At 42.3% G+C, this 57,671-nt stretch carries 50 protein-coding genes, 2 pseudogenes and 1 other annotated feature (1 of these 53 cut by a window edge); of the genes and pseudogenes, 24 read left to right on the forward strand and 28 right to left on the reverse strand.

Features of this window, described 5'->3' with window-relative positions:
- Positions 1-54 precede the first annotated feature (54 nt).
- Positions 55-771, reverse strand: a complete 717-nt coding sequence (gene pgeF, locus VTAP4600_RS11830) for a peptidoglycan editing factor PgeF (RefSeq protein WP_102522978.1) — start codon at positions 769-771, stop codon at positions 55-57.
- Positions 771-1,745, reverse strand: a complete 975-nt coding sequence (gene rluD / locus VTAP4600_RS11835; RefSeq protein WP_102522979.1) for a 23S rRNA pseudouridine(1911/1915/1917) synthase RluD — start codon at positions 1,743-1,745, stop codon at positions 771-773. Before rluD ends, pgeF begins: the two co-directional genes overlap by 1 nt.
- 136 nt (positions 1,746-1,881) lie before the next feature.
- Here rluD and VTAP4600_RS11840 point away from each other — a divergent pair, with 136 nt between their 5' ends.
- The 5 genes from VTAP4600_RS11840 (at position 1,882) to yjjX (ending at position 6,806) form a co-directional block, all read left to right on the forward strand.
- Positions 1,882-2,607, forward strand: a complete 726-nt coding sequence (locus VTAP4600_RS11840; RefSeq protein WP_102522980.1) for an outer membrane protein assembly factor BamD — start codon at positions 1,882-1,884, stop codon at positions 2,605-2,607.
- A 120-nt stretch (positions 2,608-2,727) separates the two neighbouring features.
- Positions 2,728-4,176, forward strand: coding sequence for an MltF family protein (locus tag VTAP4600_RS11845; RefSeq protein ID WP_415239660.1), 1,449 nt, complete (start codon positions 2,728-2,730; stop codon positions 4,174-4,176).
- Between the two features lie 323 nt (positions 4,177-4,499).
- Positions 4,500-4,835, forward strand: coding sequence for a ribosome hibernation-promoting factor, HPF/YfiA family (gene hpf, locus VTAP4600_RS11850; RefSeq protein ID WP_102522981.1), 336 nt, complete (start codon positions 4,500-4,502; stop codon positions 4,833-4,835).
- Between the two features lie 114 nt (positions 4,836-4,949).
- Positions 4,950-5,072: a sequence feature (Phe leader region), on the forward strand.
- A 12-nt stretch (positions 5,073-5,084) separates the two neighbouring features.
- Entirely contained in the window at positions 5,085-6,260 is a 1,176-nt protein-coding gene (pheA, locus tag VTAP4600_RS11855) for a prephenate dehydratase (protein WP_102522982.1), read from the forward strand.
- A gap of 15 nt (positions 6,261-6,275) precedes the next feature.
- On the forward strand, positions 6,276-6,806 hold the full coding sequence (gene yjjX / locus VTAP4600_RS11860) for an inosine/xanthosine triphosphatase (RefSeq protein WP_102522983.1): 531 nt from the start codon (positions 6,276-6,278) through the stop codon (positions 6,804-6,806).
- Between the two features lie 24 nt (positions 6,807-6,830).
- Here yjjX and trpR read toward each other — a convergent pair whose 3' ends face one another.
- Positions 6,831-7,127, reverse strand: coding sequence for a trp operon repressor (gene trpR / locus VTAP4600_RS11865; protein WP_102522984.1), 297 nt, complete (start codon positions 7,125-7,127; stop codon positions 6,831-6,833).
- A gap of 74 nt (positions 7,128-7,201) precedes the next feature.
- Positions 7,202-9,124 carry a transglycosylase SLT domain-containing protein gene (locus tag VTAP4600_RS11870; protein WP_102522985.1) on the reverse strand — a complete coding sequence of 641 codons (1,923 nt, stop codon included), beginning with the start codon at positions 9,122-9,124 and terminating at the stop codon, positions 7,202-7,204.
- A 426-nt stretch (positions 9,125-9,550) separates the two neighbouring features.
- Between VTAP4600_RS11870 and ettA the strand changes: the two genes are divergently transcribed.
- The 4 genes from ettA (at position 9,551) to VTAP4600_RS11890 (ending at position 14,264) form a co-directional block, all read left to right on the forward strand.
- On the forward strand, positions 9,551-11,218 hold the full coding sequence (ettA, locus tag VTAP4600_RS11875) for an energy-dependent translational throttle protein EttA (protein ID WP_102522986.1): 1,668 nt from the start codon (positions 9,551-9,553) through the stop codon (positions 11,216-11,218).
- 115 nt (positions 11,219-11,333) lie between these two features.
- Entirely contained in the window at positions 11,334-12,656 is a 1,323-nt protein-coding gene (locus tag VTAP4600_RS11880) for an IS4 family transposase (protein WP_012397019.1), read from the forward strand.
- A gap of 172 nt (positions 12,657-12,828) precedes the next feature.
- On the forward strand, positions 12,829-13,197 hold the full coding sequence (locus VTAP4600_RS11885; RefSeq protein WP_102522987.1) for a PilZ domain-containing protein: 369 nt from the start codon (positions 12,829-12,831) through the stop codon (positions 13,195-13,197).
- 11 nt (positions 13,198-13,208) lie between these two features.
- Positions 13,209-14,264: a M23 family metallopeptidase gene (locus tag VTAP4600_RS11890; protein ID WP_102522988.1), complete on the forward strand. Its 1,056-nt coding sequence runs from the start codon at positions 13,209-13,211 to the stop codon at positions 14,262-14,264.
- Between the two features lie 77 nt (positions 14,265-14,341).
- On the opposite strand, the gene tyrA is transcribed toward VTAP4600_RS11890, so the two are convergent.
- Both tyrA and VTAP4600_RS11900 read right to left on the reverse strand, forming a co-directional pair.
- Positions 14,342-15,469, reverse strand: a complete 1,128-nt coding sequence (tyrA, locus tag VTAP4600_RS11895; RefSeq protein WP_102522989.1) for a bifunctional chorismate mutase/prephenate dehydrogenase — start codon at positions 15,467-15,469, stop codon at positions 14,342-14,344.
- A gap of 14 nt (positions 15,470-15,483) precedes the next feature.
- Positions 15,484-16,557: a 3-deoxy-7-phosphoheptulonate synthase gene (locus tag VTAP4600_RS11900; RefSeq protein WP_102522990.1), complete on the reverse strand. Its 1,074-nt coding sequence runs from the start codon at positions 16,555-16,557 to the stop codon at positions 15,484-15,486.
- Between the two features lie 217 nt (positions 16,558-16,774).
- Here VTAP4600_RS11900 and VTAP4600_RS11905 point away from each other — a divergent pair, with 217 nt between their 5' ends.
- On the forward strand, positions 16,775-18,445 hold the full coding sequence (locus VTAP4600_RS11905) for a sensor histidine kinase (RefSeq protein WP_102522991.1): 1,671 nt from the start codon (positions 16,775-16,777) through the stop codon (positions 18,443-18,445).
- A 7-nt stretch (positions 18,446-18,452) separates the two neighbouring features.
- Entirely contained in the window at positions 18,453-19,175 is a 723-nt protein-coding gene (gene btsR, locus VTAP4600_RS11910) for a two-component system response regulator BtsR (RefSeq protein WP_102522992.1), read from the forward strand.
- 81 nt (positions 19,176-19,256) lie between these two features.
- On the opposite strand, the gene nagZ is transcribed toward btsR, so the two are convergent.
- Positions 19,257-20,240 carry a beta-N-acetylhexosaminidase gene (nagZ, locus tag VTAP4600_RS11915; RefSeq protein ID WP_102522993.1) on the reverse strand — a complete coding sequence of 328 codons (984 nt, stop codon included), beginning with the start codon at positions 20,238-20,240 and terminating at the stop codon, positions 19,257-19,259.
- 101 nt (positions 20,241-20,341) lie between these two features.
- On the opposite strand from nagZ, the gene VTAP4600_RS11920 reads away from it, so the two are divergent.
- The 3 genes from VTAP4600_RS11920 (at position 20,342) to VTAP4600_RS11930 (ending at position 24,579) form a co-directional block, all read left to right on the forward strand.
- Positions 20,342-21,463 carry an anhydro-N-acetylmuramic acid kinase gene (locus VTAP4600_RS11920; protein WP_102522994.1) on the forward strand — a complete coding sequence of 374 codons (1,122 nt, stop codon included), beginning with the start codon at positions 20,342-20,344 and terminating at the stop codon, positions 21,461-21,463.
- Between the two features lie 80 nt (positions 21,464-21,543).
- Positions 21,544-22,473: an N-acetylmuramic acid 6-phosphate etherase gene (murQ, locus tag VTAP4600_RS11925; protein ID WP_102522995.1), complete on the forward strand. Its 930-nt coding sequence runs from the start codon at positions 21,544-21,546 to the stop codon at positions 22,471-22,473.
- Positions 22,474-22,752: 279 nt separating this feature from the next.
- Positions 22,753-24,579: a putative bifunctional diguanylate cyclase/phosphodiesterase gene (locus tag VTAP4600_RS11930; RefSeq protein ID WP_102522996.1), complete on the forward strand. Its 1,827-nt coding sequence runs from the start codon at positions 22,753-22,755 to the stop codon at positions 24,577-24,579.
- A gap of 102 nt (positions 24,580-24,681) precedes the next feature.
- Here the strand turns inward: VTAP4600_RS11930 and VTAP4600_RS11935 are convergent, their stop codons facing one another.
- Positions 24,682-25,032, reverse strand: coding sequence for a DUF2799 domain-containing protein (locus tag VTAP4600_RS11935; protein WP_102522997.1), 351 nt, complete (start codon positions 25,030-25,032; stop codon positions 24,682-24,684).
- A 237-nt stretch (positions 25,033-25,269) separates the two neighbouring features.
- On the opposite strand from VTAP4600_RS11935, the gene VTAP4600_RS11940 reads away from it, so the two are divergent.
- Both VTAP4600_RS11940 and VTAP4600_RS11945 read left to right on the forward strand, forming a co-directional pair.
- Entirely contained in the window at positions 25,270-26,763 is a 1,494-nt protein-coding gene (locus VTAP4600_RS11940) for a carbon starvation CstA family protein (protein ID WP_102522998.1), read from the forward strand.
- A gap of 126 nt (positions 26,764-26,889) precedes the next feature.
- Positions 26,890-28,212 (forward strand): IS4 family transposase, encoded by a 1,323-nt coding sequence (locus tag VTAP4600_RS11945; RefSeq protein ID WP_012397019.1) that lies wholly within the window; start codon positions 26,890-26,892, stop codon positions 28,210-28,212.
- A 107-nt stretch (positions 28,213-28,319) separates the two neighbouring features.
- Here the strand turns inward: VTAP4600_RS11945 and ispH are convergent, their stop codons facing one another.
- The 6 genes from ispH to murJ form a co-directional block, all read right to left on the reverse strand.
- On the reverse strand, positions 28,320-29,264 hold the full coding sequence (ispH, locus tag VTAP4600_RS11950) for a 4-hydroxy-3-methylbut-2-enyl diphosphate reductase (RefSeq protein WP_102522999.1): 945 nt from the start codon (positions 29,262-29,264) through the stop codon (positions 28,320-28,322).
- A gap of 61 nt (positions 29,265-29,325) precedes the next feature.
- Positions 29,326-29,757: an FKBP-type peptidyl-prolyl cis-trans isomerase gene (gene fkpB / locus VTAP4600_RS11955; protein WP_102523000.1), complete on the reverse strand. Its 432-nt coding sequence runs from the start codon at positions 29,755-29,757 to the stop codon at positions 29,326-29,328.
- A gap of 116 nt (positions 29,758-29,873) precedes the next feature.
- Positions 29,874-30,386 (reverse strand): signal peptidase II, encoded by a 513-nt coding sequence (lspA, locus tag VTAP4600_RS11960; RefSeq protein WP_102523001.1) that lies wholly within the window; start codon positions 30,384-30,386, stop codon positions 29,874-29,876.
- Positions 30,386-33,226 (reverse strand): isoleucine--tRNA ligase, encoded by a 2,841-nt coding sequence (gene ileS, locus VTAP4600_RS11965; RefSeq protein WP_102523002.1) that lies wholly within the window; start codon positions 33,224-33,226, stop codon positions 30,386-30,388. The genes lspA and ileS overlap by 1 nt, the downstream gene beginning before the upstream one ends.
- A 63-nt stretch (positions 33,227-33,289) precedes the next feature.
- A complete protein-coding gene (ribF, locus tag VTAP4600_RS11970) occupies positions 33,290-34,225 on the reverse strand; it encodes a bifunctional riboflavin kinase/FAD synthetase (RefSeq protein ID WP_102523003.1) in 936 nt (311 codons plus the stop codon).
- Between the two features lie 91 nt (positions 34,226-34,316).
- Positions 34,317-35,879, reverse strand: coding sequence for a murein biosynthesis integral membrane protein MurJ (gene murJ, locus VTAP4600_RS11975; RefSeq protein WP_102523004.1), 1,563 nt, complete (start codon positions 35,877-35,879; stop codon positions 34,317-34,319).
- A gap of 257 nt (positions 35,880-36,136) precedes the next feature.
- Between murJ and rpsT the strand changes: the two genes are divergently transcribed.
- Entirely contained in the window at positions 36,137-36,397 is a 261-nt protein-coding gene (rpsT, locus tag VTAP4600_RS11980) for a 30S ribosomal protein S20 (protein ID WP_102523005.1), read from the forward strand.
- 126 nt (positions 36,398-36,523) lie between these two features.
- Here the strand turns inward: rpsT and VTAP4600_RS11985 are convergent, their stop codons facing one another.
- Both VTAP4600_RS11985 and nhaR read right to left on the reverse strand, forming a co-directional pair.
- Positions 36,524-36,826: an ArsR/SmtB family transcription factor gene (locus VTAP4600_RS11985; protein WP_102523006.1), complete on the reverse strand. Its 303-nt coding sequence runs from the start codon at positions 36,824-36,826 to the stop codon at positions 36,524-36,526.
- Positions 36,827-36,953: 127 nt separating this feature from the next.
- Positions 36,954-37,844: a transcriptional activator NhaR gene (gene nhaR / locus VTAP4600_RS11990; protein ID WP_102523007.1), complete on the reverse strand. Its 891-nt coding sequence runs from the start codon at positions 37,842-37,844 to the stop codon at positions 36,954-36,956.
- Between the two features lie 401 nt (positions 37,845-38,245).
- Here nhaR and VTAP4600_RS11995 point away from each other — a divergent pair, with 401 nt between their 5' ends.
- Positions 38,246-39,394, forward strand: a complete 1,149-nt coding sequence (locus VTAP4600_RS11995; RefSeq protein ID WP_331813002.1) for a Na/Pi symporter — start codon at positions 38,246-38,248, stop codon at positions 39,392-39,394.
- Positions 39,395-39,564: 170 nt separating this feature from the next.
- Here the strand turns inward: VTAP4600_RS11995 and VTAP4600_RS12000 are convergent.
- The 5 genes and pseudogenes from VTAP4600_RS12000 to VTAP4600_RS12020 all read right to left on the reverse strand — a co-directional run.
- Positions 39,565-39,858, reverse strand: a pseudogene (locus tag VTAP4600_RS12000) (thymidylate synthase); the annotation flags it as partial.
- 96 nt (positions 39,859-39,954) lie between these two features.
- Complete coding sequence (locus VTAP4600_RS12005; RefSeq protein WP_102523009.1) at positions 39,955-40,896, reverse strand: hypothetical protein; 942 nt, start codon at positions 40,894-40,896, stop codon at positions 39,955-39,957.
- The gene (locus tag VTAP4600_RS12010; RefSeq protein ID WP_102523010.1) at positions 40,897-42,936 is read right to left on the reverse strand and encodes an ORC-CDC6 family AAA ATPase; all 2,040 of its coding nucleotides are present in this window, start codon (positions 42,934-42,936) and stop codon (positions 40,897-40,899) included.
- Between the two features lie 10 nt (positions 42,937-42,946).
- Positions 42,947-43,699 carry a phosphoribosyltransferase-like protein gene (locus VTAP4600_RS12015; RefSeq protein ID WP_102523011.1) on the reverse strand — a complete coding sequence of 251 codons (753 nt, stop codon included), beginning with the start codon at positions 43,697-43,699 and terminating at the stop codon, positions 42,947-42,949.
- A 48-nt stretch (positions 43,700-43,747) separates the two neighbouring features.
- Positions 43,748-45,139 carry an RNA-guided endonuclease InsQ/TnpB family protein gene (locus VTAP4600_RS12020; protein ID WP_102523012.1) on the reverse strand — a complete coding sequence of 464 codons (1,392 nt, stop codon included), beginning with the start codon at positions 45,137-45,139 and terminating at the stop codon, positions 43,748-43,750.
- A 68-nt stretch (positions 45,140-45,207) separates the two neighbouring features.
- On the opposite strand from VTAP4600_RS12020, the gene tnpA reads away from it, so the two are divergent.
- Positions 45,208-45,672: an IS200/IS605 family transposase gene (gene tnpA / locus VTAP4600_RS12025; protein WP_102522283.1), complete on the forward strand. Its 465-nt coding sequence runs from the start codon at positions 45,208-45,210 to the stop codon at positions 45,670-45,672.
- On the opposite strand, the gene VTAP4600_RS26775 is transcribed toward tnpA, so the two are convergent.
- The 5 genes and pseudogenes from VTAP4600_RS26775 to VTAP4600_RS12050 form a co-directional block, all read right to left on the reverse strand.
- Complete coding sequence (locus tag VTAP4600_RS26775) at positions 45,673-45,939, reverse strand: phosphoribosyltransferase-like protein (protein WP_102523013.1); 267 nt, start codon at positions 45,937-45,939, stop codon at positions 45,673-45,675.
- Positions 45,936-47,354, reverse strand: coding sequence for a DNA methyltransferase (locus VTAP4600_RS12035; RefSeq protein WP_102523014.1), 1,419 nt, complete (start codon positions 47,352-47,354; stop codon positions 45,936-45,938). Before VTAP4600_RS12035 ends, VTAP4600_RS26775 begins: the two co-directional genes overlap by 4 nt.
- Positions 47,355-47,559: 205 nt before the next feature.
- A pseudogene (locus VTAP4600_RS12040) lies at positions 47,560-47,718 on the reverse strand (transposase domain-containing protein); the annotation flags it as partial.
- Positions 47,719-47,723: 5 nt separating this feature from the next.
- The gene (locus VTAP4600_RS12045; RefSeq protein WP_102523015.1) at positions 47,724-49,106 is read right to left on the reverse strand and encodes a DEAD/DEAH box helicase; all 1,383 of its coding nucleotides are present in this window, start codon (positions 49,104-49,106) and stop codon (positions 47,724-47,726) included.
- The gene (locus VTAP4600_RS12050; RefSeq protein ID WP_269459949.1) at positions 49,100-49,612 is read right to left on the reverse strand and encodes a VspR family transcription factor; all 513 of its coding nucleotides are present in this window, start codon (positions 49,610-49,612) and stop codon (positions 49,100-49,102) included. Before VTAP4600_RS12050 ends, VTAP4600_RS12045 begins: the two co-directional genes overlap by 7 nt.
- A gap of 114 nt (positions 49,613-49,726) precedes the next feature.
- Between VTAP4600_RS12050 and VTAP4600_RS12055 the strand changes: the two genes are divergently transcribed.
- From VTAP4600_RS12055 to VTAP4600_RS12075, 5 genes are all read left to right on the forward strand, one after another.
- Entirely contained in the window at positions 49,727-50,038 is a 312-nt protein-coding gene (locus VTAP4600_RS12055; RefSeq protein WP_102523017.1) for a helix-turn-helix domain-containing protein, read from the forward strand.
- A gap of 288 nt (positions 50,039-50,326) precedes the next feature.
- The gene (locus VTAP4600_RS12060; protein ID WP_102523018.1) at positions 50,327-51,799 is read left to right on the forward strand and encodes a class I SAM-dependent DNA methyltransferase; all 1,473 of its coding nucleotides are present in this window, start codon (positions 50,327-50,329) and stop codon (positions 51,797-51,799) included.
- Positions 51,792-52,997 carry a restriction endonuclease subunit S gene (locus VTAP4600_RS25955; protein ID WP_172443119.1) on the forward strand — a complete coding sequence of 402 codons (1,206 nt, stop codon included), beginning with the start codon at positions 51,792-51,794 and terminating at the stop codon, positions 52,995-52,997. The genes VTAP4600_RS12060 and VTAP4600_RS25955 overlap by 8 nt, the downstream gene beginning before the upstream one ends.
- A gap of 34 nt (positions 52,998-53,031) precedes the next feature.
- Positions 53,032-55,608 (forward strand): EcoAI/FtnUII family type I restriction enzme subunit R, encoded by a 2,577-nt coding sequence (gene hsdR / locus VTAP4600_RS12070; protein WP_102523019.1) that lies wholly within the window; start codon positions 53,032-53,034, stop codon positions 55,606-55,608.
- 159 nt (positions 55,609-55,767) lie between these two features.
- Positions 55,768-56,628 (forward strand): thymidylate synthase, encoded by an 861-nt coding sequence (locus VTAP4600_RS12075; RefSeq protein ID WP_102523020.1) that lies wholly within the window; start codon positions 55,768-55,770, stop codon positions 56,626-56,628.
- Between the two features lie 36 nt (positions 56,629-56,664).
- On the opposite strand, the gene VTAP4600_RS12080 is transcribed toward VTAP4600_RS12075, so the two are convergent.
- Positions 56,665-57,144, reverse strand: coding sequence for a hypothetical protein (locus VTAP4600_RS12080; protein WP_102523021.1), 480 nt, complete (start codon positions 57,142-57,144; stop codon positions 56,665-56,667).
- Positions 57,144-57,671, reverse strand: partial view of a hypothetical protein gene (locus VTAP4600_RS12085; RefSeq protein WP_231897799.1) — the 3' portion only. The gene runs 888 nt beyond the window's last position; 528 of the gene's 1,416 nt are visible here — the last part of the coding sequence; its start codon lies off the right edge, out of view; its stop codon occupies positions 57,144-57,146. Before VTAP4600_RS12085 ends, VTAP4600_RS12080 begins: the two co-directional genes overlap by 1 nt.

The raw sequence follows: 57,671 nt of genomic DNA on the forward strand, positions 1-57,671 counted from the left end.
GTGAATATCAAACGTGGGATTATCGCTAGCTCACACTTAACTGAAAGCCGTTCTTTATTCAATCCAGATAAAGGAACATTGTCGCCCTGTAATACCGTCTCGTCGATAAGAATAAAAACGGGTAGGTTCGCTGTAGGTACATAGGTTGGAGTTATAAACTAATTCAACTCCCGCTTTGTTCAAGCGTTGCGTCGCTAATAGGGACATATCAGCTAGCCATTTCCCATTAGGCAATGGAGTGAACGCCTTAACGGCATTCTCGTCAAATGTGGTGAATGCTTCCAATACATCATCGCCGACTTCAAATACCCGAGCACCGATTGCAGGCCCGAGCCATGCCATCACCGGTTTATCAAACGCAAGTAACGCATTTTCGACAATTCCATCGGCTAATCCTCGCCATCCGGCATGAACCGCAGCCACTTGGCTACCTTCAACATCCGTCAGCAGTACTGGTAAGCAGTCGGCTGTCATCGCGCTTAGAACAACTTTTTTATTTGACGTGACAAGTCCATCGCCATCGAGCGCAAGACTGGTTGGCTCTGATACTCTAATGATATCGGTCGAATGTGTTTGATTTAGCCAAATAGGCGCTGATGGCATATTCGCTTGGTGAGCTGCGATAACTCGGTTGCGTTGAACAACCGAGCTTTGATCCCCAACGTGTGTTCCTACATTTAAACCTAGATAAATACCTTGAGATACGCCGCCAATGCGGGTCGAACTCACGGCTTTTATCTGCTTAGGTGCAGGCCAGTTAGGGACTATCATTAGATATAGTCTTCGTCGTTGTCTCTTGCATCTTGGCGCAATGATTCAGCCATTACGATCATATCGTTTGGTACTGGGGCATGAAACTCAACTTCTTCACCGGTTGTCGGGTGAACAAACTTAAGCATTACCGCATGGAGTGCCTGACGATCAAAAGCACGAATCATATCGGTCAACTCTTGAGTTGCACCTTTTGGGATGCGAGCACGACCACCATAGGCGATATCACCTAAAAGCGGATGTTGCAAATAAGACATATGCACACGGATCTGGTGAGTACGACCGGTTTCAAGGCGTAAACGAATACGCGTATGTTCACGGAAGTGCTCAGCAACACGATAGTGAGTTACCGCAGGCTTGCCTGTCTCATTTACCGCCATCAATACACGTTTAGTTGCGTGACGGCTAATGCCTTTTTCAATCACACCACCAGCGGTCATTTTACCGATCGCAATCGCTTCGTATTCACGAGTAATACGGCGTTTTGCTAGTGCTCGCACTAAACGAGTTTGTGCAGGAACGGTTTTAGCCACAACCATCAAACCGGTTGTGTCTTTATCCAAACGATGGACGATACCCGCTCGCGGTACTTCTGCGATTTGTGGATAATGATGCAATAATGCATTCAATACTGTGCCATCTGGCGTACCCGCACCTGGGTGTACAACAAAATCACGAGGCTTATTGATTACAATAATATCGTCATCTTCATACACAATGTTCAGTGGGATATCTTGGGCTTCCCAGCGTTCTTCATCTTCAAGTTCTGCTTGTAGGATGATCTCTTCACCACCCATGACTTTAACTCGAGCCTTAGTGATAACGACACCATCAACTTGAATTTTGCCATCAAGCAACCATTCTTTGATGCGTGAACGTGAAAAATCATTGAATAATTCAGCCACTGCTTGGTCTAAACGCTGACCTAGTTGGCTACTTTTTACTGTACTTGTTAAGTCAATCTGCTGTGCCATATCGAACTTTTTTAAAAACCGGGAGACTAATACCCACTAGTGTGGATAATATATAGGATTGCCACATTGTAGCCGTTAACCGACAAGAAGTAACGAACGGTTAAAAAATATTTAATGCAAGGAATCACTCGCTGATATGAAAAAGCAGACTTTATCGGGCTTGTTGGCTCTAGGACTTCTCTTTGGTTGTTCTTCCAGTAAAGATATAGTGCCTGATGTACCACCCGCTGAATTGTACTCGGAAGCTAAAATAGCACTTCAAACAGGTAACTGGCGTACTGCTATAGATCAACTGGAAGCTCTTGATTCTCGTTATCCTTTTGGTGCTTATTCAGAGCAAGTACAACTGGATCTGATCTACGTTTATTATAAGAACGGAGATTTACCATTGAGCTTAGCGACTATTGAACGATTCACACGACTGAATCCAACTCATGATAAAGCTGACTGGGTTTTATACATGCGAGGCTTGGCTCACATGGGGCAAGACCGTAACTTTATGCACGATATTTTTAATATAGACCGTGCTGATCGCGATCCAGAACCAGTAAAAATGGCTTTCAGTGACTTTAAACGTCTATTGCAACGTTACCCAGACAGTGAATTCGCGCAAGATTCCCAAAAGCGTATGTTCGCTTTAAAGAATCGACTGGCCGATTACGACCTTGCAACCGCTGACTTCTATCTTCGCCGTGAGGCTTGGATCGCTGCAATCAACCGCAGCCAGGAGCTACAGAAAGCGTACCCTGACACTGAAGCAGCAAGAAAATCTCTTGATATACAGCTTCAAGCTTACCAAAAATTAGGATTAGAAGAGTCTGTCGCTCGAACGCAACAACTTATTGATTTAAACGCTTTATAATCAAAGAATAATCTACTGAATAAAAGCCGCTTATTATTAAGCGGTTTTTTTGTCACTCTTGCCGAAACAGCACTTTAGCATTAACCTTTATGTAACAAATTAGCAAAGGATAATGTTATTTTGAGCATAAAACGGACCTTACTTCTCTTCTCATTTCTCTGTGTTGCTCAGGCAGCATGGGCGCTATCACTTTCGCCACTACAAAAAGAACCTCATTTGGGCGATATGCCCCAGTTTAAGGAAAAAGGCGTACTGATAGTCTTAGTATCAGCTGACCTCGGTTTTTATTATGTGGAAGGAGGTAAACCAAAAGGCATCATTGCCGAACTTCTCTACCATTTTGAAAAGCAACTAAAGAAAAGCTCGCCTTATCTTAATGTTCAAGTGATTCCTATTACCCGAGACGACTTACTTCCTTCACTGAACAGTGGTCATGGAGATTTAGCTGTCGCAAACCTTACCGTGACGGACAAACGTATGCTGGAAGTCGACTTTAGTACGCCAGTGCTCAGGGGAGTCCAAGAGCTTGTTGTCACCAATAAGTCATACCCGCCAATTACCAGTATTGACCAATTAAGTGGCAAAGAAATCTGGGTCAGAGCAAGCTCCAGTTATTTCGAAAGTCTACAAACCCTCAACAAAGAACTAAACCAAAAAGGCCTTCAACCAATCATCATCAATTTTATTGAAGAAACGCTACAAGATTACGAGCTCATAGAATTAGTTAACCTAGGTCATATCGCGGCTACCGTATTAGACAGCCATAAAACCCAACTGTGGTTAAATGTCATGGAAGACATTCAAGTCCACACCGAGCTTCCACTGCGTCAAAACGGAAGCATTGCATGGGCGATGCGAAAAGAGAGCCCTGAACTCAAAAAAGCCGTTAATAACTACATAAAGACCGCTCGTTCCGGCACCTTACTTGGCAATGTAATCTATGGAAAATACATCGACAACACCCGTTGGTTAACCAGAGTTCTTAACCCAAAAAAAATTGCACGCCTTGAATCGTTATCGCAACTTTTTAACCAATACGCATCACGTTACGATTTAGACTCTTTAATGATGTCGGCTCAGGGTTACCAAGAGTCCGGTCTAGACCAAAGTAAGGTTTCTCATAAGGGCGCTGTTGGCGTGATGCAAGTTCTTCCAAGTACCGCCAACGATCCCAATGTTAATATTCCTAACATACATCAAGTCGATAACAACATTCACGCAGGCATCAAGTACATGAACTTCATTAAGAACCGATATTTCGACGATGATGAAATTACAGAAGATAACCAAGTGTATTTTGCGTTAGCTGCATACAATGCAGGACCAGCCAAAATAAGAAAAATGCGCCGATTGGCCGAAAAACACGGTTATAACCCAAATATTTGGTTTAAAAATGTGGAAGTCATTACAAGAAGGAACGTAGGAAGAGAGCCCGTTAACTATGTCGCGAACATCAACCGATATTTTGTCGTCTACAAACAATTGGCGGCATTGAAGCAAACAAGAGCGGCACAAAATGCGCAGTTATTACCCACGCCGCTGTTACCCATAGGCGTCAATCCGCAGTGATCTGGTGAGTAAAAAAGTAAACGTAGACTAACGATGATTTAGATCACACTTTTCAGTGGGTAAAAAATAAACGCCAAGTTTAATTAGGCTGTAAAGTGCCCCTAAAAAACGAATGATTTTTAGCTGACTTCCTCTACCAATCTAAAGATTTTTCACGGGATAACAAGCTTTTATGCCGATAAATGAAACACAATTTGCGTAAGATCACATTTGAATTTCATTGTTAAAAACCGGCTCATTTTAGTGATTTATATCACATTTATTTATTCATGGACGAGTAATCTGGAGTTAACCCATGAGGGATGATACAGAGGAAAACATCTATGAAAGTAAATATCACTGGTAAAAATATCGACATTACCTCTGCAATCCGAACACATATTGAAAGTAAGTTTAAAAAGCTAGAAAAATGGCAAGTGGACATCATTGGATGCAATGCCAGCATTAGTGAAGAGCCGAGTAAACAGAAAAAAATTGAGGCCATTATTTCCGTTCCTAAAGGCCAACTAATTGCATCAGCTAGCAATGAAGATCTTTATCTCGCAGTTAACGAAGTTCAGCAAAAACTAGAACGACAACTCAACAAACTGCGCCATAAACCTGAATCAAGACGTGCGAGCCACGCAGAGAAACCTGAATTAGTTGAAGAGGAAGAATAATCATCAGGTAAATTAGATTTATTGAATGGCGTCCGTTGGACGCCATTTTTTTACTTGACGACATTATGCTGCTTGCTTATTGTGGTTGTTCATTCAACAAATCATCGACATTATGACAACAATCAACCTGTTCCTTTTCGACTTCTTTTTTATCTCCTAACTCTATTGGGGCTAAGATCGTTACGAAAGAAAAGTCAAAAACGAACAGAAAGCCTCCCACTGGGAGGCTTTTTTATAGGGATAATTCTAATGACAAACAGACTCGACGAGATTCGCTTACGCTTGAACGAACTTGATGATCAATTACTTAACCTTCTATCTGAGCGACGTGGACTCAGCATTGAAGTTGCCAAAAGCAAAGTAGACACTTCAAAGCCCGTACGTGATGCAGAGCGTGAACAGCAATTACTGGTTAAACTCATCAATAACGGTAAAGACAAGTACCAACTTGATGCGCAGTACATTACTAAGCTGTTTCATACCATCATTGAAGATTCTGTTTTACTACAACAATCTTATTTGCAGAACTTACTTAACCCAGCATTAAGCCGTAAGCCATTAGCTCGAGTCGCTTTTTTAGGCTCAAAAGGATCATATTCGCACTTAGCTAGTCATCAGTATTTCAGCCGTAAGAATACCGAATTGATAGAGCTTAATTGCGAACATTTTAAAGAGGTCGCCTCGACCGTTGAATCAGGTCATGCCGATTACGGTGTGCTTCCAATTGAGAACACAAGTTCAGGTTCAATCAATGAAGTCTATGACTTACTTCAGCACACCACGCTTTACATCGTTGGAGAGTTAACCCTTCCGATTGAGCATTGTCTGGTTGCCACCACAGAACAGCGCTTAGAAAACATCAAAACGCTCTACTCACATCCACAACCACATCAGCAATGCAGTGAGTTTCTTTCTCGCCTTAAAGGCGTCACGCTTGAATCATGCGCGAGCACAGCTGACGCAATGAAAAAAGTGAAAGAGCTAAACCGAGACGATGTCGCGGCGATTGGTAACGCTTCTAGCGGTAAGCTTTACGGCCTGCAGCCAATTCAGGGCAATATTTCCAATCAAACTGAAAATCACACCCGATTCATCGTTGTTGCACGAAAGCCTGTGGAAGTTTCACAGCAGATCCCAGCAAAAACGACTCTGATTATGTCTACCTCTCAAGAGGCTGGTTCGTTAGTTGAAACCTTACTGGTACTGCAGCGCTACGGCATTAACATGACTAAATTGGAATCACGGCCGATCATGGGAAATCCTTGGGAAGAAATGTTCTACGTCGATTTACAATCTCACCTTGATTCAGAAATCATGCAGCAGGCGATCGCAGAGCTAACGAAAATAACGCGCCACCTAAAAGTACTTGGCTGCTATCCGATCGAAAATATCAAGGCGACTCAAGTCGTTCTACCAACAGAATAAAGGCAAAAGCACACTATGAAAAAAGTCATCATTGCTTCGCTTAATCCTGCGAAGATTAATGCCGTTAAAAGTGCTTTTGAGCAAGCTTTTCCTGAAGGGGCGTTTACCTTTGAAGGTGTTAGCGTTGCCAGTGAAGTGGCCGATCAACCCATGACAGATTCAGAAACCAAGCTTGGCGCAATCAATAGAGTCCGTAACGCTAAGCAAGCGAATTCTAGTGCCGACTTTTACGTTGGTTTAGAGGCGGGGTTTGAAAACAATTGTACTTTTGCATGGATGATCATAGAAAACCAAGCCAATGAGGAAGCACTCATACGTGGTGAATCCCGATCATCAAGCTTGATGTTACCACCGGAAGTGATAAAGCAGCTGCACGCAGGTAAAGAACTTGGTGACGTGATGGATGCCGTTTTTGGTACAAATAACATCAAGCAAAAAGGGGGCCCGATAGGTTTGCTCACACAAAACCAACTGACTCGTAGCTCGGTGTATCAGCAAGCGCTGATCTTAGCCCTGATCCCTTTTACTAACATTGAACTGTTCTAGATTTTGATGTTCTGAATAAGCCGTTTAATCAGATTGCAGCAGCTTTTGAAGCTGCTGCTTTTCATCCGCACTTTTACTTTTTAACTCATTAGATCCACGAGTAATCGTCGCAATCCCCACTCCGAGCATTTGGCTAACCTGACGTTGGGAGTTCTCCCCTTTTAATAGCTCATTGAGTATGTTCACTCGAGCGACGAGCGCCTCTCGTTCATCCGGCGTCATTAACATCGTCAGCAACATCTCATGTTGCTTTTCATGAGTTGCTCGCTCTACAAGTGCTAGAATATCTTGCCAATCAGAAAACTCTGGTTGTTCTGACATAATGCGGCTCTCTTAACTATTTGTTTAAAAACATTGTACTCCGAGGTGACAGAATACGTCACCTCTACATAAGACTAATATTTTGTTGAACGCTCATTTATGGTCAAAAAACTCGCTGGTTTCGCCGTGATATGCCGATAGTAGGATTCAAACATCAATACGTTTTGCACATAACCTCGAGTTTCATTAAATGGAATCGCTTCAATGAAAGCGTAAGCATCTAACTTTTCATCGGTCGTTTTACGCCAGCGCTTCACTCGATGAGGCCCTGCATTGTATGCTGCAAATGCAAATATCCGGTTGTCATCATACTGGTTCAACAAACTGCTTAGATACTGAGTGCCGATTTCAATATTCTTCTGCACGGTATACAACTCATTCGGCCCTTTATAATCAATTTTAAACCTCTTAGCCGTATATTTAGCCGTTGCTGGCATGATTTGCATAATCCCTCTCGCTCCGACAGGAGACCGCGCCGCACTGTCTAACCCACTTTCTTGCCTTGCCAATGAGATCAAAGTCAGTGGATCGACTTCATATTTGTCGCCGTAAAAGTTAAACCACCAGCTATGAGCCATTGGAAACCTTAAATATATTTCGTCCCATACTTTAGCTTCGATGGAAGCTTTGACCGTTAAATGATGCCAACTATGCTGAGAGGCGTAATGTGCCAACGCTTTAATTTGCTCTGTATTCGCTCGAATCAGCAACCATCGCCACTCACTTTTTGCAGCCGTGATCTTATCGAGCGTTATTAGTTCGCCAATTCGATTTAATGTTGATTGAAATTGTTCGATTGTTTTAGGGGCTGGTGAACTCTTTTGGATATCAAACTGAACAGCGACACCAAGAGTTTGAGCCGCGACGACACTATAGTAGTGACGCTTACCAATAATGCTATTTAGCCTTTGCTCACCTGCACTTTTTCTTCCCAGCTCCATTTCTGAGCGCGCCAACCAATACTGCCAGCGCATACCTTTGTTTTCTTTAGCTGGTAATAACTGGGTCCATCGCTCTACCGCGTGCCAGTCTGCCGAACGTAACGCTAAACGAATTCTCCTTTCAATGATGCTGGCACTCGTACTTTTTGCCATCACTTCATCACGCCATTTTATTAGGCTTTGAGAATCGGTACTCATTAAACGAATAGCGGCATACTCGGCTAACGCTTGACGCTGAGCTTGATTTAACTTTTGGCCTTGCACGACTAAATCATATTGTTCTACTGCTTTTTCTGCGCTTTTCCTCGCTAATTTTTTAAAGCCTAGCATCGCAACATCTTGATTAAGTTTGTTAACGTACTCTTTTTTGGCAAAAGCGCCCACAGACTCGGGTAAACTAAATACTTTTTTGTATTTACTCGCCGTCTCCTTTGCTTCTTCTCCATCAGGCAGCTTCATCAAATAATTCATCATGCTTGAATTTCTTGCTTCAAATGCCAACACTAGCCTTTGCAGTACTCGCTCATCTGAAAGCAAATCAGCCTGTTGCCAAGCTTCAAATAAGTCATCACATGCGTCTGTTACACTGCTCCCTTTTAGCCAGAGCTTTTGTGCGCCTTTAAATGCAGCCGATTTTTGTCCCTGCTTGAGCAAGCCTGTGTAGTAGTAACATTGATATGTTTCCCCTCTTGGCTCATAAGTTTGATACTGAGATAGGGTTTTCCATTCGTTGTTCGCCACTAGCCCATCAAGGTAGTTAGCCCGAACTCGGCTGGAAAATGGAAACTCATGATGTGATTTTTGGAACGCTGTTACCTCATCAATACTTCGCTTACCAATATCCAGATTAAAGACACGGTTGTCGACATAAGGCGTTAATGGGTAATCTGCGATCTGATCGCGCATATTTTGATATTCAACAACTCTTTTTTCATCTAAAAGACTTTGAGCTTTTTGATAAAGCTCTCGTTGCTGTTCAATTTTTGTAGAATCACTAGCAGAAACATAACTGCTGCTAAGAAGAGTAATGGCTAATCCATATAGAGCCTGACGCATGAATCATTTTCCTTAGAATGCATTGCCTCACTCCATCCGGTCACTGAGGCAATTTTAAATACGGTATTTATGAGTCTAGTTTATTAGCATTAACCCATTAACGGAATTTTCACAACAACGGGTAAGCGCCAAAAGAAAATCTAACTTGGTTCTGTGACGAATCAATGACTTTGTACCACGCTACATCAGAAGACCTGAATAATCACATACAAGTTCCCGTGCTTTTGCTACAGAATGTAAAAATGTCGTTAACATGACAAACTCGCATTTTTCATCATAGAAATCTAAAAATATCTTTGACCGAACCTGACATTTCTCGACTGTGTTGACTTTTCGAGGATAAATCCATTCAAAAGATCAACACGACATCACCACATTGGTATAAAATACAGCCTGAATTTTTTGATGACACAGGAAAGATCGGCAATGGCTGAATACGTATATACCATGTCTCGGGTGAGCAAAACTGTTCCACCTAAGCGTCAAATCCTTAAAGACATTTCTCTTAGCTTTTTCCCTGGCGCTAAAATCGGTGTTTTAGGTCTGAATGGTTCAGGTAAATCTACCCTACTGCGTATCATGGCTGGTCTTGATACCGACATTGACGGTGAAGCTCGTGCGCAACCTGGTCTTAATGTTGGTTACCTTCCTCAAGAACCTGTTTTAGACGAATCTAAAACCGTTCGTGAAATAGTAGAAGAAGCCGTTGCTGACGTTGCTGACGCACTCAAACGAATTGACGCTGTCTATGCCGCCTACGCAGAACCAGACGCAGATTTCGATGCACTTGCTAAAGAGCAAGGCGAGCTAGAAGCTCTGATCCAAGCAAAAGACGGTCATAACTTAGAAACCGTTCTCGAGCGTGCAGCCGATGCGCTTCGTCTTCCTGAGTGGGATGCAAAAATTGAATTCCTTTCCGGTGGTGAGCGTCGTCGTGTTGCTATCTGTCGTTTGCTTTTAGAAAAGCCAGACATGCTATTGCTTGATGAACCAACGAACCACTTGGACGCTGAGTCTGTTGCATGGCTCGAGCACTTCCTTGTTGATTACAGCGGTACTGTTGTGGCGATTACCCACGACCGTTACTTCCTTGATAACGCTGCAGGTTGGATTCTTGAACTTGACCGTGGTGAAGGTATCCCATGGCAAGGTAACTACACCTCTTGGCTAGAACAAAAAGATGAACGTTTGAAGCAAGAGAAATCTGGTGAAAGCGCTCGTCAAAAGACCATTGAGAAAGAACTTGAATGGGTACGTCAGAACCCTAAAGGCCGCCAAGCTAAATCTAAAGCTCGTATGGCTCGTTTTGAAGAACTAACCACAGGCCAATACCAGAAGCGTAATGAAACAAATGAATTGTTCATTCCACCAGGTGAGCGCTTAGGTGATAAGGTTCTGGAAGTTAAGAACCTAACCAAATCATTCGGTGACCGTGTTCTTATTGATGACCTGTCATTTAGCATGCCTAAAGGCGCAATCGTGGGTATCGTCGGTGCCAATGGTGCCGGTAAATCTACACTATTCAAAATGCTAAGTGGCACTGAACAACCGGATTCAGGTACGGTAGAACTGGGTGAAACAGTAAAACTCGCCTCAGTAGATCAGTTCCGCGACAGCATGGATGACACCAAAACCGTATTCCAAGAAATTTCTGAAGGCGCTGATATCATTAAGATCAACAGCTTCGAAATTCCAGCTCGTGCGTACTGTTCACGTTTCAACTTCAAGGGTAACGACCAGCAGAAAATCATCGGCGAATTGTCTGGTGGTGAACGTAACCGTGTTCACCTAGCAAAACTGCTTAAAGCCGGCGGTAACGTATTATTGCTCGATGAACCAACCAATGACTTGGATGTAGAAACATTGCGTGCGCTTGAAGAAGCTCTGCTAGAGTTCCCAGGTTGTGCCATGGTTATCTCGCATGACCGTTGGTTCTTGGATCGTATCGCTACGCATATCTTGGATTACCGCGATGAAGGTCAAGTGAACTTCTACGAAGGTAACTACACTGAATATACTGAATGGTTAAAACAAACCATTGGTGCACAAGCGGCAGAACCGCATCGCATCAAGTACAAGCGTATCACTAAGTAATCTCAATTTAGAATGACAAAAGGCTACCTTCGGGTTAATGCCGATCGTTTAGCTACTTGAACGATCCTCCAGAGGCCTCATAATCGGTCGTAACGTAAGTTACGGCCGATTTTTTATGTCTGAGTTTTCAAAAGAGTTACAGGTTACCGCAGAGTTTTGCCACGAACGTCCAATCGATGTGTTTAATAAACACATTCCTTGGGAATGGGTTGAAGAAGCTGTTCAACAAACTGGACGAGTATCGCTCAGAAAGCGACGCCTCCCCGCAGAGCAAGCTGTTTGGTTAGTATTAGGGATTGGGCTCCAACGTAATCGCTCCATTCAAGATGTCTGCGACAAGTTGGAGTTAGCATTCCCTGATGTAGATGGTGAACTCACACCTATGGCAACAAGCAGTATTATCAAGGGGAAAGAACGCCTCGGCGATAAACCTATGCGTTACTTATTTAAAACTACAGCCCAACAGTGGGAGCAACAATCAGACTTTGACGAAGTTTGTGGCTTAAAGCTTCTTAGTGTCGATGGAACGTATTTCAAAACTCACAATACCGAAGAAAATCAGCATTTTGGGTTTGCTCAAAAAGGTGCATCATTTCCAAGCGTGTTGGCAGTAACATTAATGTCTACACGTAGCCACCTTGTGTCCGATGCTGCTTTTGGACCAGTAACAAACAGTGAAATATCATATGCCCAACAACTTGTGGGGTCAGCACCAGATGACTCATTAACACTTTTTGATAGAGGGTTCACTTCTGCGGAGTTATTTACCAGCTGGCAGGGTGCTAGCAGTAACAGCCACTGGTTAACACCAATCAAAACCAAAATGCGCTATGACATAATCGAGAGTTATACTGATTATGATCATCTCATTGAGATGCCTGTTTCACCACAAGCTCAAAAGCAGACTCCCTATCTTGGCAAGAGATGGCAAGCACGCCTTATTCTAATTCCAACCCCTAAAGGTGAAATCAAAGGCTTCATTACTTCGTGCTTATGCCCTGAGCGCTATCTGTTTGATGACTTAGTTAAAGTGTATTGGGAGCGTTGGGAAATCGAACGCAGTTACGGCGAACTAAAGCAGTATCAGTTACAAAACAAACCAACATTACGAAGTAAGAAAAAAGTCGGGATATATCAGGAGCTATGGGGAATATTAACCAGCTATAACATCGTGAGGCTGGAAATGGCTGAGATGGCTAAACAACATGAAGTTGAGCCTCTACGGATCAGCTTCATTAATGCCTTATTTTTGATTATGGATGAGATGATTTGGGCGAGCGACACTCGAAGTCCAGGAGCGATACCAAAAAACTTAAAAGCTCTCAGGGACAATGGGAAGCGGCTTATTCTCCCCAAGAAACGGAAAAGGAAACCATACCCCAGAGCGGTTTTAAAAAAGCCAGCCCGATACCCCAATAAACATGCCACTCGCTCTTAAGCGAGTGGCATTATCCTTCGGGTGGCCTTTTTTATATCGCAAAAAGAGCAATACACTAAGCTGAAGCAAGGATTGTTTAATTCCATCACAATTTTGTGCTGTTGAGCACAATTATTACAAGACAAGCGCTATGATTAGAATTAGACCATTTTGTATAAATAGAGAGCCAATTATGATTGAACGCCGCCGATTTTCTCGAGTGATTTACCAAGCACCCGCCGAACTCAAGCAAGGTGATGTGGTTCTTAGTGCTAATTTACGTGACCTTTCCTTGCACGGTTTACTACTTTCATCACCTGATGATCGAGACAAGCTGGACCAAAACTTACCGATGGACGTACACTTTACCCTGCCAGAAAGCGATGTTGTGTTATCATTGGAGGCCGAAATCGTCGAGCTAAATGACAATTACATTCGAATTAGCATTCAACATATTGATATAGATAGCATAAGTCATTTAAAAAGGCTTATTGAACTTAACGTTGGCGACGAAACCCTTTTACACAGAGAAATTGAGCAACTATCCGATTTAGGTGCTTAAGTAGTAGAACAATGCCTAACAACTCGATACAAATTTCGATACCAACTCGAAATGGAAAAGAATATTTCCACATGACAAGAAAGGCCGTTTGGGCCTTTTTGCTTTTTATTACCTTTAGCCCTGCACTGCTCGTTTATGGCTATTTTTACTCTATCGATTATCAAGAAGTTCAAAATTTAAAGCTCAACCAAATGGAGTTGAATTTTGAATCTGCGCAGCAACAAATTGGTTATCTTGATGGTAAAAGTGAACAGTTCGAAACGCTTTATCAAGCTCAGATAATAACTAACCACAGCTTAGCTCAGGAACTCGAAGACAAAAAAGGTCAGATAGTTAGCCTAGGCCAACGTGTGAATGATGTTGAAACTGTGCTGGGTCTTAGTTACGACGAGAGCCAAAATTCAGATCTTTCTTTGGAAGATAGAATTGATGCAGCAGCCATTGATTCAGCGGTTCGTGCGACCCTATTTCGCCTCATACCGAATCAAGCTCCCATGGAATTTCGCCGAATTTCATCGGAATATGGTTACCGTACCCACCCTATTACTAAAAAACGCCACTTTCATCGAGGGTTAGACATGACTTGCCAAACTGGCGAGCCAATATACGCACCAGCCGATGGTGTGGTTGAGTTTACTAGGCCAAGTAATCAAGGCTACGGTAACTATTTGAAACTCCGTCATTCATTTGGCTTCATGACCTCTTATGCTCACATGAAGAGTTTTAATGTTCGAAGCGGTCAGTTCATTAGTAAAGGGGATTTAGTAGGACAATGCGGCAACTCCGGGATCTCTACCGGTGCGCACTTACATTACGAAGTTCGATTTTTGGGCCGCACACTCAATCCCGCAAACTTTGTAAACTGGAATGCCGAACAGTTCGACCAAATGTTTGAAAACGAACGCAGCATCAATTGGAGTGCTCTGCTTGATGTCGTAAACAAGGTGGTTAAACAGCAAGTTTTGTTGACCCAACAGCCGACAGAACAGAGTTCACTTGAATCTGAAACGATAGTCGCCCCAGAAACCGCCAGCAATACTTCGGTAGATATGGCGATAACTCAGTAGCCGAGATATCAACCTCGATACAAACAAAAAAAGAGCGGATATCCGCTCTTTTTAATTTGAAAATTGACCGCTCGTCATTAACCGCGATGCAGCGCGTCATTCGCTTGTTTCAGTAAGCTTTGGCTCTCGCTCATAAATTGCTGTGAGTAATCACCAAACCACTCGCCTACCTGTTCAAAGCTTTCAACGAAGGCTTGCTTATCTTTTGCCTCTAATACGCTGATCGCTTGACCAAAGCAGTGATGGAATCGCTTGATCATCGCGATGTTCTCTGGCGACGACATAATAATATCAGCATATAGGTTGGGATCTTGTGCAAACAAACGTCCCACCATTGCCAACTCCAAACGGTAAATTGGCGAGCTAAGTCCAACTAAAGTATCAAGATTCGGGTTCTCACCACTTAGGTGTAAACCGTAAGCAAATGAGGTGAAGTGGCGAAGCGCTTGAATTAATGTCATACCTTGATCGTGCTCTTGCGCATCAATGTGACAAAGACTTGCCCCCCAGATTTCAATTTGCTTAAGCAGCCATTGGTAAGCATCGGCTCCACGCCCATCACAATACACCACGACTTGCTTAGCCAAACTTGGAACATCAGGACCAAACATAGGATGTAAACCAACAACTGGGCCATCATGTGATGCCAGCATAGCTTTCAGCGGCTCTGACTTAACAGAGGTTAAATCACACAATATGCAGTCGTTCGGCAAATTAGATAACTTGCCAATCACACTCTGAGTTAAATGGATCGGTACCGTGACCACAACGAGGCCGGCACCATCTAGAATTTCATCAGAGCGATTCCAATCCTGGCTGCCTAAAATTTTCACTTCATAGCCCGAGAGCGTAAACATACGAACAAACACGCTACCAAGCTGACCATGACCCCCCACAACCACTACAGTGCCAAGGTCTGGCTTCAAACACTTAAAGCCAGAATCTTTTCCACTGGTATAAGACTCGCGCATAGTGCGGCGAAGTATGTCTTCTATTAACTGTGGTGGAACGCCTTGCTTCTCAGCTTCAGAGCGCCTTGAGGCCAACATTGATGCTTCTCGTTCGGGAACATAAATCGGCAATCCATGCTTACTTTTTACTTCACCGACTTTTTCAACCAAAGCCAAACGTTGAGCAAGCAAATCAAGCATCTGCTTGTCGACAAGATCAATTTGATCCCTTAATTCATTCAGTTCAACGGCCATCCCGTACTACCTTATTAGTCCTTCAAACGATTCTGTAAAAACGGCACAAGCTCTTGGTGTGCGTGCTTCAATAGTGCCTCAGTTGAGTCCCAATTGATACATGCATCCGTAATAGACACGCCGTATTTCATTTCATTTAATGGAATATCCGACGGCTGATTGCCTTCATGGATATGACTTTCAATCATTAGACCAATAATCGAACGGTTACCTTCACGGATCTGATGAATCGCATCTTCGGCAACCAGCGGTTGTCTACGGTAATCTTTACGAGAGTTCGCATGGCTACAGTCAATCATTAAGGCTGCATCTAAACCTTGGCCTGCCAATTCCTGCTCGCATTCATTGACCGACACTGAATCGTAGTTTGTTTGTTTTCCACCACGTAAAATAACGTGTCCATCAGGGTTACCCTGTGTGGTTAGAAGTGCAACTTGACCATCACGGTTGATACCCATAAAACGATGGCTTGAAGAAGCGGCTTGCATTGCATTGACGGCTGTCGATAAGCTGCCATCAGTGCCATTTTTAAAACCAACAGGCATCGATAAACCACTGGCCATTTCACGGTGTGTTTGAGACTCTGTCGTACGAGCGCCAATCGCTGACCAGCTAAAGGTGTCACCTAGGTATTGTGGACTGATTGGATCAAGCGCCTCTGTTGCCAGTGGAATTTCCATTTCAGCCAGTTGAACCAATAAGCGACGAGCCACATGCAGACCATGCTCTATATCAAATGTACCATCTAAGTGCGGATCATTGATTAGTCCCTTCCATCCCACCGTAGTACGAGGCTTTTCAAAGTAAACTCGCATCACAAGGTAAAGTTGGTCTCCCACCACCTCTTGAAGTGCCTTTAAGCGTTTAGCGTATTCAAGTGCAGCATCAACATCATGAATTGAGCAAGGGCCACACACCACGAGTAAGCGATGATCGGTTTTCTTAATAATATTGGAGATATCCTGACGCGTAGACTGAATGAATTGGCGCCCTTTTTCACTCAACGGCAGTTTTTCTTTTAGCTGGTTAGGAGTAATTAGAACTTGTTCGCCGCTTATATGGATGTTGCTTAATTCACTTTTTTGCATCTCTACACCTGTAAACTTTAAGTTACACCCATGTATTTTAATGGGCTTATCAATCTCTATAGATGATAAAATAACAGCATATAGGCACTTTTCAAGTGTAAATTTAAAAAACATTAGTGTAAATTTAAATTTACACTTAATATTTATTGTCACTATCACCCTATTTTAGAGAAAAGTCCCTTAAAATGAGATAAACCAACCTCGACTACGTGTGTATATGGATCTCATTCTTTCACTGCTGCAGCAAATGTGTGTCTACCTTATGCTCGCATACATGCTTAGCAAGACACCGCTCTTTTTGCCACTGCTGAATATATCAACCAGACCAAGCCATCGCCTAGGGTGCTATGTGGTGTTTTCTCTATTTTGCATTATGGGTACCTACTTTGGTTTGCAGATCAATGATGCCATTGCCAATACTCGTGCGATTGGTGCCGTTATGGGGGGATTGTTTGGCGGGCCTTTCGTCGGATTTGCAGTGGGACTTACTGGAGGATTGCATCGATATAGTCTCGGTGGGTTTACAGACATTGCTTGCGCGATTTCCACTACAGCCGAAGGGCTAATTGGTGGCCTGTTACATAGCTACTATCTACGAAAAGATAAACGAGATCAGCTCTTTAATCCGATGATTGTTTTCTCCATCACCTTGTTTGCAGAAATCGTTCAAATGCTGATTATTTTACTGGTCGCCAAACCGTTCGACCAAGCATATGAACTGGTCTCTGATATTGCGGCGCCAATGATCATTGCGAACTCTGTCGGTGCAATGCTATTCATGAGCATCATTCAGGATAGAAAAACCATCTTCGAGAAATACTCTGCCACGTTTTCACGGCGGGCTCTGACGATTGCGGAACGTACTGTTGGGGTATTAAGTGATGGCTTTAATACAACCAATGCAGAGAAGATCGCGCGAATCGTTTATGAGGAAACCAATGTTGGAGCCGTCTCTATTACCGACAGAGAAAAAATCCTCGCATTTGTTGGCATAGGTGATGACCACCACAAACCCAATACCCCCATCTCATCTCAATGCACGCTAGACTCAATTGAGAAAAACGACATTATTTACCTTGATGGTACCGAGACTCCGTACCAATGCTCTCTTTCTCAAGATTGTAAATTGGGCTCAGCGCTTATCATTCCTCTTCGTGCAGGTAGTGAAGTGGTCGGTACAATCAAGCTGTATGAGCCAAAGAAAAAACTCTTTTCAACCATTAATATGTCGATGGCAGAAGGGATCGCTGAGCTGCTATCTAGCCAAATACTCTATGGCGATTACCAACAACAACAAACCTTACTCACTCAAGCTGAGCTTAAATTACTGCATGCTCAAGTTAACCCGCACTTTTTATTTAATGCTCTAAATACAATCAGCGCAGTCATCCGCCGAGATCCCGATAAGGCTCGCCAGCTCATTCAGCACCTATCACAGTTCTTTCGCAGTAATTTAAAACAGAACATAGAAACGGTTCGGCTTAAAGAGGAATTAGCACACGTTAATTCCTATTTAACCATTGAAAAGGCGCGCTTTAGCGATCGGCTCGACGTAAAAATAGACATCGAGGAACAGCTGCTGGAATACACTATTCCCAGCTTCACATTGCAGCCTTTGGTCGAAAATGCCATTAAGCACGGTGTCTCTCACCTCCTAGAGGGCGGCCAAGTTCACATTTACAGCCAACCGCTAGAAAAAGGGGTGCGCATCATAGTCGAAGACAATGCAGGCAGTTATACTGCTCCGCCAGAAGACCACCAAGGATTAGGGCTCGATATCGTCGATAAAAGGCTTACGCACTTGCTGGGTAAAAATTCGGCTCTGAAGATCGATTGCAAATCCGATTGCTATACTAGGATGAGCTTTGTTATCCCAACAACTACATGAGGCTATTATGCTAACTGCCATCGTCATAGATGACGAATTGTTTGCTCGAGAAGAGCTGATAGATCTTCTCAATGAGACCAAGCAAATTGATGTGATTGATCAGGCAAGTAATGCGATTGAAGGATTAAAGAAAATCAATGCGCTAAAGCCCGATGTGGTTTTTTTGGATATTCACATGCCACAAATATCAGGGATAGAACTGCTTGCGATGCTCGACCCCGACACCATGCCGAATGTGGTTTTTGTAACGGCTTACGACCAGTATGCCTTGCAAGCCTTTGAAGACAATGCTTTTGATTATCTGCTAAAACCTATAGAGCCTAATCGGCTGAAAAAAAGCGTCGCGCGTTTAACAAAAACCTGCGAACTAAAATCTCAACCAGATATCAGCACCATTACGCCAAGCACATTAAGCCAAGTTCCGTGTATCGGACACAACCGAATTGTCATTATCCCAATTGTTGACGTTGAATTCGCCTATACAGATATCAGCGGCGTCCAGATTAAAACCGCAGAGCAAACCGCCACCAGCCAACTGACCTTAAAAGTATTGGAACAAAAAACACCGCTATTGCGCTGTCATCGCCAGTATTTAGTGAACACTAAATGTATTAGAGAAATAAAGCTCTTAGAACACGGATTAGCAGAAATCGTCACCGTAAGTGGTCATCCGGTTCCTGTTAGTCGACGATACTTAAAAAGCCTCAAAGAAACATTGGGGTTTCACTAGTCTGTTTTACTATGCCTATTAAGGGGTTGGAACTGCCACACTTTAGAGCCACTCACAGCGGCTCTAACCTGTCTGCACTCCTTAATCAATCGGAGGCTTCATCGCTTCGCTCGCCAGCTTCCATTCATTACTCAACTTAAGATCCGCCAAACTAAATGACTGAGATTTCAACAAAGAATCCGCTTGCAGTACGCGGGTAATTTCAAGGTTATCTAAGACATCAATAGCGGAAGGTCGATGATTACACATCAAGACCATATCACAACCAGCGTCCAGTGACTGTTTAGCTCGTTGCGCTGCGCTGCCCATGATTTTAGCCCCTTCCATACCTAAGTCATCAGAAAATACGATGCCTTTAAAGCCAAGCTGTTGGCGCAGTACCGTCTTCAACCAGAAGTCACTGCCGCTGGCAGGCTGATCATCATAGTGAGGGTAAATCACATGAGCAGGCATCATTGCGTCGAGCACGCCAGCATCAATTTGAGCTTTGAATATCGCCATATCTTGGGCAAACACGTTGTCACGAGGATCAATAGGGGTTTCTACGTGAGAGTCGGCAACCACGTTGCCATGACCAGGAAAATGCTTACCTGTTGTCGCCATACCGGTTTGCTTCATGCCTTGCATAAAAGCGGTACTATAAGAAACGATAGACGCAAAGTCTTCACCAAATGCTCGGCTACCAATGGCTTTACATTCGTGCCCCTGATCCAGCACTGGGGCAAAGCTCAAATCGATATCATGTGCAATTAACTCTGCCGCCATGAGCCAACCAGCTTGCCTTGCCAGCTCAACACCATTCTTTTGCTTAGCAAAATCTTGCGCGGCGGGAATTCGGCTAAACCCCTCTTTGAAACGCTGAACTCGACCACCTTCTTGATCAACGCCAATCAGAATTGGGCGATTCGCCGCTTTACGGATCGCTTTGTTTAACGCCAATAGCTGCTTATTATCGTGATAATTTCGCGCAAATAGAATGACGCCACCAACGGTTGGGTGCTGCAGAAGCTCTCTTTCTTCTGCATCCAACTCACAACCTTCTACATCTAGCCAAAGCGGTCCCATTTTTATCTCCAAGCATCGTATAAATTTCGCTAAGTTATCGAGACTATTCGGTTTAATTTTGCATTACAATGGTTTTGCATCGCTTTTTAAGGAACGAATGAATGAAAGACGCAGAGCTTTATATCGGAGTAATGTCTGGCACAAGTATGGATGGTGTCGATTGTGCACTGGTTAGCATTAAAAATGATCAAGTAATACTACTAGATCATCACTTCACTCCCATGCCCAGCAAGCTAAAAAAACAGTTACTTTCTGTGTGCCTAAATCAGTCAACCAACATAGAAACGGTTGGCCGCTTAGATCATCAACTCGGACACTTATTTGCCGATGCGGTTATCTCACTGCTACAAAAGAGCAATACCAAACCAAGTGATGTCGTCGCGATTGGTAACCATGGTCAAACATTGTTTCATCAGCCAACAGGCTCTACGCCATTCACTATGCAGTTAGGCGATGCCAATATCATTGCCGCAAAAACCGAGATAACAACCATTGCGGATTTTCGCCGTAAGGACTTAGCCTTAGGAGGGCAAGGAGCGCCGCTAGTACCGGCATTTCATCGTGCTTTATTTGAAGCCAAAGATGCCAGCGTTGTGGTGCTCAATATTGGCGGGATCTCTAATATTTCAGTACTGCATCCAAACAAACCTGTTATTGGCTATGATACTGGCCCAGGTAACATGTTAATGGACGCGTGGATTTACGCTCAACAAGGCAAGAAATACGACCATAACGCCGAGTTCGCCTTAAGTGGACAAGTGAATAACGCGTTAATTAATCAACTTCTCGAAGAATCCTACTTGTCACTCTCAGCCCCTAAAAGCACCGGTCGCGAGTTATTTAACTTAGAGTGGTTGCACGCTCAGTTAGCACGATTTTCTACTCAACAGGAATTAGCTTCCTGCGATGTCCAAGCCACTTTGACTGAATTCACTGCGGTCAGCATTACAAATGAAGTACGCAAATACGCATGCGGGGTGCAACCTCAGCTCCTTGTTTGTGGAGGCGGTGCATGCAATCCATTACTGATGCAACGTTTACAACAATTGCTTCCAGAATGGTTAGTTGATATCACGAGCAATAAAGGGGTAGACAGCGATTATATGGAAGCCATGGCATTTGCGTGGCTGGCCTATCGTAGGCAGCATAACTTGCCAAGTAATGTACCAGAAGTCACCGGGGCGTCACGACTCGCTTCTCTGGGAGTAATCTATCCTGCTTAGGAGCGGCTGAGTATAAAACAACACACTAAACTACATAACAATATAAAAATAAACATCGTCAGTTTAAGGAAAATACAACCATGACCAATGATGCATTGATTACAGCGCTTTCTCACTTAGTTTCTGAAGGGCGAAATCCAGAAACTATGGATATCGATTTACTTTCTTCACTTGAAATCGTAGAGAAAATTAATCAACAAGACAAACAAGTACCGCTTGCAGTAAAACAAGTGCTGCCACAAATCGCTCAAGCCGTAGATGCCATCACAAGTGCCTTTTCTGAAGGTGGTCGATTAATCTATTTTGGGGCAGGAACCAGCGGTCGATTGGGGGTATTAGATGCTTCCGAATGCCCACCAACCTTCGGTGTCCATGACCAAATGGTAATAGGCCTCATTGCTGGCGGAAAGGACGCGATGTTTAAAGCAAAGGAAGGGGCTGAAGACTCAGAGAGCTTAGGGCAAGAAGAACTCATCTCAATCAATCTAACGGCAAAAGATGTCGTTGTAGGTATTGCCGCGAGCGGCCGGACACCTTATGTTATTGGCGGGCTAAATTACGCCAATCGCCTCGGTGCAAAAACCGTAGCGGTCTCTTGTAACCCCGCCTCTCCGATTGCTGACATTGCCAATATTGCCATTAGCCCTGTTGTTGGACCTGAGGCACTAACCGGATCGACTCGATTAAAATCAGGCACTGCGCAAAAGCTTATTCTCAATATGCTCACAACAGCCAGTATGATCCGCTTAGGTAAGAGCTATCAGAACTTAATGGTCGATGTTAAAGCCACCAACAAAAAGCTGGTCGCCCGTGCGGTACGGATTGTCATGCAAGCGACCGATTGTGATAAAACAGAAGCAGAAGCTGCGCTCATTCAATCTGATTACGACGCCAAAGTCGCTATCTTAATGCTGCTCACAGGAGTCGATGTCAACACAGCAAAACATCAACTCGACCATCAGCAAGGCTTTTTGCGTCAGGCCGTTAATGCTCTAGATACAAGCACATAACCTCACCCAACACGCAACTTCGTAATGTAAGGGAGTATCTCTCTTACATTGCGTATAGCTAATCCAGCTTTTGCTTATTTTCTCACACTTTATTGCCACTTTTTCTGCTAGCTTTATACATTCCGATAACATAATGCCTATACTTACACAAAACATTGGTAGAGATGTGTATTGAGCAGCCTATTCAAACTTCTACACAATGACATTTTCACACTGACCGAGCATCACCAAATAGGCATGAAAACCTGAAAAAAACAGCCCAAAACCGAGAGGACATGCATGCCATTGGTTCGCAAAATTCGTCAGCGTTTTCTGACCGTTTCAATGTTAATATTCATTTTTTATTATGTTGGTACAGCAATTGTTGGCTATACATTATTTCAACAACATCAAATGGGCAGCACTTGTTATTTAGCTTACCCTGTATTGATGCTTCTCGCGTTTCATGCAAAACAAGAAAGATACAAAAATATTGCAGGGCTTGCCTCTCTCGCTCTCTTTTTTATTGGCAGCCTACTTGAACCGCTCTCAATCGACAATGTAGAAGAAGCTTTCATTCTCGTCCCCCTGCTCTATCTGGTGCTCTATCCTGCAACCATTTGGCCAATACTAGTTTGTGTTTTACTCATTTCTTCTTACCTACTGGATTTAGAACCAAGTGAGTTTGGTGAGTTTATTGAAGATGCTATTGAACTTATTTTGATCACCTCCTTTGCTACCGTTATGGTCTACTTCCAACGCCAAGCAAACATTAAATCAGCACATTTTAAACTGGAAAGTGAAACTGACTTTCTGACTCAAGTGGGCAATCGAAAAGCCTTCTACTTACACTTGACCAAAATAAAGTTGTTAGATCACCCCACTAGCCCGCACGTACTCTTGCAAATCAATATCGATAATTTCAGAGGTGTAAATGAACAATTTGGTCAAAATATTGGTGACCAGTTACTCAAAAACCTCTGTAAAAAGTTAGATACGCTAACCAATAACAACATCAAGTTATATCGAACGGGTGGCGATCTATTTTCTCTGATTCTCTTTGCTCAAACCGACCAAAAGAGTGAAGCAACCTCACTCGCCGAGTCAATATTAGAAATCACGAAACAAAGTGCCAGCATACTAAATAGAACACACACCCTCACCTCTAGTATTGGTATTACGCATTTTCAAGACTCTGAAAACCAAGTCGACATGTGGTGCAGAAACGCTGAATTAGCGATATCTTCAGCCAAAAAGCAAGGCGGAGGTTGTTACGCGTGGTTTGATCAGAAAATGCTAGAGCGAAAAGCTCGCCGATACTTGATTGAAAAAGAACTTGAAAGTGCCTTGGAAAAACATCAATTCAGTTTGGTGTATCAGCCTAAAGTGAAACTCGATAAGGGACAATTCACCGACGTTGAAGCATTAATTCGCTGGAACCATCCCACTCTAGGGTTTATTAGCCCTGCCGAATTCATCCCTATTTCGGAAGGAAGCCAAAAAATTGTTACCATTGGAGAATGGGTGATAAACCAAGCGTGTGAGCAAGGTAAGTACTGGCTTGACCGCGATATGGCAATTTCAATATCAGTAAACGTGTCGACGGTACAGTTCTCTAACTGCGATCTTTTTTCAACCATTAAAGATGCTCTGTTTAGAACTGGGTTTCCCGGAAAGCTGCTACAAATAGAAATAACCGAAACAGCGATCATGAATTCTTACACCCAAATTGTAGAAACTTGTCAGAAACTAAGAACACTCGGGATCAGAATTGCTATTGATGATTTTGGTGTTGACTACTCTTGTTTAAATTACTTAAGACGCCTGCCAATCGACGTCCTTAAAATTGATAAATCTTTTGTCGATGACTGCATTGAAGACCCAAAGGCTCACATGTTAATTAGAACGATTATTCAATTGGGACATAACCTGAACTTAATCGTAACTGCGGAAGGGGTAGAAACCGACATGCAGTGCTCTTTGCTAGCCAGTGAAGGATGTGATAAGTACCAGGGTTATTTATATTCGAAACCAGTAGCACCTGAAGCTCTAGAGATCCTATTCTCAACACAAGAAGCTCCACTACCACATAAAACCGAGACCACGAAACCATTAATAAATAAATGAGGGAGCCCAACAAACTCTAACAGCAACGAATTAACCGCTAACCTGTTACGAACAAATGCTCCCTGAAAAAGTCAGCTTCTTCGATAATCATAAAATGGAACGTTATTGGGTGCCTTTTCCATGCGACCAACCTCTTTGCCATTCCATACGAAATTTCTGAGCATCTTCTCGCCCTTCACACACACCTTCATAGTAAGTACCCGAGACCCCAATTTGAAAAGCATGATCAGGGTCGCAATACAAATCGACACCGGCTAAATACCCTTCATCGTAATCTGAAAGTTGCACTTGCCCGAGATCACTAAGCATTTGATAGGAACGTTGTGTTCGACCTTTAATACCGTCGGAATAGCCAATTTCATACCAATCTCCCGATTTTGCCAGATCAGCCTCACTACTTACACACCCTGCAACTAACCCGCATACACCAAGAATTATGATTATTTTTTTCATTATTTGTCCTAACTAAATCAACCACTTGTTAAGTGTAGTCGGTATAGCTTCAAAATACACAAAGATATGCAACCAAACTGACCGAGACGTCCATCGCCTAAACTCACGAAACCACTTAATCAGCTTCCTTACCGCTTATTTCTCCATTCTACCACTAACGGTCAATCCGAATGCGGTTGCCTGGAAGCTGAATTATTATCAATGCTGAGAATTTCATTTATACATAGGAAGTGAACAATGTTGTGGTTTCTATTTTGTGTTGCCGCGTTACTGGGTGGATATTTTATCTACGGTGCTTTTATCGAGAAGATATTTGGCATTAACGAAAACCGCCAGACCCCTGCTTATACCAAGCAAGATGGTGTCGATTTCGTACCCATGTCCAACAAAAAAGTGTACTTAGTTCAACTGCTCAACATCGCAGGTGTTGGTCCAATTTTTGGCCCTATTATGGGTGCATTGTACGGCCCAGCCGCAATGCTATGGATTGTAATCGGTTGTATCTTTGCTGGTGCAGTACATGATTACTTTTCGGGTATGCTATCAATTCGTAATGGCGGAGCATCAGTTCCAACGATTACGGGTCGTTATTTAGGCAAAGGCGCCAAACACTTTATGAACATCTTTGCCATTGTCCTATTGCTGCTCGTTGGTGTGGTTTTTGTATCAGCCCCTGCAGGCATGATCACAAACTTAGTCAATGACCAAACTGATTTCACCATGAGCATGACAACCATGGTTGGTATCATCTTTGCCTACTATGTCATCGCAACCATTGTTCCCGTCGACAAAATTATCGGTCGATTCTACCCATTGTTTGGCGCACTCTTAATCTTCATGTCTGTTGGTCTTATCACCGCGATTGGCTTCTCTGACGAGCACACCATCATGGGTGGCTTTGAAATCAGCGACATGTTTAACAACATGAACCCTAACGATCTTCCATTGTGGCCTGCACTATTCATCACTATTGCTTGTGGCGCTATCTCTGGCTTCCACGCAACACAATCTCCACTAATGGCTCGTTGTATCGAGAATGAAAAGAATGGCCGCTTTGTGTTCTACGGAGCAATGATTGGTGAAGGTATTATCGCATTGATTTGGTGTGCTCTAGCGTTATCATTCTTTGGTTCTGTTGAGTCTCTAGCTGATGCGGTAGCAAATGGCGGCCCAGGCAATGTTGTGTACAGCGCCTCATTTGGTCTTCTTGGTGTATTTGGTGGCGTGCTTGCTTTCCTAGGTGTGGTTATCTTACCAATCACTTCAGGTGATACTGCATTCCGCTCTAGCCGTTTGATCCTGGCTGAGTACTTCAACATGGAGCAAAAGTCACTGCGTAACCGCCTACTGATGGCGCTTCCGTTGTTCGTTATTGGCGGCATTTTAACTCAAGTTGATTTTGGTATTATCTGGCGCTACTTTGGCTTTGCTAACCAAACAACTGCGGTAATGATGCTTTGGACTGCTTCTGCTTACTTGCTTCGCTATAACAAATTGCACTGGGTAGCGACTGTTCCAGCCATTTTCATGACAACCGTTGTTATCACTTTCATCTTAAACAACAGCACTCTTGGTTTTGGCCTACCAATGCAAATATCAACGATTGTCGGCATTATTGGTTCACTTTCCATTACCGCTTATGTGATTAAGATTTCTAAAGGCAAAGGCGATACTGAGCTAAAAGATGATGATGAACCATCAAAACCTGCGGTTGAATCCACTCAATCATAACGCATCACTCTCATTCCAACGCTAAAAAAAAGGCTCCTGATTAGGATAATGCCGATCGTTTAGCTACTTGAACGATCCTCCAGAGGCCTCATAATCGGTCGTAACGTAAGTTACGGCCGATTTTTTATGTCTGAGTTTTCAAAAGAGTTACAGGTTACCGCAGAGTTTTGCCACGAACGTCCAATCGATGTGTTTAATAAACACATTCCTTGGGAATGGGTTGAAGAAGCTGTTCAACAAACTGGACGAGTATCGCTCAGAAAGCGACGCCTCCCCGCAGAGCAAGCTGTTTGGTTAGTATTAGGGATTGGGCTCCAACGTAATCGCTCCATTCAAGATGTCTGCGACAAGTTGGAGTTAGCATTCCCTGATGTAGATGGTGAACTCACACCTATGGCAACAAGCAGTATTATCAAGGGGAAAGAACGCCTCGGCGATAAACCTATGCGTTACTTATTTAAAACTACAGCCCAACAGTGGGAGCAACAATCAGACTTTGACGAAGTTTGTGGCTTAAAGCTTCTTAGTGTCGATGGAACGTATTTCAAAACTCACAATACCGAAGAAAATCAGCATTTTGGGTTTGCTCAAAAAGGTGCATCATTTCCAAGCGTGTTGGCAGTAACATTAATGTCTACACGTAGCCACCTTGTGTCCGATGCTGCTTTTGGACCAGTAACAAACAGTGAAATATCATATGCCCAACAACTTGTGGGGTCAGCACCAGATGACTCATTAACACTTTTTGATAGAGGGTTCACTTCTGCGGAGTTATTTACCAGCTGGCAGGGTGCTAGCAGTAACAGCCACTGGTTAACACCAATCAAAACCAAAATGCGCTATGACATAATCGAGAGTTATACTGATTATGATCATCTCATTGAGATGCCTGTTTCACCACAAGCTCAAAAGCAGACTCCCTATCTTGGCAAGAGATGGCAAGCACGCCTTATTCTAATTCCAACCCCTAAAGGTGAAATCAAAGGCTTCATTACTTCGTGCTTATGCCCTGAGCGCTATCTGTTTGATGACTTAGTTAAAGTGTATTGGGAGCGTTGGGAAATCGAACGCAGTTACGGCGAACTAAAGCAGTATCAGTTACAAAACAAACCAACATTACGAAGTAAGAAAAAAGTCGGAATATATCAGGAGCTATGGGGAATATTAACCAGCTATAACATCGTGAGGCTGGAAATGGCTGAGATGGCTAAACAACATGAAGTTGAGCCTCTACGGATCAGCTTCATTAATGCCTTATTTTTGATTATGGATGAGATGATTTGGGCGAGCGACACTCGAAGTCCAGGAGCGATACCAAAAAACTTAAAAGCTCTCAGGGACAATGGGAAGCGGCTTATTCTCCCCAAGAAACGGAAAAGGAAACCATACCCCAGAGCGGTTTTAAAAAAGCCAGCCCGATACCCCAATAAACATGCCACTCGCTCTTAAGCGAGTGGCATTATCCTGATTAGGAGCCTTTTTTACATCGAATACTTTTTATAAGAAGAAAGTTGCCATACTAATCAAGCTAACTCTCCATTCCCAACATAATTCGATCAATCAATTTGTTTAATTTGAAGCTCTTTCGGAACTTCAAAAAACATGTTTTCTTCTCGCCCTTGCAGCTCTTCAACGCCGGTTGCACCCAGCTCTTGAATTCGATCCAAGATCTGATTAACCAACTCTTCCGGAGCAGATGCCCCCGCCGTTACACCGATAAGGCTTTTGCCTTCAAACCATTTAGCTTCAATCGCCTCTGGGCAGTCAAGCAAGTAACCTTCTGTTCCTAGCTTTTCAGCCAACTCTTTCAAACGAGTTGAATTGGACGAGTTGGTGGAGCCGACAACAATCATCACGTCGACTTCTTTTGCCATCGCACGAACGGCATCTTGGCGGTTTTGCGTCGCGTAGCAAATATCGTCTTTACGTGGCCCTTGAATTTCAGGGAATACTTCACGCAGCTTGGTGATCACATCAGCCGTTTCATCAACCGATAATGTCGTTTGACTCACGTAATGGAAATTCGATGGATCTTTCACATCGAGCTTCTCTACATCATCGCTCGTTTCAACGAGGTACATGCCACCAGTATCACTGGCGTATTGGCCCATGGTTCCTTCAACTTCAGGGTGACCAGCGTGACCAATCAGCACCACCTCCATATTCTTTCGGCTCGCACGAGCCACTTCCATATGAACTTTCGTCACCAACGGACAGGTGGCATCAAATACCGTTAACTGACGCTGTTTCGCTTCTATTCTTACGGCTTGTGATACACCGTGAGCCGAAAATATTACGATATTGTCATCGGGTACTTCTGACAATTCTTCAACAAACACAGCGCCACGTTGCTTTAAGCCTTCAACCACAAAACGGTTGTGCACCACTTCATGACGCACATAAATTGGCGGTTTGTACATTTCAAGTGCGCGCTCAACAATGCTGATTGCTCTATCAACACCAGCACAAAATCCACGAGGGTTAGCTAACAGTATTTTCATTTAATTGCTCATAGCGAGTGTGTTATTAACAACCAGTGTCACCACTGCTTGTTTTTGTAATTTATTCTACAGACAAAATTTCAACTTCAAAAGTCACATCTTGCCCAGACAAAGGGTGGTTAAAATCAACGGTAATAGACTCACCACTGATGTCGGTAATGATACCTGGAATTTCAGCGCCATCTCGGCCACTAAATGCCATGATAACGCCAACTTCTAGGTTTTCCTGACCCGCGAATTTACTGCGTTCCATATAATGAACATTGTCAGGGTTCGGCTGGCCAAACGCATCATCAGCCGTTAATTCGATCGATTTGTTATCGCCAACTTGTAAGCCTAGTAAGCAACGTTCAAAGTTTTCACTTAGACTACCATCACCCACCATCAGCTTGGCTGGTTTACCCATACTGTGGGTACTATCGGCTACAGAGCCATCTTCTAATTTGATAGTGAAGTGAAGCGTTACTGCGCTATCTTGTTTTATTGTTGTCACAGTTGAGTTCCTTTCAGTGCTACAGGGCGGCCACAATGACCCAATCCCCTGTTATATTAAAAAGCGCTCTCCGAATCAACGGACAGCGCTTAGGGTTATTCACATTCTGAGAGCAATTACTTTTCGTCGCTTTCTTTTTTTCGGAAACCGTCGAGTATGATCATCGCCGCACCAATGCAAATAGCTGAGTCTGCTAAATTAAATGCAGGCCAGTGGTAATTACCCCAAAAGACATCAAGGTAATCCACAACAAAGCCATGCACGACACGATCAAACACATTGCCCATCGCACCACCAATAATGAGTGCATACGCAATGTTGTTCCACTTTTCCTTCGCTGGCAGCTTGCTCATCCAATAGGTAAGCATGCCGCAGACACCGAAAGCAATGCCAGTAAACAGCCAACGCTGCCAACCGGCTTGATCGCTTAAAAAGCTAAACGCAGCACCATAGTTATGGACATAGAGTAGGTTAAAGAATGGCAAAATTTCTATTCTGCCATTCCAGCCATACACCATGTTATCCATCACCACCAACTTAATGGCGATGTCAGCAATGAACATCACGACCGCTAGCCAAAGCCAGCGAACGCCCGATTGCTTGATAGACAGTGCTTGTTCATTACTCATTAGGCAAACTTACGCTCTTCGCCTTCGCCTGCAACGTTAGACACACAGCGACCACAAATTTTCTCGTGACCTTCTGTTTGACCAACGTCCGCCGTGTAGTGCCAGCAACGATCGCATTTTTCAGCTTCGGTTGCCGCTACTTCTACGAATAGACCTTCAACGTCTGTGGCTTGCGCTGCATCAGACTTCTCTGACAACGGCTTAAGAACCGCTTGCGATGTCAATAGAACAAAACGCAGCTCATCTTCAAGCTTATTGATGTTAGCAGCCAATGCGTCGTCGGCATAAAGCGTCACTTCAGCTTGCAAAGAACCACCAATGGTTTTTTCTTTACGAGCATCTTCTAGTAACTTATTCACTGAACCACGAACAGCTTGGATTTGTGCCCAAAACTCTGTGTTTAGTTCTTCAGCTTCAGAAAGCTCGACCAAACCTTGATACCATTCGCCAGTGAAGACAAATTTATCACGTGCACCTGGCATTTCATTCCAGATTTCATCCGCTGTGAACGACATAATTGGTGCCATCCAGCGAACAAGCGCTTCTACAATGTAGTAAAGCGCCGATTGACAGCTGCGTTGAGCGTGACCGCCCTGCTTAGCTGTGTACTGACGGTCTTTAATGACATCTAAGTAGAAAGAGCCCATTTCAATTGAACAGAACTGCATCAAACGTTGTGTTACGGCATGAGTATTGTACTCGCCATACGCTTTAACAATTTCTTCTTGAGCAGCAAATGCACGGCCTACAGCCCAGCGATCCAATGCCACCATTTCTTCCGCAGGAACAAGATCTGTTTCTGGATTGAAACCGTTCAAGTTCGCTAAGAAGAAACGAGCGGTGTTACGGATACGACGGTAAGCATCGGCACTGCGTTTTAGGATTTCATCAGAAACCGCAACTTCGCCAGTATAGTCAGTAGAAGCCACCCACAAACGCAGAATGTCAGCACCAAGCTTATTCGTTACATCTTTAGGTGCCACGACGTTACCGATAGATTTAGACATCTTGCGGCCGTTTCCGTCAACAACGAAACCGTGAGTAAGCACTTGTTTGTAAGGTGCTTCGTCTTTCATCGCAATAGATGAAATTAACGACGACTGGAACCAGCCACGGTGTTGATCTGAACCTTCAAGGTAAAGATCTGCGCTGTTGCCTGCGTATTCTTCACGCGTATCAACAACTGAGTAGTGGGTGACGCCTGAATCAAACCATACGTCCAGAGTATCGAGTACTTTTTCGTATTTTTCTGCGTCTTCAGCGCCCATCAAATCAGCAGCATCAAGATCCCACCAGGCTTGAATGCCTTTTTCTTCAACCAACTTCGCGACTTTTTCAATGAGTGCAGGGCTGTCTGGGTGCAATTCTGATGTTTCTTTGTGTACGAATAAAGCAATTGGTACACCCCAAGTACGCTGACGAGAGATACACCACTCAGGGCGACCTTCAATCATGCCTTCGATGCGGCTTTGACCCCATTCTGGCATCCACTCAACACTTTTGATTGACTCTAGCGCTTTAGCACGCAGGCCAGCTTGATCCATAGAAATGAACCACTGTGGAGTCGCACGGAAAATGATCGGTGTTTTGTGTCTCCAGCAATGTGGGTAGCTGTGCTCATAAGCGTGATGATGTAAAAGAGCGCCTTTTTCTTTAAGCACTTCAAGTACGGAATCGTTCGCTTTAAATACGTGCTGACCGGCAAATAGCTCGGTATCTGGCAGGTAAACGCCGTTAGAGCCAACTGGGTTTGCGACTTCAAGATCGTATTGCTTACCAACCACGAAATCCTCTTGACCATGGCCTGGAGCAGTATGCACTACGCCTGTACCAGAATCCGTTGTTACGTGCTCACCAAGAATGGCAGGAACCGTAAAATCGTAGAATGGGTGATTAAATTGAAGCAGCTCTAAATCTGAACCTTTGGCAAAACCTAAGTTGTGGAAATGTTCAATACCGGCACGATCCATCACAGATTTCGCCAGCTCTGACGCTAGGATTAAACGTTGCGCTTTTTGCTCACCGTGTGCTTCAACTTGTACAAGCACATATTCTAGGTCAGCATGCAGTGCTACCGCACGGTTTGCAGGAAGTGTCCAAGGCGTTGTTGTCCAGATAACAACAGCAACATCCCCTTCACCTTGATGGCCTTCAGGAGTACTGAATTTGCTTAATGTTGCCGCTTCATCGGCAGCAAGAAAGCGAACATCAATTGAAGGAGATACTTTATCTTGATATTCCACTTCAGCTTCAGCCAGTGCACTACCACAATCCGTACACCAGTGAACAGGCTTAAAGCCTTTAAGTAAGTGGCCTTGATCAGCAATTTTACCTAGTGCGCGAATAATGTTTGCTTCAGTACCAAAATCCATAGTGCGGTAAGGTTTGTCCCACTCGCCCATGATGCCAAGACGCTTAAAGCTCTCTTTTTGGCCTTCAACTTGGTTTGCTGCGTATTTACGGCACTCTTCACGGAATTCGCTCGCAGAGATTTTTTGACCCGGCTTGCCTTTCTTTTTCTCAACCATCAACTCAATTGGTAGGCCGTGACAGTCCCAACCTGGGATGTACGGTGCATCAAAACCAGAAAGTGTTTTTGATTTAATAATAATGTCTTTAAGAATCTTGTTCAGTGCGTGACCAATGTGAATATCACCGTTGGCATATGGAGGGCCATCGTGCAAAACGAAAGATTTTTTGCCTTTCTTAGCTTTACGAATTTCACCGTAAAGGTCTTCTTTGTACCAACGCTTAAGCATTTCTGGCTCACGATTGGCCAGATTTCCGCGCATTGGGAACCCTGTTTCAGGTAAGTTCAGGGTATCTTTATAATCACTCATCGATTCTTAATTCCGTTATATTGGGCGAAGTTAGACATTATATTAATCGGTGGAATCATCCGATTAACCATTAAGCTGACGCAGCCACACCCTCGCTGCCTCAGCATCCAATTCTATTTGTGCTTTTAAAGCATCAAAAGATTCAAATTTTTGTTCATCTCGTAGTTTATGCAGCAAAGAAACTTGCAGGGCTTTGCCATACAGGTCTTGTTGAAAATCGAACAGGTGAACTTCAAGCTGCTGCCGTACACCCTCTACCGTTGGACGTTGGCCAATATTCGCCACGCCACCAACCGCAACACGATCCTCAAAACTGGCTTGAACCACATACACACCGGATACTGGTGATACACAGCGTTTAAGCGGTATATTTGCTGTTGGGAAGCCAATAGTACGCCCCAGTTTTCGACCATGAGAAACTCGACCACTGATACTATAAGATCTACCTAATAGTTCGCTGGCTAGCTTCAAGTCATTACCGGCTAAGGCTTGTCTGATTTCCGTGCTACTTACACGCATATCTTGCACACAAAAACTTTGTGTACTGACCACCTCAAAGCCGTACTTAATGCCAGCTTGTTGAAGCATTTCAAAATTGCCCTGACGACCTTTACCAAAGCAAAAATCATCACCGACAACCAAGAATCTGACTCCTAACTGCCGAACAAGCAAATCGCCAATAAAGCGTTCCGCCGTTAAATCAGCAAAGCTAGCATTAAAATTAACACACAATAATCGCTCAATAGAGAGTTTATCTAACTGAGTCAGTTTGTCCCGCAGGCGTGTTAAACGCGCGGGAGCCTTATTACCGACAAAGAACTCCATAGGCTGAGGTTCAAAGGTCATCACAACCGCCGGCAACCCTAATTGGTTAGCCTTGTCAGAAACTTGTCTAAGCACCTGTTGATGGCCTAAATGTACACCATCAAAATTACCAATTGTTAATACACAACCTTTGTGACGAGGTTGAATATTGTGTATGCCTCGAATTAGCTCCATGAAAACTCTATCTATGACTCAGTTCGTGATTATTAATAGTGCGTCAAACCGACGGATTATATACTGATGCTCGCATAAAATACAGGCTAGGTTAATCAGCGGCGACTTTCAGGTGATTCAAGCGAATCCCTAAAGCCAGCACGACTGCTAAATAAACCGCAGCCCCTGCACCAATTAGACCGGTTAACCACAATGCTCGATTGGCAAAAGTCCAATTCAACCAAACTGACATTTCTGGTAATAACCAAATTATGGTCGCTCCCATTGCTACCGCCGCCGTAATTAACTTAACAGCAAACACAAAGGTTAGCCGTGAAACACGATAAACCTGTTGTAAGTGCAAACCTCTGTACAACAAGGCCATGTTCACAAAGGCCGACAATGCAGTGGCAATGGCCAAACCGACGTAACCATAAAATGAAGCAAAAATGGCGTTAAATACCATATTGGTGATCATCGCTATAATTCCATAACGTACTGGCGTTTTTGTATCTTGGCGAGAGTAATAGCCGGGTGCCAATACTTTAATTAGCATGAAGTTGAGTAAGCCAGACGCATACGCCATCAATGACAACGAAGCATGCTCTACATGGTCAGGGGTGAATTCACCTCGCATGAACAAAACCATCAACATAGGTTTAGCCAACACAACCAAACCGACCATGGCAGGAATACCCAATAGCAATACCATGCGAACCCCCCAATCCATGGTGTTTGAAAAGCCATTACTTTGCGCATCTACGTGCTTTCGTGACAGTGCAGGTAAGATCACCGTCGCGATCGCGATACCAAACAAACCAAGAGGAAATTCAAGCAATCTATCGGAGTAATAAAGCCAACTGATCGACCCCGTTTCTAAAAAACTGGCAATGAAGGTATCAAACAACAGATTTATTTGACTGACAGAAACGCCAAATAAGGCTGGGATCATCAGAGTACGGATTTTCACCACACCGGGATCGCGCCATCCCCATTTAGGTTTTACCAATACCCCTTCTTTGATCAGAAAAGGCAACTGAAAAACAAACTGTACGAAGCCACCTAAGAACACACCTATCGCGAGACCAATTTCGGGTTGTGCTAACTGAGGAGATATAAACGCTGCCGAGCCAATGATCATGACGTTCAAGAACACTGGCGTAAATGAAGAAACGGCAAACTTGCCAAGCGTATTGAGGATCGCACCAGATAAGGCAACAAAGGTAATAAACCACAAATAGGGAAAAGTAATCTTGAGCATAAAGCTCGCGAGCTCAAACTTTGGTGCTGACGGTCCATCATTTAACCAGTCGATAAACCACCCGGCTCCAAATAGGGCTGTAACCACACCAGAGCCCAGCACGCCCACTATCGTCACTAAAGTAACAAGCACACCCAACGTGCCTGATACTTTAGCGATCAAATCACGAGTCTTATCTTTATCTCGAGCGGCATGATATTCAGTAAGAACAGGAACAAAAGCTTGGGAGAAAGCCCCTTCAGCAAACAGGCGACGAAGAAAGTTAGGGATTTTGTTGGCAAAGAAAAACACATCAGCGCTTGCCCCTGCTCCCATTAAGTTCGCCACAACAACATCACGAACCAAACCTAATACGCGAGAGACCAATGTCATCATACTGACTATCAATCCAGACTTGAGCAGTTTTTTACTCACAACAACCTCTTATAAAACAGAAAAACTGCACACCAAAAATAAACCCAACTTTAGAAGTCAATCAGCGTACATAATAATTAGCATTGGTTTCAAAATGCTGTTAGAATCCACGCCATCTTAACCGCGATGACCTTACCAATCCAAAGTTTGTTTGGCCTAGGTGGGTTTTTGCACAAATCAGTTGACATTTAAGCGTAAATGAGGGATATTCCTCGCCCTTAAATTGTCACCGAACTAAGTTTTTGGGAGTTAGACCCTTGGCAAACAGTAAATCTGCTAAGAAGCGCGCTATCCAAGCTGAGAAACGTCGCCAGCACAACGCTAGCCGTCGTTCTATGATGCGCACTTACATGAAGAAAACTATCACAGCTATCGAAGCTGGTGATAAAGAAGCTGCTACAGCTGCACTAGTTGCAGTTACACCGTTACTAGACCGCATGGCGACTAAAGGCCTTATTCATAAGAATAAAGCTGCTCGTCACAAGTCTCGTTTCACAGCGGCAATCAAAGCTCTTTAATTAGAAATTTGAATTAGTAAAAACCGACCTAGGTCGGTTTTTTTATGTCTGAAATATATGAAAATCTTCATTTTTGACTTCTATTATCGCAACATCCCCATTATTGCGATAACAGAAAAGCGTTACCTACGCTTCATTCTGACAATATAACCCGTGTAGCAACTTAATCATTTCTTGTACTTCATGACTGTTTAACGAGTAGTATACCGTCTGAGCTTCTTTTCGTGTTGTAACAAGTTCATCACGTCGCAACCAAGCTAAATGCTGCGATAGCGCAGATTGACTCAGTTCTAGTTGACTGCATAATTCTCCTACGGAGAGTTCATTATTATGTAGCAAACACAAGATTTGCAAACGTCTTTCATTTGCCATAGCTTTTAACAGCACAACAGCTTGAGCAGAATTCTGCTCCATTTCCTGTAAGTTCATTTACCAGCCTCCATGGGCCAAACTTAAAATTACCACTTATCTAGCCTTATTATTTTTTTTGTATACATGACTAGACCCCTTTTTCAACCAATACAAAAACGTATCAGCTAAACTTTTTACCTAGTTATTACTGGAATAAACTAGTGAAATCAGCATCACAAACATTCTTCACTGTGGGGTGTTGAATCATTCGCTCAGCAAAAATAACATAATACTCTTCTTTTAGATCCGTTACTTCACGAATTAGGTGTAGCGACGTGTCTTCTCCGACTTCGGACATATATAAGCTGGGAGCAAGAAAAATTGCATCTTGATGATAACGAGCAAAGGCTTTCATTAGCGCAACGTCATCAAATTCACCCAAAATATTGGGTTGCAAGCCTAATCGATCAAACCATTGAAGTACATTTCTTCCCATCGAGGTCCGACTTCCCGGGATCAGCAACTTATGATGCTCTAATAATGCGGGAAATGCCGTGTTACAGATCGCACGAGAGCTAAAGAAGCTCATACTGCATTCGCCTAGCTTCTTACTGTACAAACCCGGGCTTTGACTAGAATCCACTGGGCAATCAGAAATAATCATATCTAACTTATGCTTAGACAATTGCTCTAATAACAATTCATGCGTCGACTCAAAGCATCGCAAATGTATGCCATTATCTTCTGGAACTGTCGTCATTAAGATTTTACTAACTAATCGCTTAGATAACGCATCAGCAACGCCGACTTCAAATAAAATATTCGACCGCTGGCTGTAGTTCACAATATCGAGCATTTCATAGCTCAAACCAAACATTCTATCCGCATATTTAAACACTAACTGACCCAACTCCGTAGGCTCAACGCTGCGTCCGTTTCGCTTTGTCAGTTTGCCATCCATTCGCTCTTCTAGGGCTTTAATCTGACCGGTTACCGTTTGAGGAGTTAAAAAAAGAGCATCGGCAGCCTTAGATACTGAGCCTTGCTTACATACCATCCAAAAGTAATAGAGATGATTATAATTAAGGTGGGACATGTTCAAACTCGCTCACATAAAGTTGAACTATATGATAATCAATATCGCTTCAATAAACTAGACGCTCGGATTTTCCGAAACGTTATTTAATTATCATCGGTATTACCGAGCTTTTTATTAACAAGATGACAAGAGCGTCATGTTACAACCATAATCCACCGGCCAAATGTCTGTTTTATTTTACTATGACGATAAAAAACATCGTTTCATTGAAGTAAAAAACACAGTTAAAACAATAACTTAAAACACCCCGTCGTCAGCGGATTATTTAAATCGCAAAATCGGCAAAAAAAGCCCCTCTTACATAAAATTGTCATATAACTGAAATATTTCATCTCTAGTATCGCTTTCAGATTCACTAACCGACCTAACCTATTTAATAAAGGTCAACGGAGCAAACTATGATGAACCAAGCTACTACTGCAGCGGCACCGATTTCGAGCACTACTCGTTGGTTACGCTGGGCTAACTTGGCGTTCATGCTTTACCTACTATTACTTGCTGTATCTATGGTAGGAAGCGGTTTTAAATTAGCGACAGGAGAACATGCAAAAACTCTTTTTGAATTTGCGTCCCACCCTGTTGCAGGCCTAATGATCGGCCTAGTAGCAACCGCATTAATCCAATCTTCAAGCACCGTCACTTCTATTATCGTTGGCCTTGTTGCCGGCGGTCTTCCTGTTGAAACAGCCATCCCGATGATCATGGGGGCAAACATTGGTACAACGGTAACCAATACAATTGTTAGCCTTGGTCACGTACGCTGTAAAGAAGAGTTCAAACGCGCATTTGCAAGTGCAACCGTGCATGATTTCTTTAACCTTCTAGCGGTTTGTATTTTCTTACCACTGGAAATGATGTTTGGTATTTTAGAAAAAATTTCCCATTGGTTAGTATCACCAATGCTTGCGACTGGCGATATGAGCATGGGAAGCATGAACTTTATCAAACCTATTACTAAACCTGTTATCGGCGCAATTCAAGAGCCTCTAGCAGCATACGGTAGTGTGTTTGGTGGTGTCGCAATGATTGTTCTTGGTATTGCCACTATCTTCGTTGCTATTACCGCTATGGGTAAACTGATGAAGAGCCTAATGGTTGGCCGCGCTCGTGAAATATTGAAGAATGCCATCGGTCGTGGTCCATTACACGGTATCGCTTCAGGTTCCATCGTGACTATCCTAGTTCAATCGTCTTCAACCACAACAAGTTTGATGGTTCCATTGGTTGGCAACGGTGTATTAAAAGTTCGTGATGTTTACCCGTTCACACTAGGCGCAAACATTGGTACTTGTATCACCGCATTACTGGCTGCAACGGCTGTGTCTGGTGAGTACGCGGTATTTGCATTGCAAATCGCATTGGTACACTTAGCGTTCAACTTGCTAGCGACATTGCTCATCTTCGGCATTCCGTTCTTACGTGAACTGCCAATCAAAGGCGCAGACCTTATCTCTGATATGGCCGTTAAGAACAAATCAGTGGTTGCAGGTTACCTAATCGCGGTCTTCCTTGTGATGCCTGGTACGATTCTGGCTCTTACCGTTTAATTCATCGCCCCCAAAAGCGCTCGATTACAACCGGTAAAATAGAAAAGGCCCCAACACTTTGCAGTGTTGGGGCCTTTTGATTTAAGTACTAAAACCTTATCAATCTTAACCTAGTATCAGCACTCTGCTTTTACTTAGAGTTTCGAGCTTAGTACTTAGAACTTCACTTCCTACACAGAGAAAGGGTATTTAATTGCCTCGTGACACTCGTAGCCTTCCACCCAGAAGTCGTCCAAGGTGACCCAGGTTTCTAGATCTTCTAGAGATTTAATCTCAGGGTTAATATGGAAAGTGGCGCCTGGTAATGGCTCACGAGTAAGCTGAATGTCTTTCATTGGTGCGAGCTGGTCTTCATAAATGTGGGCATTTACGATTTTGTGGTAAGCAACACCAGCTTTATGGCCAGTGATCTGCGCCATGATGGCTAGGAATACATACACTTGAACCATATTGAAATTCAGCCCAAAGATTTTTAAACCCTAAAATATTTGCACAATTCACTATCAATATTAGTTTACAGATACAATATCTAGCTATGCATTTTCCATTATGCATAGCTATCAGATAAATTCAAAAGTATATTTCCATATCTTTGACATACCTTGAGAGGTCTCTTTCGCATACTTTTCACTAAATGGGTAAAGTACTGAAACATTTTTACCATCATACTCAGTCAAAAAAACGAGTCCCATCCCCAACACTTGGGGTTTAGTTGATAGCGGACAAAGATAAATATGTTCGTACTTATCCAAACAATCATTTTCTCGTATATAGGTTGATATTGCATTCGCCGTTTCAAATGGGTCTGAAGCAGGTGTAAAGATGGGCTCTCTAAGGTCTGTAGAACCAAAAAGTTCTTCTACGGCTATGGTTCTCAATATGCTTTCTTGGTACATATCCGCCCTTAAGGAAGGGAAACCAAGCAATGGTACGATAACTGAGTTTTCATACTGCTGACATACATTAGATATCAATTGGCTATCATAACCACACGATACAATCAGGAGATCTTTCTTCTGCGTTTGAGAGCTTGAGCCCTGATAACCAATAACTTGTCTAGTTTCGTAAAGAGAGCCTTCAGAAAACTTCGTATTCTCTTTCTTTGAATAATGCCCCGGCTCGCAGTACAGTACATCCACCTCCTGAAAACCATGCTTCTTGAAGTAGGCAAGTAGGAACAAAAGTTGGGCTCTCATAAACCCAGTAGCATCAATACAAATTCGACGAGTTTTATATTCTTTGATAGACAATTGTTTAATTATTGGTAGTAATTGCTGAGCCTCAGAGCCCCTTTCGACAGTAATTATAGAGCTATCCGTAGGGAGTTCACTCGCTTCAAAACCATACTCAGGGAACACCAGCCAACATTTTATATCCGCTTCAACTTTGTCGAAAACAGTGCTCAATCTATCGCTCAAGTTAAACGCCGAGATAAATAGATCCCATCTAGCCCAATCGTCAGATAAATCAAGTTCATCCTTGTAATACATGTAATAGTGCATTTAAAACTCCAGCCCCATCTGAATTGAGTCTTCTTCAATACCAAAAGGTGCATTTCGAGACCGCTCAAACTTAACCACTAAGACTTCATATTCTCTTTTTTTGTCTGTATCTACCAAAGACTCAAAATCATTCGTAGTGAATGATAGGGCTCCTCTACGACTAAGAGGTAAACCCCACTTAGGACACAGTAAGCTATTGATATGATATTTGTTAATCAACGCTTGAGAGTTCTTATCTTGTCGATCTTGCCCCCTCACGAGCACACCAGTCAACTCAGCCCATAACAGTACATCTCGAGAGCCTTGGGATAATTTAGTCGTATCGATGGTAAAGGACGACGCAGAACACTCTACAGGTTTATCTGCATACATTTCGATACGGAGTAACTCACATATATTATGCAAAAAATAAGAAACTTGATTCCCGAGCTTGCCTTCACAACCACATTCACTATGGAACCAATTGGAAGCTTCAAGTAAAGCAATGCGCTGAGATTGAATGGATATAAGACTATTACTAGAAAAAGGTGTCCTACCTTCAAAGACTTCTGTTTTATAGATATTTCTTAACACAGTTAGAATATGCCTTGGGAAGCCTGTTGTTGCTCTAAACAGGTTATCCAGCCCTAAGTATTGCTCTAAATTATTATGGTGCTTAATTCTCAATGACTTTGCTATATAATTATTTTTATAATAGCTGATTTTCTTTGCAATAGGAGACGACTTATCTGAATGGCCAGATATGTATTTTTCAGCATCTGACTTTAATTTGTCAGAATTTTCAATAAGATCTGAGACTCTAACCTCATTGCTAGACCAATGCTGAGAAAATAAATGTATTAGTGTTGACTCAATAAGTTCAGATTGATTGCAAGAAATATTTTTAATGATTTTTTCAACATCATCCTTTGGTATGTTTGTGCTTTCTATACTCTTTTTGAAGGATCTCATTTTTTTAGACAAACCGTCCCGGTTAAAATCTTTAGTATTAGTAACTTCAGAATAGTCTGGACTTTCAAAAAATGAATTAAGAAACTCTTTCTTAACCGATAGTTCACTTTCAAGTATATTTAAATGGCTCTTTTCAATCGAAATAAACTTTGCTTTACTCAATCTATTTAAAATAAGATTAATCGCAAAGCCTTCATAGTTTGAAACCTCACTTAAAAGATCATCAAGCTTAACAATTTCATACTCGTGACCTTCCCTATTCTTTTCACCAGACCCTAGAGTTTTAAAGGTTTTCATACCATAGCCTCGAGCACCAATGCGAAATGAGCAAGGTAGCTTTTTCTCTCTCAACAATGTATTTATATACACTTGTTGAGAATAGCTAATATTCTCCAGTTCATCTATAATATAAAGAAAAGTAACATCCTTTAAATAAGAGCTATATTCGGAAATTAATTTTGGAATACCAAAAATTAAAGATCCTCTTGCTGCTAGTACATTCACTTCAATATCTTCGATAAAGAAAGCATTACTAACCGCATAATCTACCTCTTTGGATAAACCAAGTATTAATTTCTTTAACTCGTCTAGTGTTTCAATATTATTAAATTGTTCACTATCTCCAGAGAATAAACCTAAAACATCAGAGCAGAAATCTCGCTGATTATCAAAAACTTGTTCTTTATTGTTGATATCTAACAGAGATTGAATAACTAATCCTGCACACCAAAGTTCGTATGAATATTGAAACAGTGCATTCTTCTTTTCTTCTTGAAATGGTAAGCTTTCAAAACGCTCTCCATTCAACCCACTAGCTTGGAAATACACACCAAAGTATCCATCTCTTTTAATGCCTTCTAATATGGAATCTTTATTTCTAATGCTCTGAGAATTATGGGAAAAGTACCTCATCAAGTGAGTTTTACCACTGCCTTTCCCCCCAATTATAAATTGAGAAACTTTGTGTGTAGGACAGAAAACATCAAGAAAGCCACCTTGAGGATTATCTACCCACTGTTCATTAATTTCACTATCATTTAAGTCATTAGCCTTAATGGTAGTAAACGGGTTTCTTTCTAGTAAATCCATTTTATCCTCACTAATTATACTTAAAGCCATATTTTTTATGGTAACGTTTAAAGAGAGGTTCCCAGTTATTTTCTCCCCAAATTATTGGAAGAGTGTTATCTGGAGTATTGTGTGTAAATCCAAGTAATAATTGGCTTCCCTTATAACCTAAACAATGTTCACCTCCGAACAAGTTAATTCCATACTTTTCACAAAATGTTTTAGCAAATTCTTGGGATATAGGAAGGTATTCTTCATTTCTAAACTGTCTTGCGCCATCAGAAAAGCATTTAAATGTCTCATCCAACTCAAAAATGCAATCAACCAAGTCAAAGTCACTTTCTCTTCTAATATTCTCCATACCTTCGACAGTTGAGAATAACGTGAAATAGTAGACCTCAACATTAGGATCAATAGCTTTCATTTCCGATACTAATTTTTTAGAGTATTGAATAGCTTGAGTGCCACTCCCACATACATCATCAAGCAAAATATACCTTTTAACTTCAGGTTTATTCATCTTCAAAGATACATTGCCATCTCCATCACGATCAAAAGATAATATCTCATGACTATGCATAAAGTCATCTTTACCTAATTCATTTTCCTGCCTAAAAAAGTAAAGAAGATGAGTTCCACTTTCAGAAGGGTTCCCTATCCCTAAAAACCTAGTAGCCTTCAATTCGCTTAGTATTTCAGACTCAATTACAGCTATATCTTTTACATTATCGTTTTTCTTTCTCACATTTTGGATAAGAGGTTTGAAAAACTTATCTCTGTACAAAGACGTGAACTACTCGCAGCTAAAGCAGCGAGCTTCTAAGATAACAACCTAAGCCGCTAACTTTTCTTTTTTGACGCTTCGTTGGACACCGCTAGTCGAGCTTTTGGCTCGGCTAGTCTTACGATTGCCTCCACGTCCACTATCTGACTTGGTTCTTAGAACCCCATCGCCAGACAACACCGTTCCAGTGTCTAATATTAGATTAATTGCCCGTTTCTTAATGACCAGTGATGCGTTGTTATCTGCATTGTCAGAATTTCCACAGTTACCGCACACAAATAGTTCTTGTGAGTCTCGGTTGTCGGGGTGAGTGTGACCGCACTTGGCGCACTCCTGACTGGTGTAGGCTGGATTTACTTTGAATACGGCTTTTCCTGCTTGGTAAGCCTTGTATTTGGTGTACGTTTCTATGATGTGCCAACCAACGTTTAAGATGGACTTGTTTAGCCCTGCCTTTTGCTTGGCTCTGTTTGACACATATCGGCCTTGTTCGTCCTGCTTTGCCTTTGGCTTGCGCGTCATACTTGAGGTTCGTAAAGCCTCGAACACAATAACCTTTGCTTTGCTATCGACAAGCTCGCGGCTTGTCTTGTGGGCGAAATCGTTACGGATATTCGCCTTTTTAGCGTGGTGCGTAGCAATGCGGTACTTGGTTTTATTTCTGCCATTTGAGCCTTTAGTTTGACGCGCCAATTTGCGTTGTAATCGCTTAATGTAGCGATCAGCTTTGGTCATGTTCTTTTTCTGGTTATCGCCTTCTTCGTCAGAAAAGTCGAACGTCATAGAGCCAGCGTGTACAGGGATAGCCACACCACGGTCTACGCCAATGGTGTGTTCTTCCAGATATTCTTTTGTTGAGCCTTGCAGGAATGCTAAGTGTTCAGCATTGCTAGGTAGCTCTGACTCATCCTTGCCGTTCCCATAGCAGAAAGACACATAATATTGACCACGCTCTTTGCGCACATAAAGCGAGTTTGGGATCTCGAACTTACTATGAGCCTTAAAAGATAAGTAACCAATATTATTGGTCTTCGTACCGATAAATAGGCGTAAATTGCCATCTTCGCAACGGTCGAAGCGGAACACTTCACGAGTAAGGTAGATACTTCCGCGATCAGTCTTAGGTTTGCGCTTAGGTCTCCCACACGCGCCTTTCATGAACTTTTGGTAAGTCTGATACCAGTTAACAGCACTGTTGCGGATTATCTGGCTAGGACACTGATAGAGCCAAGGTGATAGCTCTTTAGATTTGAACTGCGATGCTTTCTGATCAATAGGGGCATAAGTGCCAATTGGATAATACTTACGCGCAAAAGTACGGTAATACCTTTCTTCATCGACTTTGGCATTCCAAATACTACGCGCACAGCCCATCCACTGGCTTAGTACCAGTTTTTGATTTGGTGTAGGGTTAGCGCGTAGCTTGATGCCAGTTAGCATGATAGTTCCATTGGTTGTCATTCGCAGCGAATATTATTACACTTAATGGTAAATTGTCAATCAAGTCTATGGTTAATATGTACGAATGGAGAACAGGCAGAAGCTGCCTTTTTAAGAACAATGCGCACCTAGTCTTTGTTACTAAATATCGTAGAGGTGTTTTCACCAAAGAGATGTTGGATAGAACCAAAGAAATAATGAAGGAAACGTGTAAGCAAATGGATTGTGAACTATTAGAGTTCGGTGGTGAACATGATCACGTTCACTTGATGGTGTCTATTCACCCGAAGGTAGCTGTATCGAACTTGGTTGGTAAGCTGAAAGGGAAATCGTCATACATGCTAAGGCGCGAGTATTGGGAGCGCATAAAGACAATGCTTTGGGGTAATCACTTTTGGTCGCCTAGCTATTGTGTTGTGTCATGTGGTGGTGCGAGTTTGGACGTTGTTAAACAGTACATCGAAAACCAAAGTACACCACCAAGTGAAAGCGCCGTAAAAACGTCACGCGCTTTAAGTCAGAGAAAAGACTAGTTACCTCTTGCTTGACTCGCCCTTAAAAGGGCGAGATTGCGCAAGCATAATGTTCAAGAGCTCTCGAATCTCCCTAGCTCCGAAGTACATGAAATTACTTAGTAGATACATCGCGTGTGCTTGCTCACACTCTGCATCCTCATGCGAAGATTCAAAATTATCCAACCAACGAGAGAGATTTCCACGATTTACTTTACTTTCCCATAGGCTCTGAGAAAGTCGCATAATCTTTATATCGAGCATCTCTTTAAAATTAAACTCATTCATTTTTTAAAAACCAGTATCCATTCTGAATTTATAATACTTGCTGTTTTATTTCTTTTAGTCATTAATCCTCTAGAATGAATATCATCAACTAGAACCAACTTTGTAGAAAAGCCTAACCTTTCAGCCAATAGCCTTATGTATTTCTGTGTTTCAAACTTTCTACCACAAACTTCATTATTGCCAATAACAATGACACAGTATTTATCTTTCTTTAAAACTCTATACATTTCAGAGATTGCACTTTCCATCTCTTTTAGGTAATTACTGTTTATATGTGATCTAAGAGGGTTTTCCTTCTCAACTTCATCAAAAAAAGCATCAATATCAGCTAAGCCAAACCTTATAGATTCGATATACTCTGACTTACTGTAATGCTCCCTCCCAATGTTTAGTTTCTCATAGTCCCTTAAGTTTTTTTCTTCACACAAGCCTAGCCAACCCAAACTCAATGAAGACGAACGAATATACTTCTGAGCACCTGCATAAGGTGGGGAAGTCACAATAAAATCAACACTACTTGGCTCCAGAAGATCAGCTTCGTTGTCTAAGCTTTTAGTTACTCTCCTAGCATCCTCTGAAACAACCTGAGCCGTAACATCATCACCATAAACCTTTTCCAGTAATGATATTCTATTTATGTTCTTATCTACCTGACTACCAAATAACTTAATAACATCAACACCTTGCAACTCTACTAGCTTATCTGTCAATCGATTTTTTATATCAGTATTAACATACTTCTCAGGCTTGATTTTTACTGGAACACTCAAGTTAGGATCTGCATAACTGACTTTTTTAACTATGCTTGAGAAGGTAGCCAAAAAAAACTCTAGTTCTTTCCCTGAACAGATATCATTTATAGCTCGGTACAACTGAGACAATTGCTTGATTGTACTTTCAGAGAACCAATGCTCCACATTAACAACATTAAGCGGAATAACCTTCCTAAGCCTCTTAGATTTCACAATTATCGAAGCTTTTGTTTTTTGTAGCTTCCCAACGTCCTGCCTAGTTGTCTTTACTTTAGCGATCAATCTCGCAAGTGGATTTGCATCACACCCAATAGCTCTATGACCAGCAAGTAGCGACTCTAGAAGTACTGTTCCAGAACCGCAAAAAGGGTCTAGAACCAAACTCTTAGTTTCGGGGAGGAGTATCTTTGAGTTGAGAAAAAATATAGGTATATGTTTGATCAGCTTAGCTGGGTAACTATGGATATAGTGAGTATAAGAATCAGAGTAAGGTACCCAATCAACTAAATCTCTAAAATTAACTTCAATAGGTTTTTTTTCTTCTTCGTATGCAAGGAAGAACGCAGCCAACTCCTGATCAATTCTATAGCTATTACATCCACTCGAGCCCATAAAGCTCTTGTTGATAAGTGCGGATGCTTGATGAGTTGTTTGTGTCGTCATTAAAAGTAAGGTCACTATTAGTTAATTAGAGTAGCTACAATGCTTTGATCCAAGGTAAAGCATCTAAGCCATACAAAAAGGTAAAATAACATTATATCATGCGTATACGAGTATTGAACGCTCAAATAATCAAACTAATACATATAACCAATAAGCCGTATCCGCCCCATGAACCCACGGGGTGAGATAATTAGTGCTTGAAGTTCTAGGGCAACAGCGAATCAATATTAGGCTCTGGTTTCGCTAACTCTTTCATGCACTTGAGCAAGTAATTATAGAGGATAAGACCGTTCGCTTTTGCTGTCTCGATGATACTTTAAAGAATGGCACTCGCTTGAGCACCGTTGGCGTTATTTGAGAACAACTTGATTAAGAAGCCGATATAAAAGCAGAAATGACTCGTTGCTTAAAGGCTCCTAGCCTGAGCTCATCGAAATCGTTGTAATGCCCATATGAACAAGCTTCGGTGCTGATAGCACAGCCCCAATTCAAATTTGAATTACTCTCATTGTATTCGCTTAAAAGAGCCATACACTGCAAACTTGTATGTTTTGAATCGGCTTCAAACTCGATTATGTTTGCAATATTTGTAAATACACATGACTCTGGAATATCTTGTTCAATCCTTTCTGCATACTCAATCAGGCTTTGCTCAGCAAAAGTGAATAACCATGCCTGCTGCTCGTCAGTGGAATTCACTCGAAGGATTCGTCCAAGAACTTGCCTGAAGTATAATTCTGTTTTGACCGAGCTCATGTGGCAACACACTTGAAGGCGCGGAATATCAGTACCCTCGCTAATCATTCCAACGCTAACGATCCACTGGCTATGGCCTTGCCTGTAACGTTCAATCTTAGCTAAAGGTTCTTCATGCTTATAAGTCACAATTGAGACCGATTGTGCGTACTTTTCAGAAAGAAGCTTTTTAATTGTTTGCGCATGCTGAATTGAGGCCGCGACAACTAAACCTCCTGTATTTGGGGTGTGGGTTCGGATTTCTGCAAGCTTCTTACAACCTAACCCAAGCAGGTACTCCATTGCATCCTGATTATGAATGACGCTCTGATAAGAGGTCTTAGTCTGCTTAATCATTTCCAGTATCGAGGAAAACGATTCTGTCTTTTCATCATTGGCCACTGTCAGGTGTTCGTTATCGACCAAAACAATCTTTGGTGCCCTGCAAACCTTGTCAGTAATTGCTTGCTTGAGCGTATATTGATAATCAACGAGCATCTTTCCATCAGGGTCGCTGTACTCACCCAAAACAATCGGTAAAGAGTCCGAACGCCATGGCGTCCCTGAAAGCGCAAGGGTATACGTTGCTAGCCCTTGAATCTTAGTTAGGACTTGTTGCCCCCAAACATTCGCATTTTCAATTTCAGTACCAGAGCAATGATGAATCTCATCAAAGACCACAAATACTCGGTGATTACGCAATGTCTGCCAAAATTCATCGTTGAGAAATTGAATTGCTTGATAGGTAAGAGACTGTCCAATAGAGCCTAATCCACCATTAAAGGTACAATTAAGGATCTGTGAAAAGGTTTGTTTAATTCCATCAGAGACCGTTAAAGACGGAGCAAAGCACAGAACAATATCGACCATATCTTCTTGCAGCAATCTTGAAGCGACCGTAGCAGCCAATACGGTTTTTCCGGCCCCTGGCGTTGCTTGGCAGAAGAAGTGCTGTTGATGTGAACTGTATTTATGTAATGCCTTTTCTGAGCATTCTGCCTGCCACTGCCTCAGCATGATGAACTGTTCTCTGAAAGTGCTTTAAGAACGTTCGTTAGTGCATTCACTCTTCCTAATAGCTGTGCAGAATTTTCTCGCGCTTGCTCAAGAAGTGGCGTTAGCTTTGGTTCCAGTTCAGGAAAGCGACTACAGGTCGATTGATACTCACTAATTTCCCCAAAGACTATTTCTAGCTCACCTTTGTATTGGTTGCGCTCACCTCTTAATACCGAGTAGTCAGACGAAGCTGAAATGGTAACGTTAGTGTTTTCTAACACCGTATCGGCTTGAAGAGTTTTGAATAGGTCAGTTTGAAAGTAGCGTTTCTTTTGCCCTGAGCCTTCACTTCTAAGCCAATTGTTCTTCATAAAGCGTAAGATTTGTCGGTAAATCTTACGACGAACATCATCTAGATCAACGTAGGAGTCATTAATAGCAACAAATGCATCTCTTAATTCAACTACCAAGAAACCATCCATCTCTCTTTCAATCAATAGCTTGTGCATTTCATCACTGATTTTCAAAAAACGCTTCATGTACCGGTCACACCACTTAAATACTAAGAATTGCTTAGTATACAGAAATAGATAAAACTAAGAAAATCTTAGTTACCATGAGATCAGAGACATGAAACTCAAGTGCCATTCGAAAACCCAATTCCAATACGGCTCAAAGAAGCTCGTAAAAAAGCAAAACTCTCGCAAAAATCGTTGGGAGTGTGCATAGGTATGGATGAAAGCTCAGCTAGCCCTAGAATGAATCAATATGAAAAGGGCAAACATACGCCAGATGTCAGAACCTTAAAGCTATTGGCTGATGAATTAGGCGTGCCTTTAAGTTTCTTTTTCTGTGAAGATGAAAGTTCTGCGGAAATAGCGTGCCTTGTTGCTCAAATGACGGAAGAGGAAAGAAAGGAACTTATCTTGTCATTGCTCCAAAGCAAAACCTGAAATCTAGCAGCATTTCCTATGCCTAGAGAACGATTACTCTAGGCATTGATAACCTATTCCGCAATAATTCTATCCGTTAAATTCAACTCTAGAATACTTCCCTGTAGTAAACCATCGAGCTCAACATATTTACTCTTCAAATTGGCCAATTTTCATCAACACGCTAATGAAAATAAGGTATATTCCCCTTTAATTATCTAAAAACATTCAGCTATTGAACAACTGATAAAAGCACTCATTATTATCACTGGCTTTCAGTAGCTTAGCGATCAACAAGGCATTCAAAACATGTTTGAACAAGTATTTAAAAACGTCGACGACATCTTTCACAAAGACGCCGGCTGTTCTTCTGAGCTCGACTACACAGAGCAATCATCATGGATGCTGTTTTTAAAATATCTTGATGACCTTGAATTTACCAAGTCGCAAGAAGCGGAAATGATGATGGAAACCTACGAGTACATCATCGAGGAGCAATATCGTTGGAGCAACTGGGCTGCGCCTAAAGATGCTGAGGGTAAGTTTGACCATAACAACGCCTTAACCGGTGATGATCTGATGGATTTTGTCGACGGCCAACTGTTCCCGTACCTAAAAGGATTTAAACAGCGTGCTAATAACGCCAACACCATTGAATACAAAATTGGTGAGATTTTTAGTGAGATAAAAAACAAAATCCAAAGTGGCTATTCACTGCGTGACGCATTGGAAAAGATCGACGAATTACGTTTTCGCTCGCAGAAAGAAAAGCACGAGCTGAGCCACTTATACGAAGTCAAAATCAAGAACATGGGTAACGCTGGTCGAAATGGTGGCGAATATTATACGCCGCGCCCATTAATCCGTGCGATGATCGATGTTGTTCAACCTAAAATCGGTGAAACCATTTACGATGGTGCAGCAGGGTCAGCTGGTTTCCTATGTGAAGCCTTTGATTACCTACGTCAAGGTGGGCGAGACAAAGTGAAGCTTAGTACGACAGACTTAGCGACACTGCAAAACGATACGTTTTATGCCAAAGAGAAAAAGTCACTGGCGTATGTTATCGCCATCATGAACATGATTTTACACGGAATTGAAGCGCCTAACGTATTACACACCAATACCCTGTCTGAAAACCTGCAAGATATTCAGCCGAGTAACCAGCACAGCATCATACTGGCTAACCCTCCATTCGGTGGTAAAGAGCGCAAAGAGGTTCAAGAGAACTTCCCAGTCCAAACGGGTGAAACAGCATATTTATTCTTGCAACACTTTATTAAAATGCTCAAACCTGGCGGCCGCGCTGCGGTTGTTATTAAAAATACCTTCCTAAGTAATACCGACAATGCCGCGATTAAACTGCGTAAGGAACTACTAGAAAATTGTAACTTACATACGGTGCTTGATTGCCCAAGCGGTACGTTCTTAGGTGCGGGTGTAAAAACCGTTGTGCTGTTCTTTACCAAAGGCGAACCGACTTTAAGTACATGGTTTTATCAGCTTGATGCCGGCAGAAACTTAGGAAAATCTAACCCATTAAACGATAATGATTTGAAAGACTTTGTGGAGTTACAGGCTGAATTTAAAGAAACAAAAAAGTCATGGTCCATTAAGAAGTCAAACTTGAATCAAGAAACATTAGATCTTCAAGTAAAAAATGTTAATCAAGAGGAGGAAAAACCGCTTCGTAGTCCAGAGGAAATAATTTTAGAAATATCTAATCTTGACGCTGAGAGTAAAGTAATAATCGGCAATATAGAGGCGCTAATCAATGGGTAAATTTGAAAAACTGGGAGATGTTTGTGACTTTATTGGAGGCTCGCAACCGGCTAAATCAAATTTCGTTTATGATTTAACTGGCCTAGATAATTCTGAATATGCCCGCCTGATACAGATCAGGGATTATAAGTCGGATAAACATATTGTTTATATCCCTAAATCTAGCACTAAGAAATTTTGCAAAGTAGATGATGTAATGATTGGTCGTTATGGGCCTCCAGTCTTTCAAATTTTAAGAGGTCTTGAGGGGGCGTATAATGTTGCTCTAATGAAAGCTATTCCAAGATCGGACTTACTTGATAACGAATACCTTTTCTACTTTTTAATGTCCCCAAGTATTCAAAATTATATTATTAAGCTGTCTGAGAGGGCCGCGGGGCAAACTGGGGTAAATAAACCGGCCCTACATGGCTTCCCTATTCTTGTTCCTAATATCCCAGAACAAAAGCGCATTGTGGCATTACTCGATACCGTGTTTGCCGACTTAGAAGAAACACGCTCTAAAACCGAACAAAACCTAAAAAATGCCCGCGAGTTGTTTGATAGCTACTTACAACAAGTGTTTAGCCAAAAAGGTGAAGGTTGGGAAGAACTAGCCCTAGAAAATTTAGTAAGTGAGGATTGCTCTTTATCATATGGAATAGTTCAACCAGGAGATGATTTCAATGATGGGTTACCCGTTGTTAGACCTACTGATTTAAAGACTGATCTTATAACTCCAGATGGCCTGAAGCTAATAGACCCTGTTAAATCTGAAGCTTATAAAAGAACGGTTTTACAAGGTGGTGAATTACTAGTGTGCGTAAGAGGAAGTACTGGCATTACCTCTATAGCATGTAAAAGTTTAGCTGATGCAAACGTAACAAGAGGGATTGTTCCTGTCCGTTTTAATCCAGAATTAATTTCGGATAGATTTGGTTATTATCAATTTATATCCCCTTTAGTCCAAAGCCAAATTAAGGATGCCACATACGGTGCAGCCTTAATGCAAATTAACATCAGGGATTTTCGAAAAATCAAAGTAAGTACTCCGTCAATAGAAGTACAAAAGTCACTAGTAAATAAATTGGATAGTATAAGACCCGATCTAATAAGAGCTGAAGAAATATACAAGCAAAAACTATTAGCTTTAGACGAACTAAAAAAATCCATTTTACACAAAGCCTTTAGTGGGGAATTAACCGCAGAGGCTAAGTAAATAACGGTCAGTATTTTTAACACAGGTCAATGGCATGAGTAGAAACGAATCTGAAACCCGTGCTGAGTTAATCTCGCCTAAACTGACTTTAGATGGTTGGGGTAAGGCTGACCACAGTATCATTCGCCGTGAAGTGAGTATTACTGCTGGGCGTATTTTGGGTGGCGGTAAACGTGGCTCAAAACTCAGTGCTGATTACGTTTTAGAGTATCAAGGCCGCAAGCTTGCGGCAGTTGAGGCTAAACGTGAAGGCTTAAGCTATACCGAAGGTGTGCGCCAGGCAAAAGACTACGCCGAGCGTTTGCAGTGCCGTTTCGGTTATGCCACCAATGGTCATGACATTTACCAAATAGACATGCTGACGGGCGAAGAACAGCCCGTTGATCGTTATCTGAGCCCAGAAGAGATGTGGGCGATTGCCTTTAATGGTGAAGATGGAAAGAGCGAACCTGAGTTCACGAGCACTTGGCGTGAAAACTTTGCAAAAATACCGTTTGAATGCAAAGGCGATTGGCAACCTCGGTACTACCAAGAAAACGCCATAAACCAAGCGTTAGAGGCAATTGCACAAAGCAAAGACCGTATTCTGCTAACCCTAGCAACAGGAACGGGGAAAACCTGTATTGCGTTTCAACTGTCATGGAAGCTATTTCATAGCCGTTGGAGCTTACAAGCCGCTAAGAACCCAAGTAACGCTAAAAAACGTCCACGTATTCTGTTTTTAGCCGACCGAAATGTATTAACCAAGCAAGCCTTTAATGATTTTGGCGCTTTTGGTGAAGATGCCGTCGTGCGTATTACCCCAAGCGAAATTAAAAAAGCCAAGGGTGTACCTAAAAACGCCAGTATCTTTATGGCAATTTTCCAAACCCTAATGACGGACTCTGCAAATAAACACAGCTTGAATGCAGAAGAAGTTGAAGATGAAGATGAAGATGAAGAATTTGAACAAGCGGTAATAACAGATACAAGCAATTGTAACTTCAGACAATACCCAGAAGATTTTTTCGATTTTATCATTATTGATGAATGTCACCGAGGCGGAGCGAATGATGAGAGTTCGTGGCGCGATATTCTTAACTACTTTGCACCAGCGGTACAACTTGGCTTAACCGCGACGCCAAAGCGAACCGACAACGCTGACAGTTATAAATACTTTGGTGAACCAGTTCATAGCTACACCTTAAAACAAGGCATTAACGATGGCTTTTTAACGCCTTTCAAAGTGTACCCAATTGTCGGCACTATGGATGAGTACATCTATACCCCTGGGGATGCAGTTACCTTTAAAGGTGAACCAGAGCCAGGGAAAGTGTACAAAGAGAGCGACTTTAACCGCATCATCACCATGCCTCAGCGCGAACAAAAGCGTGTGCAGTATTGGATGGATCATATCAATCCCCATGAGAAGACAATCGTATTCTGTGCCACTCAGGAGCACGCAGGCATGGTTCGAGATTTAATCAACCAATATGCATCCAAGAAAGGTTGGACAAAAAACCCAAGTTACTGTGTTCGCATAACGGCGAACGATGGTGCTGCGGGTGAGAATGATCTACGCACATTCTGTGACAACGAAAAAACGATTCCGACCATCTTAACAACCTCTCGTAAGCTATCTACTGGTGTTGATGCTCGTAACGTTCGTAACATTGTATTGATGCGTCCATGTAACAATATGATTGAGTTTAAGCAGATCATTGGCCGTGGTACGCGCATGTACGATGGTAAATCGTTTTTTACTGTATATGACTTCGTAAAAGCGCATCATAACTTTTCTGATCCTGAATGGGATGGTGAACCATTACCACCAGAGGAAAAACCCGAAGAAGAGCCTTGTGATATTTGTAATAACAAGCCATGTAGTTGCTTATGCGAAGAATGTGGCTTCAATCCATGTAATTGCGAACATGAGACGCCTCCAGAGCACTGTAACGAATGCCACTGCAACCCTTGCCAATGTATCACCGAGCCTTGTAATAACTGCGGAGACACCCCTTGTAGTTGCGAAGAAGGTGAGAAAGAAGGGAAACCAGAGAAGATATTCATTACTCTAACTGACGGCAAGGTGCGCCAAATACAACACATGAAAAGTGTATTGTTCATGGGTGCTGACGGCGACATGCTCACCGCTAAACAATTTGTTGAGCAACTGTTTGGTGATTTACCGCGATTTTTTAACAATGAAGATGAGCTACGTGAGATCTGGAGTAACCCAAGCACCCGTGAAAAGTTATTAGCTGATCTGCAAGAAGCCGGTTACGACGATGAAAAGCTCGACAACATGAAGGAAATTATCGACGCTAAAGACAGCGACGTTTATGACCTGTTTTCTTTTGTCGCTTACGCCAGAGAAACCCATACTCGAAAAGAACGCGTCGCAACTGCGAAACCTGGTATATCCAGTGAATTCACCTCTAAACAAATCGAATTTATTGAGTTCATCTTAGATAAGTACATTGAGGATGGCGTTCAAGAACTGGCCGCGAAGAAAATGCGTAGTTTGGTTGAGCTTAAGTACGACACTATAAGTGATGCTGCTGAGGTGTTTGGCTCACCCATGGCTATCCGTGATACGTTTGTTGGGTTTCAGAAGTATTTGTATGAGTAGAGGGAATTTACAGCTTATGCGACTCAGCAAGATAAATTTATGGCATTCCGTTTTAGTGAGAATACCACCTCACTGACAGCGCTATTTTGGAATACATAGTAGATTAATAGCAGAATGTGATAACATTTTGGATAGAAAAAACACTTGGTGGAATACAAAATGAACAATGGAAACAGTCAATATGAGGACTTGTGTAAGCGAGTTATCAATGAAGGTGTTTGGGTTAAGAACGAAAGGACAGGCAAGCGCTGCTTAACCGCTATCAATGCAGATTTAGAATATGACGTTGCCGCTAATGAATTTCCACTAGTAACAACACGAAAAGCTTTTTGGAAAAGCGCCATAGCTGAAATGCTAGCCTACTTACGTGGCTATGATAACGCTGCCGATTTTCGTAAATTAGGCACTAAAACATGGGATGCTAACGCTAACCAAAATGAAGCATGGCTCAATAACCCACACCGTAAAGGTGAGGATGATATGGGCAGAGTATACGGTGTTCAGGGACGTAAATGGGCAAAACCTGACGGTGGTTTTGTCGATCAATATAAGAAGATTATAGATAACCTAAGCAAAGGGATTGATGATAGGGGTGAAATCCTAAACTTCTATAATCCTGGTGAGTTTCACATGGGTTGTTTACGGCCTTGTATGTATAGCCATCACTTCTCAATACTTGGCGACACTCTCTATTTAAATAGTACTCAACGCAGCTGTGACGTCCCACTTGGATTAGTATTCAATCAAATTCAAGTAGCTTGGCTACTTCAAATCACAGCCCAAATTGCAGGATTAAAAGCCGGAAAAGCGTTCCATAAGATCGTAAATGCTCACATCTATGAAGACCAAATAGAGCTAATGAAAGAGCAAGTTAAGAGAGAACCTTTTTCCGCACCAAAACTTATTATTAATCCAAAAATCAAGTCGTTAGAAGATTTAGAAACATGGGTTACTATGGATGACTTTGAGGTTGTTAATTACCAGCACCACGAACCAATCAAGTATCCTTTTTCAGTTTAGTTTTAATACGGTAATGGGGCTTCAAGCCCCATTTACTTACTCACTTGTCTTAAGTATATTCTCTAATAGTACAACCCTTTCCTCAAGGGATTTTATTAATTTCCGCTCCTTTCTAAGCTCTGCTTTGTGCCATTCAAGGCTGTCATAATCACGTGCAGAACGAATTCTTAACTTCTCTAAGTCCCTTTCTGATTCTGAATATTTAGTAAACCAATGCAAGATCTCTAGCTTTGACTGATCTAATAAACCTTGCAAGTTCTCTTCTTGTTTCTTTTTAGTAACTTTGGTTCGGTTTGAATCTTCATCGCGCTGCTTTGTTATTAGCTCAATCTCAAGGCCGACCCAATCCCTAGAACCTTTTCCACCCAGGGTATTACGATGAAGCCCTGTTAACTTGGATACTTGAGCTTTGGTTGCTTTCAAGTTTTTGTCTTGTCGAATTGCATCTAACGCAGACCAAATCTTATCTGTATTTTTATCGTATTTTTCTTGGTTCTTTTGATCATACTCAGCCATCAGATCAATGCCTCACCTAAATACTCTAATACTCTTTTTGCCTCTTCAATTACTTCAACTATCTGATCTTGTCTGTCTTCGTACCCCTCAGCACCGATCAATTTTAGATTAGAAAGATATATTTCACGCCATTTCGGGGCATTAGCTTTAGTTACTATGGCATTGCAACAACGGACTGGATTACACCTTAATCCACCGATACATGGCAAGGTTTCATCAAAATTTTCTGCCCCACCAAAGCAATAGCCACTACCTACATTGATGATCGCCAAACCTTGTTTAACCATTGCTTCATATATTTCTTCTTCTGTATAACCTGCTTCCATGCAACCATTAAAGTACATTTTTATTTTTGATAAATGTTCGTCGGCTTGTCCACCCATGTATTTTCCGTTCGGATCAAAATTAGCTTTAACCGCTTCTAATTCAGCAATGTGCCTAAAGTTTAAGGTTTCTTTCTGAACACTTGATAACTGATTAGCTATACCACCATAACCAAGTGTTGTTTCGCTAACTTGACCTTTACG

The sequence above is a fragment of the Vibrio tapetis subsp. tapetis genome, assembly GCF_900233005.1.
In the GTDB taxonomy this organism is placed as follows: domain Bacteria; phylum Pseudomonadota; class Gammaproteobacteria; order Enterobacterales; family Vibrionaceae; genus Vibrio; species Vibrio tapetis.

Bases quoted from the DNA above. Each gene is read 5' to 3' on its own strand.
- pgeF (WP_102522978.1), bottom strand. From the start codon at position 771: ATGATAGTCCCTAACTGGCCTGCACCTAAGCAGATAAAAGCCGTGAGT.
- rluD (WP_102522979.1), bottom strand. From the start codon at position 1,745: ATGGCACAGCAGATTGACTTAACAAGTACAGTAAAAAGTAGCCAACTA.
- VTAP4600_RS11840 (WP_102522980.1), top strand. From the start codon at position 1,882: ATGAAAAAGCAGACTTTATCGGGCTTGTTGGCTCTAGGACTTCTCTTT.
- hpf (WP_102522981.1), top strand. From the start codon at position 4,500: ATGAAAGTAAATATCACTGGTAAAAATATCGACATTACCTCTGCAATC.
- pheA (WP_102522982.1), top strand. From the start codon at position 5,085: ATGACAAACAGACTCGACGAGATTCGCTTACGCTTGAACGAACTTGAT.
- yjjX (WP_102522983.1), top strand. From the start codon at position 6,276: ATGAAAAAAGTCATCATTGCTTCGCTTAATCCTGCGAAGATTAATGCC.
- trpR (WP_102522984.1), bottom strand. From the start codon at position 7,127: ATGTCAGAACAACCAGAGTTTTCTGATTGGCAAGATATTCTAGCACTT.
- VTAP4600_RS11870 (WP_102522985.1), bottom strand. From the start codon at position 9,124: ATGCGTCAGGCTCTATATGGATTAGCCATTACTCTTCTTAGCAGCAGT.
- ettA (WP_102522986.1), top strand. From the start codon at position 9,551: ATGGCTGAATACGTATATACCATGTCTCGGGTGAGCAAAACTGTTCCA.
- VTAP4600_RS11880 (WP_012397019.1), top strand. From the start codon at position 11,334: ATGTCTGAGTTTTCAAAAGAGTTACAGGTTACCGCAGAGTTTTGCCAC.
- VTAP4600_RS11885 (WP_102522987.1), top strand. From the start codon at position 12,829: ATGATTGAACGCCGCCGATTTTCTCGAGTGATTTACCAAGCACCCGCC.
- VTAP4600_RS11890 (WP_102522988.1), top strand. From the start codon at position 13,209: ATGCCTAACAACTCGATACAAATTTCGATACCAACTCGAAATGGAAAA.
- tyrA (WP_102522989.1), bottom strand. From the start codon at position 15,469: ATGGCCGTTGAACTGAATGAATTAAGGGATCAAATTGATCTTGTCGAC.
- VTAP4600_RS11900 (WP_102522990.1), bottom strand. From the start codon at position 16,557: ATGCAAAAAAGTGAATTAAGCAACATCCATATAAGCGGCGAACAAGTT.
- VTAP4600_RS11905 (WP_102522991.1), top strand. From the start codon at position 16,775: ATGGATCTCATTCTTTCACTGCTGCAGCAAATGTGTGTCTACCTTATG.
- btsR (WP_102522992.1), top strand. From the start codon at position 18,453: ATGCTAACTGCCATCGTCATAGATGACGAATTGTTTGCTCGAGAAGAG.
- nagZ (WP_102522993.1), bottom strand. From the start codon at position 20,240: ATGGGACCGCTTTGGCTAGATGTAGAAGGTTGTGAGTTGGATGCAGAA.
- VTAP4600_RS11920 (WP_102522994.1), top strand. From the start codon at position 20,342: ATGAAAGACGCAGAGCTTTATATCGGAGTAATGTCTGGCACAAGTATG.
- murQ (WP_102522995.1), top strand. From the start codon at position 21,544: ATGACCAATGATGCATTGATTACAGCGCTTTCTCACTTAGTTTCTGAA.
- VTAP4600_RS11930 (WP_102522996.1), top strand. From the start codon at position 22,753: ATGCCATTGGTTCGCAAAATTCGTCAGCGTTTTCTGACCGTTTCAATG.
- VTAP4600_RS11935 (WP_102522997.1), bottom strand. From the start codon at position 25,032: ATGAAAAAAATAATCATAATTCTTGGTGTATGCGGGTTAGTTGCAGGG.
- VTAP4600_RS11940 (WP_102522998.1), top strand. From the start codon at position 25,270: ATGTTGTGGTTTCTATTTTGTGTTGCCGCGTTACTGGGTGGATATTTT.
- VTAP4600_RS11945 (WP_012397019.1), top strand. From the start codon at position 26,890: ATGTCTGAGTTTTCAAAAGAGTTACAGGTTACCGCAGAGTTTTGCCAC.
- ispH (WP_102522999.1), bottom strand. From the start codon at position 29,264: ATGAAAATACTGTTAGCTAACCCTCGTGGATTTTGTGCTGGTGTTGAT.
- lspA (WP_102523001.1), bottom strand. From the start codon at position 30,386: ATGAGTAATGAACAAGCACTGTCTATCAAGCAATCGGGCGTTCGCTGG.
- ileS (WP_102523002.1), bottom strand. From the start codon at position 33,226: ATGAGTGATTATAAAGATACCCTGAACTTACCTGAAACAGGGTTCCCA.
- ribF (WP_102523003.1), bottom strand. From the start codon at position 34,225: ATGGAGCTAATTCGAGGCATACACAATATTCAACCTCGTCACAAAGGT.
- VTAP4600_RS11985 (WP_102523006.1), bottom strand. From the start codon at position 36,826: ATGAACTTACAGGAAATGGAGCAGAATTCTGCTCAAGCTGTTGTGCTG.
- nhaR (WP_102523007.1), bottom strand. From the start codon at position 37,844: ATGTCCCACCTTAATTATAATCATCTCTATTACTTTTGGATGGTATGT.
- VTAP4600_RS11995 (WP_331813002.1), top strand. From the start codon at position 38,246: ATGATGAACCAAGCTACTACTGCAGCGGCACCGATTTCGAGCACTACT.
- VTAP4600_RS12005 (WP_102523009.1), bottom strand. From the start codon at position 40,896: ATGCACTATTACATGTATTACAAGGATGAACTTGATTTATCTGACGAT.
- VTAP4600_RS12010 (WP_102523010.1), bottom strand. From the start codon at position 42,936: ATGGATTTACTAGAAAGAAACCCGTTTACTACCATTAAGGCTAATGAC.
- VTAP4600_RS12020 (WP_102523012.1), bottom strand. From the start codon at position 45,139: ATGCTAACTGGCATCAAGCTACGCGCTAACCCTACACCAAATCAAAAA.
- tnpA (WP_102522283.1), top strand. From the start codon at position 45,208: ATGGTTAATATGTACGAATGGAGAACAGGCAGAAGCTGCCTTTTTAAG.
- VTAP4600_RS26775 (WP_102523013.1), bottom strand. From the start codon at position 45,939: ATGAATGAGTTTAATTTTAAAGAGATGCTCGATATAAAGATTATGCGA.
- VTAP4600_RS12035 (WP_102523014.1), bottom strand. From the start codon at position 47,354: ATGACGACACAAACAACTCATCAAGCATCCGCACTTATCAACAAGAGC.
- VTAP4600_RS12045 (WP_102523015.1), bottom strand. From the start codon at position 49,106: ATGCTGAGGCAGTGGCAGGCAGAATGCTCAGAAAAGGCATTACATAAA.
- VTAP4600_RS12060 (WP_102523018.1), top strand. From the start codon at position 50,327: ATGTTTGAACAAGTATTTAAAAACGTCGACGACATCTTTCACAAAGAC.
- VTAP4600_RS25955 (WP_172443119.1), top strand. From the start codon at position 51,792: ATGGGTAAATTTGAAAAACTGGGAGATGTTTGTGACTTTATTGGAGGC.
- hsdR (WP_102523019.1), top strand. From the start codon at position 53,032: ATGAGTAGAAACGAATCTGAAACCCGTGCTGAGTTAATCTCGCCTAAA.
- VTAP4600_RS12075 (WP_102523020.1), top strand. From the start codon at position 55,768: ATGAACAATGGAAACAGTCAATATGAGGACTTGTGTAAGCGAGTTATC.
- VTAP4600_RS12080 (WP_102523021.1), bottom strand. From the start codon at position 57,144: ATGGCTGAGTATGATCAAAAGAACCAAGAAAAATACGATAAAAATACA.